Consider the following 57671-nt stretch of genomic DNA (forward strand, 5'->3'; position numbering starts at 1 on the left):
GTCCGCCTGATACGGCACGTTCGATTTTCTTCCCGATCGCCTCCCCGGATCGGGGCCTCTCCTCGGGTTCGCTCGACGGTGCTACCACGCCGAAAATGCGAGCCACCGAGGAGAGGCCACCGTGAAGTCTGCCAAGGAAGTCATGGAAATTCTTGCTGCCTACGACCTGACGAAGTCCTACCGTGCCGCCGCCGCACTGGCGGGGTGCTCCCATCACACCGTCGCCCGCCTCGTCGCCGAACGCGACACCGCCGATGCGCCGACCCCACCGCGGGAGAAGAGACCGATGCTGATCGACGAATATCTACCGAAAATCGAAGAATGGGTCGAACATTCGAAGGGCCGAGTCCGCGCCGACATCGCCCACGACAAGCTGCTGGCCCTCGGATTCACCGGCACCGAACGCACCACCCGCCGCGCCGTCGCCCGGATCAAACGCGCCTACCGGCTCGGCCACACCAGGGTGCACAGGCCGTGGGTCACCGAACCCGGCCTCTGGTTGCAGTACGACTTCGGTGACGGCCCGGTCGTCGACGGCACCAAGACGGTGCTGCTGTGCGCGTGGCTGGCCTGGTGCCGGCACCGGGTGGTGATCCCGTTGCGCGACCGCACCGCCCCGTCCGTCTACGCGGGCCTGGACCGGACCTTCCGGCGGATCGGTGGTGTCCCGACGTATCTGCTCACCGACAACGAGAAGATGGTCACCACCGAACACATCGCCTCGGTCGCCGTCCGCAACCCGGGTGTGGTCTCCTTCGCCCGGTTCTACGGCCTGGTCGTCAAGACCTGCCTGCCCGCGGACCCGGCCACCAAGGGCGGGGTGGAGAACACCGTCAAGCTGGCCAAGGCCGACCTGGTGCCCACCGACCACAACCTCGCCGCCGAGTACGACAGTTTCGAGGACCTCGAGGCCGCCTGCACGCAGTTCTGCGAGCAGGTCAACACCCGCACCCACCGCACCACCCGCCGCATCCCGGCCGAGATGCTCGCCGAAGAACGCCTCCACCTGCATCCGGTTCCCGCCGCCGCACACACCGTCACCTGGGGAGTGACCCGCATCGTCCCGGACAACACCCCGATGGTCGCGTTCGAGAACGGCCAGTACTCGGTGCCGCACACCCTGCGCGGGCAGACGGTGTTCGTCCGCGCACACGGCGCCGGTGCCGGTGAGCGGATCATCTTCGTCCACCACGGCGACACCGGCCCGGTCGAGGTCGCCCGGCACCGGCGGGCCCGCCCCGGCTCCCCGCAGATCTGCGACGAGCACTTCCCGCCGCCCCCGGCCGGGATCCTCGACCGTCAGCCGATCCCGCGAACCGACGCCGAACGCGCCTTCTGCGACATCGGTGCCGGTGCCCGGCTGTGGTTGTGTGAGGCCGCCGAGGCCGGCACCGGGAAGATCCGCGTAAAGATGGACCACGCGGTGTCGCTGGCGAAACTGCTCGGCGCCGGCCGGGTCGACTGGGCGCTCGGGCACGCCGCCGCCTACGGCCGCTTCGCCGAGGGCGACCTCATGGCGATCCTCGACGCCCACCCCGCCGGCGCCGCCTCGGATCGCACCCACCGGGCCGACGAATCCCGGTCCCTGGCCCAGGGCACCAGCGGCTGGGCCGCCCTCGGTGGCGAGGTTCCCGTCGACGGTGCCACCGAACTCTAGGAACACCGCCCACGCTGACGCGAAAAACTCTGCACCGCAGACTAATCGAGTTCACCGTCCGATTCAACCGGCACCCGAAGGAGACCCTCGTGACCACCGCACCACCGGCGGCGCCGCCGCTGCCGACCGACCTGGAAACCCTGCTGCACCGGCTGCGGCTGCCGCACATCCGCCGCGCCGCTCCCGACGTGCTGGCCACCGCCCGCGCCCAACGGTGGGAACCCGCCGAGGTCCTCAAGGCGCTGCTCACCGAGGAGGCCGCCGGCCGGGAACGCTCGGCACTGGCCACCCGCCGCGCCGCCGCCGCGTTTCCCACCGGCAAGACCTTCGACGCCTGGAAACCGGAACTGTCGTCCATCCCGGCCCCGACCCAGCAGGCGCTACGCACCCTGGAATGGATCGAGCGGCGCGAGAACCTCGTGGTCTGCGGACCCTCGGGAACCGGGAAGACATTCTTCCTCGAGGCCCTCGGCCAGCACGCCGTCGAACGAGGACGGAAGGTGTTGTGGTTCACCCTCGAAGACCTCGGCGCGCTGATCCGCCGGCACCGCGCCGACGACTCGGTCTCGGGTGCCCTGACCAAGCTGCTGCGCGCCGATCTCGTGGTCATTGATGACATCGGCCTGTTGCCGGTGGCCGCCGACGCCGCCGAGGGCCTCTACCGGCTGGTCGACGCCGCCTATGAGAAACGCGCCCTGGCGCTGTCGTCGAATCTTCATCCGGCCGGATTCGACGAGCTGATGCCCAAGACTCTGGCCACCGCCACCGTCGATCGGCTCATGCACCACGCCCACCTGTGTCAGACCAGCGGTAAATCGATCCGGATGAGCCAAGCCCTCGCCGGCACCGGCGTCGACCCACTCACCTGACCACAACACAACACCGTGGGCAGTTTCGTGTCCGCCAGTGGGCAGAAACGGATGTCCGCCAGTGGGCAGAAACGTGTCCGCCTATGGGCAGGTTTCGTGTCCGTCAGTGGGCGGGAACGAATGTCCGTTGACATGCGCCGTCCTCGGCGAAAAGACCTACTCCTTGAGCCACCTGTGATCGAGAGATATCGAATCGGTTGCCTCGGAGCCGGACGACCAGACGCAGCCGCCGTCAACAGGCCGACGCGGCGATAGCCCCGGCCCGGTTCGATGCCCAGACCGGGCCGGGCGCATCCGCACTTCTCACTCAGAACCTGGAGAGCTTCCGTGTTGCTTGCCCCGCTCCAGCCGAACGCCGCTCGAGCATGATCGCGATCGGAGCGCCCGGTAACGCATACACCCGGAAAACGCGAGCGTATAGACGGACCAGACAACCACGACCACATATCCCGCCCGACGAAGAACGAAACGTACGATCATCCGTCCCACACGTACACGAGCAAACCGGGAGCGGACACCGCCCCGTCAACGACTCGGCTATGCGTCTACAAATACTGAGCGAGGAGGATGCCCGAGGAACTAACCATTGCCGTCCGAGTCGCGTTAATATTGCAACTCATTCATCCGCGTGACGACCGCGACAGCGAGGTCCAACCTACCGAATTCGGCCCTAGCCACTGTGCCCGTGCGATACGTTGACGCCTTCGAATGAGATGAGGACTTTGCGAACCACGGCCGGATCCGTGCGCATGACGGACAGCGCCTGCTCAATCTCCTCGAAAGCGAACCGGTGGGTTACCAGAGCGGCGAAGTGCTCCGGGTTGCGTTCGATGAGGCGCAACCCTTCGTCGATCAGGTTCAAGCTGTTCCTACTACCGAGGATGTCGAGTTCTTTCAATGGGATGGCGCGCATCGGGATCGTCACTTCGCGGTCGGAAATTCCCACAGCGACGACGCGCGCGGTCGGAGCGGCGATCTCGACGGCGCCGATGAAGGCGGCTGGTGATCCAGTGGCTTCGATAATCAGTGTGACCGGACGCTCGCTGTCGCCTATTGCACTCGCGATCTCAGACCCAGTTGGGAAGGGGGCGCTCACGTCGATCACGACGGTGCTTGCCGCACCGAACTCCCGGGCGGTATCCGTGCGCGACAGGACTGTGTCGGCGGCGACCACGTCCACGCCGGCCTCGCGGAGCGCAAGCGTCGCGATCAGTCCGATGGGGCCGCAGCCGATGACTAGCGCGAGTTCACCTGCTTGGGGACGGCCCCGTTGCACAGCCTGTAGCGCGATGCTGGCTGGTTCACTGAGTGGAGCAAGTGTGCTGGGCACGGTGTCTGGGACCGAATGGAGAGCGGAGATTGGCACTGCGATGAACTCGGCAAAGGCGCCGTCTTCGTAGCACCCCAGTACTGACACGTCCCGGCAGACGTTGGATCTGCCGACCGAGCATGCGTGACACTTCCCGCAGGTGCGCACCGGCGATACGGCCACGCGTGAGCCGATCTGGAACGCTGGGTGGTCAGAATGGATGGAGGCTACGGTTCCGACAATTTCGTGACCTTGCACGATTGGAAACGGATTCAGGTACTCGCCTTCCCAGATGTGGAAGTCCGTTCCACACAACGTGACATGCTCGACGCGCACCAAGGCGGTACCTCGCTGGACGGCGGGCAGCGGGCGCTCGACGAACTCGATGGTGCGTGGTGCGGTCGTGTTGGCGACCCTCATTTGATGATCCCTTCCAGTCCGAATGCGACGTTCCATCTGCGAACGTCCCGTGTCTCGATTACGCCGGCGCTCCAGAACGGGTCTCCGTCGAGGAGCCGCGCGACTTCTTGTGGTGACCCCATAGAGATGACGAGAAGTGCTCCTGGACTGGCATCGTCTTCCAGCCGACCGCTTGCAGCCAACTGGCCGCGGCCGTGTAGGTCCTCCAGAAAGCGGATGTGGTCTGGGCGCAATGTATCGCGAGCGGTCGCAGTGCCGGGCGTGTACTCATACCGCACGGCGTAAAGCGCAGGAGAGTCCTGTGGGTCCATTAGTGCACCTCCAGTTCAACAGCGGCGGCTGAGAGGGTCAAAATCGCTCCGTCCTTCACGAGGTTCTTCTGAAGAGTGACCGGATCGAGTCGACTGGGCTCGATATCGAGCGCCACGCTCAGAGCAGCTGCCGTTCCTGCGGCTTGGCCAAGTGCCATCACTGTTCCCATATGCCGCATCCCACCCATACCCTCAGCAGTCGCTGAGACGCATCGACCTGTGACGATGACTCCAGGAGCACCGGGCACCAGCAGGGCGCGGTACGGGATTTGAAACGGCGAGTCGGGGATGGTCAGTGAGATACCCACACCATCTGAATGATGGATGTCGAGCGGCCCGCCGCCAAGCGCAATCGCGTCTGGGAATTGCCGACCTGTTCTTATATCTTCGCCCGTCACTACGTACTTCCCGACGACACGCCAGGTTTCGCGGACGCCGATCCAAGACGCGATCGTTCCGAGCTTCGCTCGCTCGAATCCGGGCACGGACTGTCGTAGGAACGGCACGAGGCCATCGATCATCCGGCGCCCGTCAACTTCGGCGAGCGCGAGTTGCGCCTCATCTGTCCCGTCTCTGCCGGACACTCGTGTCATCAGGATGATTGCATCGTCGCCATGAGGGGAGCTCACTACCGATAGCAACTTCTGGGAAAGAACGCCCAGACTGACGCCTTCGACAGCTAGCTGAGCTTTCGCTGCCCTTGTTAGCGACCGGAATCGTGGCATGTCGACATCCACAAGCCGAGCGATCTGGGTCATGGGTTGTCGGGTTCGAGGGTCGGCTCGCTCGTTTTCTCGTCGGCCTCCTGCGCCGACTGCTACCGTGCCGTTTGCGCTGGCATCAACGACAACGCGTGCGCGGAGCGCCTTCCGCGACTCGATACCCTGGTAGACGATTCCTGTGCATGTGCCGTTCTCGATTATCGGTGCGACGGCCTGCGAGTGAAGGTAGAGCTGGACGCCGCTCTGCACGAGCATCTCGTCGAGGACGATCTTCATCACCTCGGGGTCGAACGGAAAGGTGACTACGTCGATTGGGGCGTCACTCGCTTCGGCCAAAACATAGCGGCCGAAGCCCGGCGACGCTTCGCGGGCGAGAATACGTTCGACCAGCTCCATGGCGATGCCGCCAACGATCCGGCGGTTGCGCCAGAAGAAGCCCATGAAGCTCGCCACCATTGCGCCAGTTGCTGTGCCCCCAAGGAATGAGGACCGCTCGACGAGCGCGACTGAGGCGCCTGATCGGGCTGCGGCGATTGCGGCAGCAACACCGGAAGGGCCGCCGCCGACGACGACGACATCGAACTCACCAACTACGCGTACTGCCTCTGCTTCCTGTAGCACGAAGGATGCATTCGAGATGGATTCAAAAGGCGACATTGATCGACCATCCTCCGCCGATAGTGAGCGTTTGGTCTGTGGCGTGGGCGGGTCCTGGGTTACCGAGCGGGGGTGGGGATTCGGCGATCTCGCCAGGTTCCACAAAAAGATCTTGATGCGTGCGCTCCGGGATGCGGCGTTCGGCAACGCGCCGGCTCGTGATCGCATCGGCCACCGTGCGGAGGCGGGTGTTCCCGGGGCTGACAGCATTCATGCGGTTGCCGTACTCAGTCCACTCGAGAGCGAGTGGACAGGTAAGCGAGGTCGTATTTGCGGTGGCCGCCGGATCGACAGCGAGAAGGTCGAACACGGATCCTCCATGTCGGTATGTTGTTCCGGTAGTCATGATGAGGTGGTGGCGACGTAACCGAACCGGTGGGTCGGAGTGAGGGGACCGAAATCGGGCCACTCGAGATCGATGCCGAGGCGAGTGGTGAGCAGCGACTGCAGGTCGGCGATAAGCTCCGGTTTCGCGCGAAGCTCGGCAGGTTCGACGCCTGCACCGAGACAAAATGCGGCGACAGCGCCGGAAGCCTCACCCGCCGACCACTCGACAGGGTGAACACGGTAGGCGCCGTTGGTCAGATGCGTTGTGCCCATGGTTTTCCCGGCAGCGAGAACGTTGCGGACCCGGACCGGGATCAGGCTGCCAAGGGGAATCTGGAAGGGATACGTGTCCAGATCGAGGGTGTTGCGTCCCGACGTCGAGGGGTGCAGGTCCATCCGGTAGGCGCCGATGCCGACCGAATCATCGAAGTGCTCGGCGGAATCGAATCCGTTGCGGGCGGCGACACCGATGTGCTGCTCGGCAACGGTGAACAGTGCCGCGATGCGGCGGCCCTCCCGGATGTATGGCCTCTTCGCAAGGCCGTCTGCGGTTCCGGTGATTTCGGTGTGTGGACGCAACTCCGGATAGCCGACGCCTCCGTCGTGACGCGGCGCCTCCGTTTGCATCCAGTACAGGAAGGATCGGGTGAACTCCCGCGCCTCGTCCAGCGCGGCCTCCCTGTGCTCGGGATCGCCACCGACCAGCGGTAGGCGCATGTAGTCCATCATCGGCCACGCCGCGATCGTGTTGTCCGAGGTCCAGTCGCCGTCCATGTTTTCTGCGGCGAGAACGCGCCGGGCGTGCCACAGGTCGAAGCGGATCCCGGTGGGGCCGGGCGCAGTCACGAACAGCGGCCGGTGGCGGGGTTCGTGCGTGACGTAGTCCGACACCTCCCAGCCCAGCAGCGGGCCGGGCCAGAAGTTCGGCTGATAGCTGCGCCAGAAATCGTAGCTGGTGGGGCGTTCGATGATGTTGTCGGTGTCCGGTGACAGACGCAGGGCCAGCGCCCATGTGATGGCTTGCTGGTCGGTCGGGTCCGGATCTCCGGGCAGTGCGTGGGGCTCACTTGTCTGACTCTGCGACTCGGCGCCGACCACGTGCTCGATCCCGGCGGCGTCGATCAGGTCGCCCAGGTCGGTCGCGTCGATGTAGTAGCCGCCGCTGATCTCCCGCTGTGTTCCGTCGAGCAACTCGACGGTCACCGAATCGACGCGGTCGCCGGTGGTGTCGGCGCGTACCACGCGCGCGTCGCGGATGATTTCGATAAGTCCGCGGCTGCGCCACGGGGCGAGCATTTGCTCGATGACCATTTCCGCCACGAACGGTTCGTGCGAGAGCGGGCCGATGTTCCCGCCCCCGGGGTCGAGGAGGCGCGCGGACCTGGCGTCCGCGGTGAGCGGGTAGTGCTCCGTGTAGAAGGTGCGCACGTTGTTGCGGAAGGTGCGGTAGCTGTGGGTGCATCCCGCGAACTCGATCCACGGATGCTCGTCCGGCGGGATGGCCTGGCTCGACACCTGCCCGCCGAGCCAGTCGCACTCGGAGACGAGCACGCTGCGGATTCCCAGACGGGCGCAGGACAGTGCTGCGCCTATCCCTGCCAGTCCCCCGCCGACGATGACCACACTGTTGGCGCTCATCGGGTTTCGCCCTTGCTGACCAAGTGTTCTTGGAGTGGCGTGGGGGTGTCCGTGTCGTCGTGGTTGACGCCGAGGCGTTGGGTCTCCGGACCGATGAACACGCAGTAGAAGGCCAGTAGGACGAAGCCGAGGAAGAACAGGGCGACTGCCCAGTAGGAGCCGGCGGCGGCGAGCAGTGAGGTGGCAATCAGCGGCGTCAGGCCGGCGATCGGGTCGGAAGCGGTCCGTGCGGTGGTAACCGCACTGCTTCGAACGCGGGTGTCGAAGAGTTCGGCGAGGTAGGCGCCGGATACGGACAAGATCACCTTGACTCCGAAGCCGTAGGCGAGCACGAGGGCGACGACGACCAGCAGGTACGACTCGGTATTCACCATCCAGAAGAACGGGAACGTGAACAGCGCCAGGAAAGCGAGACCACCGAGGTAGACGGGACGGCGACCGTACTTGTCGGCGATCGAGCCGGTGAACGGGATCACGACGAGCCCGACCAGGTTGGCGGCCATGACGCCGGTGAGCCCTACGTGCTTGGGCAGGTCCAGATATGATGCGGTGTAGGCGATCGCGAAGACGTTGAACAACTGCCCACCTACGGCGTCGGCGGACCGTGCGCCGGCGGCGATGAGGAGATTGCGGCGTTGCTCCGACCACAGCCACCGCAACGGCGCCTTGACGATCCGGTTCTCTTCCTTGAGCTTCTCGAACTCGGGAGTTTCGTCGACCTGAGTGCGGATGTAGAGGCCGACGGCGACCAGCGAGAATCCGATGAGGAACGGGATCCGCCATCCCCAGGACTCGAATTTGTCGTCCGGCATCAGTGAGAGCAGAGCGAACATGCCGGTGCCCATCAGGATGCCGAGCGATACGCCCATCGCCGGGAGGCTGGCCATCAGGCCACGGCGCTTGTCGGTGGAGTACTCCGATACCAGCGTGATCGCGCCGCCGTATTCTGCTCCCGCTCCGATGCTCTGAATCAACCGCAGCAACACCAGCAGGACCGGCGCGGCGACGCCGATCGCCTCGTAGGTGGGCAGCAGCCCGACGGCGCCAGTGGCCAGGCCCATCGCCACGAGGCTGAGGATCATCACGCGTTTGCGGCCAAAGGTGTCGCCGAAGCGGCTGAGGATGATGCCGCCGACCGGTTTGAAGAAGAACCCGATGCCGTAGGTCGCGAAAGCGGCAAGCATTCCGGCCAGTGGACTCAGGTCTGGAAAGAAGAGTTTTCCCAACACCAACGTCGCGGCGGTGCCGTAGATGTAGAAGTCGTACCACTCGAGTACGGTGCCGACGACGCTAGATGCCACAGCTTTGCGCTGGCCAGAAGCAGATGCTGGCTCCGCGCCTGTGGGCGGGTTCGGAGTGTTCACGGGCAATGACTCCCTGGATGATCCTGATTGGGTGAGGCGACAGCGGAATCCGAAATCTTGTTTGCGATACGAACGGCTGTCCTCTTGGTGGAACTCAATCTAGAATTCGGGGACGTTGTGTGTCAACCAACAGATCCCCGGCGTGTGTGACGTGGCCCGCGCCGGGCCCTGTTTCACTCAGTTAGTGCGACGAAGACCTGCGGTAATCGCTGCGGCGGCTTCGGAGAGTGCAGGCGCGACGACGTACCGGATGTCGTCTACCGAATATCGACTCTTCTGCAGGGAAACGTTCAGTGCGGCAACGACCACGCCTTCGGGGTCGCGCACGGGAACGGCTGCGGATCGCATCCCCATCTCGAGCTCGTCAGTGACGGTGGACCACCCCTGCTCGACCACGTGGTTCACGTCCGACCGAAGGACTCTGCGATCGACGACGGTGCGGGGCGTGAGTTGCCGGAGAACCACCGTGGCAAAGTACTTGTCACGTTCCTCCGGAGAAAGATGGCCGATCAGGACCCTACCGGAGGCCGTGGCGTGCGCGGGGAAGCGGCTTCCCACCGCGATGGCAGCGGTCACGACCCGCTGGCTCGAAGCGCAGGCGACGCAAAGGATGTCCTCGCCGCTTAGCACTGTGACCGCTACGGTCTCGCCCAGGTCCGCGGCGAGACGGTCGACGCGCGGCTGTGCAACACGAGGGAGATCGTGGGTGGCGAGGTAGGAATGCCCGAACGTCAGCACTAGCGGGGTCAAGGTGAATAGGCGACCATCGAGTTGGAGATAGCCGAGCTCGACCAAGGTGAGCAAAAATCGGCGCGCGGTCCCGCGCGGAAGCCCGACCGAGGCGGCGACACTGGACAGGGTTCGAGCGGGGTGGTCCACGTCGAAACAGCGCAGAACCGCGAAGGCGCGTTCGACAGAGTTGACCGTCACGATGGCGCCGCCGTCGTCCATCCTGCGACTCCACCCCCCGTTCACCGTCTTGCGTCCCGTCCCGGCATGCAGGCGCGTTTGACCCCGTAACGGCGGAACAAGCACACTATACCGGTGCCATTGAATGAAATCTCTTCCGGTGACCGGAGCGCCGTGGTGTCGAAGGCCGCCGCTGTGCTGTTCGCGTTCACGTCAGACCATCCGGAACTACCCCTGCGAGACGTAGCTAAGCGGGCGGGCCTGGCGTCGAGCACGACGCGACGGCTCCTAGTTCAACTCGCAGAGGTCGGTCTGATCTCACAGCAGCCCGCAACCCAGCGCTACCGCCTTAGCCTTCAGCTGGCGCGGCTAGGAGCCGTTGCCCTCAGCGCTTTCGACATTGTCGAACTCGCTCGTCCTGCCATGGCCGACCTCAGGGACAAGGTCGGTGAGGCCTCGATCCTCGGCAGGTTGAGCGGCAGCGGCGTCGTCTACCTCGCCGTCTCCGATGCGGCGACCCCGATCCGCATCGCAATCCAGGCCGGCGACATCCGCCCGGCCCACGGATCGTCAATCGGCAAGGTCATGCTTGCAGCGATGACCAGCTCGGAACTCGACGCCTGGCTCGCCGCCCATGAGTTGACGCCGGTGACCCCGAACGCGCACACCACCGAGGACTCGCTGCAGCTCGATCTCGCCGATGTGCGACGGCGCGGCTACGCCCTCAACTACCGCGAGTCGAGCCTCGAGTTCGCCTCCGTCGCCGCCCCGATCTATGACCACACCGGCACCGTCGTCGCGGCACTGTCAATCGTTGGCCCGGCATACCGCATCCACCCCGAGCAGCTCACCGAGGTAGCGAGCGATGTGATCGCGGCAGCATCCAGGGTCACTGATGCCCTCGGAGGAGAACGCGTCGCCGCTCCGACACACCTACCCCAGCCACCGACAACTTAGATCGCCGGCCAACCCGTGGCCGGGCAGGCATGTGGGGCGAGCGGGTCCGGTTCGTCGACCGCGGCAGAAGGGCGTTCAGCGCCTCGGCCCTGGGTGTCGAGGATCTCCCGCGCCGCCTTCGGTGAGACCTGCACGGACAGGAACACCCGCCGCAACCAGATCGTCCGCGGTGAACCGGTCCGCCTCCCCGGCCCGATTACCGGTGCTGGGCCAGGAGTCGAAGTGCGCGCCGACGTAGGCGGCATCGCCCAAATACGGGCGGTCGTAATACTTGGTCAGTGCCTCGATCGCCGCAGCATCCGAGTCCGACGCGAGGGTGGTCGGCAGCCGGAATGTCATACCTCGCACCCTCTCACCCTCTCACCCCCACGCGCCGGCGACCGGGAACCGAGCCGAGGTGGTCGCTACGCGCCGGGCCCGGAATCAGGGGCGGTGTCGGCCGCGGCTGTCTCGGGCAGAAGCGTGCGCGCCTTCTCTGCCAGGTCCGGAAGGCCGAGCGCACCTCTGACGACGCTCGGCGAAAGTGCTCAGACTTGCTCGGTGAATGTGCCCACCTGTGAGCGGTGATTACTGTAGCGGTTGGCGGGGTGTGGTGGTGGCTTTGCGGAGGTTTTCGGAGCGGGCGTGATGATCCCGAAGGCGGTAGGAGTCCCCGTCCAGGTTGAGCACCACGGACCGGTGCAGGAGCCGGTCGAGCATGGCCGCGGCGACGGTGGTGTCACCGAGGACCTGACCCCACTCGCCGACACTGCGGTTTGTCGTCATGATGATCGAGGTCTTCAAATACCGTTGCGTGACAACCTGAAACAGCGCCGACGCCGCCTCGCCGGGCAACGGGAGATAGCCCAGTTCGTCGACCTATGCCGACGTCGGCATAGGTCGACCTATGCCGAGTCGGTAACTATGCCGAGGTGCGGGTGCGGTGATGTGAACTGCTCTGCCGTGGTGGGCTTCTGGCTGACATGGGAGGACTGTGGGTCGGCATTATTACAGGCCTTCCAGGAATGCCAGCAGGCGTCGTTGGGGCGGTAGCGCCCAGGGGGCGTGGCGGTTTGGGCGGTGAGTTCTAGGGCCCGCTGTTTGATGGTCATGTCGGCGTGGAGATAGACGTTCGTCGAGCGGATGTCGCTGTGGCCGAGCCAGAGCGCGATGACCGCGGTATCCACGCCTGCTCGGAGAAGCGACATGGCGCAGCTGTGGCGCAGAACGTGGGGGTGCAGCTTGTCTGCCCGGATCGAGGGGCATTGTTGGGCGGCGGTGACGGCATGTTCGTGGACGAGACGCTGAACGGCGTCAGTGCTCAGGCGTCGTCCCGTGCGGGTAGGGAATAGTGGCTCGTCGGGTCGACCGGCGCGTTCGGCCATCCAGACGCAAACAACGGATTGGGTGGCCGAGGTCAATGGAATGGCCCGGTGCTTGCGGCCTTTGCCGACGCATCGGACATTCGCGCCGGCACCGAGAGTGATATCGGCGCAGTCCAGGCCGGTCAGCTCGGAGACTCGAAGGCCGGTCTGGAGGGCCAGCAGCAGCAGCGCCCGATCGCGGCGACCTTCCCATCGGCCGCGATCGGGCGCGGCGATGACAGCGTCGATCTCTGCTGCGGTGAGGAACGATACGAGCTGCTTGTCGAACCGCTGGGAGGGGATGGCGAGGACCCGTTGGATCAGTGCGGCGTGCTCGGGGTGGCGCAGTGCCGCGTAGGTGAACAGCGACCGGATCGCGGTCAGTCGCAGGTTGCGGGTTCTCGGGCTGTTGTGACGCTCGGTTTCGAGGTGATCGAGGAACGCGACGATCGTCTCGGTGTCGAGGCCTTCCCAGCTCAAGGCGCTGGGCTTCTTGCCGGTTGTCTCCTGCACGAACACGAACAGCAGCTTGAGCGAATCTCGATAGGAGGCGATCGTGCGTGGGCTGACCCGGCGTTGTTTAACCAGGCGGTCGATGAAGAAGCTCTGCAGGGTGGGAGCGATCGGACTCATCGGCTCATCACCTCCCGCGACAGCTCGAGCCGACCGGCCGCCAGTACGAGCAGTTCGGGCTGCGCGGACATATACCAGTAGGTGGAGCGCGGATCTCGATGCCCCAAGTAGGTCGACAGGGTCTGCAGTCGGGCTTCGACGTCCTCGCCCGCTCTATACCACCCGAGAAGGGTGCGCACCGCGAATGTGTGGCGTAGGTCGTGGATTCGTGGTGGGCGTTCGGCTTCGCCGCCGATTCCGGCGTCGTCGCAGAGCCGCCGGAAGTTCTGCTGGACGAGCTGGTAGATCAGTCTGGTTCCGGCCATCGAGACGAAGAAGCTCGGGGCGGTTGTCGGCGGACAGATCCGATCGCGAGTCCGGGCGTAGTGGTCGAGCGCGGTGAGTGTGGACGCGTGCACGGGAACCAGTCTAGTTTTGCCGAACTTCGACTCTCGGATCGTCAATACCGCATCGGCCCAGTCGATATCGCCGCGATCGAGCCGGATCGCTTCCCCGACCCGCATGCCGGTTACCGCCAGCAGCCCGATCAGGGTTTCGTGGGTGGCCGCGGGTAGCGGCCGACGTAAACGCCGGGCCCCGGCCATCAGAGTGTCGATGTCTGTCGGGCTGTAGATGAACGGCGGACGCCACCGTCGCCGATTCGGGAGAAGCCCCGGTGGCGGCACCTCGGTGCCGGCATCGATTCCGGCCATGTAGCGGGCGAATCCGCGGGCGATGGTCATCCGCCGCGGCCCGATAGTGGTGTTCGGGTCGACGTCGGGGCCCTGCGCCCAGGCGAGGGCCGCCGCGATGGTGACCGTGGGGACGCCTGTGGCATCGAGGTAGTCGACGAACCGGGGCAGCTGGCGGTGGTATGCGGCCAGGTCGTGGCCCAGGCTGTTGCGCAGCCGCAGGTAGTCCCCGGCGGCGTCGGCGAGGGCGCTCATCGCGCTGCTCCGGGCCAGGGTGCGGCGATCGTCCGCAAGGTGTCGAAGTCGACCTTGGCGTAGATGGCCGTCGTGGCAAGATCGCGATGCCGCAACACCTGGCTCACGTCGACGAGTTTGGCTCCCCGCCGCAGCATCTCCGTTGCCAGCGAATGCCGTAGCCGGTGTGCGCCCACTCGGGGCAGGCCGGCACGATCACAGGCGCGGTGGGTGACGTCGCTGACCAGGCCCGGTGTGATGGCACGCGTCGGCGCCTTGCATGTCACGAAGATCTGCCGGAGCCTCGTCTCCGGACGTGCCTGTGACAAGTACGCGGCCAAGGCTTCGCCGACGTCGGTTGGCAAAGGCATTCCGTCTTCGCGAGACGCCTTGCCCCTCAGTACGACTTGCCCGGTCCGCCAGTCGATGTCGCTCAGTCCCAGCCGCGCCACTTCCACCGACCGCAAGCTCAGTCGGGCAACCAGCATGAGCATCGCGAAGTCTCGGATGCCCGTGGGGTCGGTCCGGTCGCAGCTGTCGAGTAGCCGCTGCACGTCCGCGGCAGCGATTCCTTTGGGGATACCCGTGTCGTGCCAGCCGGCTACCGGCGGCAAGGCCGTGGCAAGCGGTCGGGGCGTCAGGCCGGCCAGATACAGGAACTTCAGCAGCGACCGCAGCTCCGCCACACGCCCCGTGGTCGAGCCGACGCTGAGGCGACCGCTTTCCCGCAAGAGGAACGCGACAACGTCTGCCCCGGTGAGGCTTCCGACCCAGTCACTGTCTTCGGTTACCCGCTGCGACAAGAACGAAAGCGCCAGCTTCGAGTAACGCAAAACCGTGGCATCCGCCAACCCTCGATCGGCGACGAGCCAATTGCGGTAGCGCTCGACCAACTCATCGACCGGTGTCGTCGGCGCTGCGGCCCCGACCAGCACACCCACATGTTCCAGATAATCCAGCAGTGGATCCAACCCACGCGGCCCCGGCACGCAGCGCATTCCGGCGGCGCCGCACGCACTGCGGAACTCTGCGGCCACGACCCGGTCGAGGTCTCCGGGCGAGAGGTCTCGCACATCCATCCACCGGCCGAGATCGCCCGCGATGGCCAGCATGTTCACGACCGTGCCTCGCGTGTATCCCAGCCCCACCAGCCACGCTGTATAGCCCTCGATATAGGGCCCCATCCGGCCGGGCTTCCTTCTCGTAGCGGTCATGACCCGCCTCCATTCCCGGAGCACCGTGCTCCGACAAAAGAAGCGTCAACCCGCCGACGAGACTATGTCGACCCGTTCGAGCATTCACCACCAAAAACCGCCACCACGCCAAGGCAGTTCACATCACCGCTCCCGCACCTCGGCATAGTTACCGACTCGGCATAGATCGACGACCAGCAGGGTGGGGCCGGCGAAGAACCGCATCGTCGTCGCCCACCGGCCCTCGATCGCGGCCCGGTGGCAGCGGGCGGCGAGGTCCGCGGCGGTGGTGAAGTAGGTGCGGTAGCCGGCGTGCACCGCGGCCCGCGCCAGCCCGACCGCGAGGTGTGTCTTGCCGACCCCCGGCGGGCCGATGAGGAGGAGGTTCGTCGCGGTTTCGAGGTAGCGGCAGGTCCCGAGCTCGGCGATCAGCGTCCGGTCGAGGCCCGCGGCGGCGTCGAAGTCGAAGTCCTCGAGCGACGCTGGTGTCGGCAGGCACGCAAACCGCAATCGTCCGGCGAGTCGGCGGGCCGCGGTAGCGTCGACCTCGATCGAGAGCAACTCCTCCAGGGTGGCGGTCATCGACAGGTTGGTTTGTTGCGCGCGGTCGAGGACCGCGGGCAGGGCTTCGGCGGCGTCGTGGAGTTTGAGTACCGCCAGGTGTCCGCGCAGGCGTTGGTAGAGGCTGGCCGCCTCGGCGGTGTTCGGCGCCGGAACCGTATCGGGGATGGGTGTGGTGGTCATGCGAGGGTGTTCCTTCCGTGGGCGGCCCGCTCGTAGGTGGACAGGTCGATGACCGTCGATGTCGTTGTGGCCGAGGGTTCGACCGCACTCGATGTTGTGGTGGTGGTTCCGGTGGTGGTGCGGCGCAACATGTCCGCGGCCTCGATCGCGGCGGGTCCGGGTGGGATGCGTTCTTTCCGGCGGTGTGGGCGCCCGGCGGACCCGGCGGCGGCCATGGCCACTTGCTCGAGCGCGTAGACATGACCGTGGTCGCGGACGATCACCCCGGCGCCGTCCGGGGCGAGGCGGTGGCGGGCGATGGTGATCTGGGCGGTGGTGACGATGTCGATCACCTCCGATCCGAGGACTTGGGTGACGGTGACCTGCGCCGACGCCAGCTCCGGGGGCACCGAGTACCGGTTGCCGCGGTAGGACACCAGCGCCTGCCGGGATGTGGTCCGGGGTTCGGTGAGGATCGCCGGGTACGGCGTGGCCGGCAGCGCGGTCAACGGTTCGGCGGCCGCCACCGTAGCCACCGATGCCTTGCCGTTGGCGGTGGCCCGCATCCGGGTGTCGCCCCGCAGCCGGCAGAATTCGTCCACGCGTTGTTGGGCCTGTTCGACGGTGACGTCGTCCGGCAGGGTGCGCCACCATCGTTGGGCGGCAGTATGATTGGCCTTCTCGACCACCCCTTTGCGGTTCCCGGCTTTGGGTGGGCAGATCGCCACCGAGACGCCGTAGTGCTTCGCGACGCCGGCGAAGCTCGCGGTCACCCGGCCCGACTCGGGATGGCAGACGGTGGCCATCCGATCGAACCGCCACACCCTCGTCACGCCGTCGAGCTTGCGGCTGACCCGGTCGAGGCCGTCGACGAGGTGCGGTTGGGTCATCGCCGGTGCCAGGATCCCGCGCCAGCGCCCCGAATGCGCCAGGGAGCCGACCAGCAGGTGCGCCATCCCGCCCCAGCCCCAGGAGGCGGGTGGATTCGGCAGATCGACCCAGTCCCACTGAGTTTCCTCGCCGGGCGGATGGGCGATTATCGCGTTCGCCCGGTCGGTGGCGTTCGCGCAGGCCTCGCATACCGGGCGGAGTTTGCGGTCGCGGATCTGCCGGGTCAGCGTCGGATACGACAACCGGTAGCCGAGATCCTCGAGCTCGTCGCACAGGGTGCGGGCCCACAGGTGCGGGTCCTCCCGCAGCCGGCAGGTGACGTACTCGACGAACGGTTCGAACGGGTCCTCACGTGCGGGTTTGCGGATACCGGGGGTGGTGACGCCGTTGATGTAGTTGCGGATGGTGCGGCGGTTTCGTCCGGTGTGTCGGGCGATCGCCGAGATCGTCCAGCCCTGTTTGTGCAGTGCGTGTACTTCCACGTCTTCCTCCCATGTCAGCATGAGATGCGGGTCTCCCTCGAATCGCTGGTGTGTGGTCAGAGACCACCAGCATCGAGGGAGACCCGCCCTCATCGGCGGAGCCACACGGGTGAGCACTTTCGGTAAGCAGAACTGAGCATTTTCAGCGAGCGCCGTCACCTCGCCAATCACCGTAGGCCCCCGGGCGAGTTCCTCGTCCACCGGGCCACGAACCGGGCGATCTCGTCGGCGGTCAGGATCTTCCCGAGCGGCGGCGTGGTTGCTGCATTCCCGGTCATGGCGTCTCCCCCATTGTCTGAGCTGACTGGACGTCGTGCGGACAGTATCGCGTTGCGGGCGTGGCACTTCGGACGTCACAGGGACGTGTCCTCTGCCCAGTTCAGTGATAGGAATGCGCGGTGATCGATGCGCACAAAGGATGGCCTGACGGCGGGTGCACTACCACTCGCTTCTTCGACGGCATTGACCGCTGGAGGACTTCGAACCCGCCGCCCGGACCCCCAGTTCGTGCCGTGGCGCGTCTGCAGCTTGGCCACTTCAGGCGCCCGCACCAGGCTCAGTGACGGCACTGCATGCGCGCACGGCCACGGTCATCGCCCTTATGTCGCCGTCCTTTCTGGCGGTCATGTCTCAGAGGGAGACGAGGACGGCGTCGCTGCGCTTGGGCGCGCCTTTTTCGACTTACTCACCTGCTGGGCTCCATCGCCTCGTACCTGCCGCACCTCGTCGAGACCAGAACCGGACCAGACCTCGACCACACAAGAGACGCGCCGTTTCGCCACACTGCACAAGCAGGCCTCCAGGTTGGCCAAGACACTGATGGAATCCTGCATGCCAGCGTGGTTTGTGGATGAATGTCGCTGACTCCAGAGCGGTGCGACACCGACCTTGGCGGGGTGAGGAAGCTGACGGTTACGCCGCCACCGATGAGCGCTTCCTATGACGTGCTTGTGCGTGAACTACGATCGAGTGCCGCAATCGCGGACAGACCATAGATTCTCTCCGAAGAGGTGATACCGCGCTGAAGTCGGGCCACTTCGAGCCTCACAGCATCTCGGACCCGGTCCTTGAACTCCGTGACGTCTATCGAGATGACGTTTGTAATGTTCCTCGGGGTGGGACCACCAATCGGCGCCCAGAGTAGCGCAAAGTCGAGAATGCCATTGCCGCTGCGACTGTTCCACAGAGTCATGGGCGACTGCCGCTGCACGGTGTCGAGGATTCGAGTTTATTTGTGGTGCATGGGGTGTCCAGCTCGTGAAGGCGTAGCAGGGATCCGTCCGGGCAGGGTTTGCCGCCCAAGTTTCTTGCCGGGTCAGTTTCGGCTCCGCTGACGGCAGCCACACCGGGGCGGTTCGGAGCGACCCGCGAAGGGATTTACCTGCTCACGGTTTCTGGCTGTTCGGGAAGGATCTCTATCGTTCCAGGGCGTTTGTACGCTGATTCCCCAGTCGCGACGGCACCCACCTCAAGGGAGACGAGCGCCGTCACCGACTTGCCACGGTACGTGACTGAGCCGAAATCGGCGGGATCCCAATCGAGGCGGGCGCCCATGTGTCGCGCTGGTCCTTCTTCAGCGTTCCTATTGATCAAGACCACGGGGCAACCGAAAGGATCATGCGGGACATCCGAGGAGCCGAACAAGCGTCCTCTGCTGCCACGCGTACTCTACCGCGGCATCAAAGCCGCCCGACGCGTAATACCGAAGTCGCTGGACTTGTGTGTCATTGCCGACCTGAGTCAGACGCTGCAAAGCGTGTCGTCTCGTCGCCTACAGGCTTGGCATCAGTCGCGTCCATCTCCCGGCGCAACGTCTCCGGCCCCATCCACAATGCCACCAATGCAATCACCGCCAGAGCTGTCATGTATCCCACGATCGCCCACCATGACCCGGTCCATGCGAACAGGGCAGTAGCAACGAACGGAGCCAACCCGCCGGCCAGAACGGAGCCGACTTCCCGCGAGAACGCAAAGCCGGACAACCGGAATTCTGTATCGAACAGTTCGGCGTACCAGGCGGCTTGGGGGGCAAGCATGGCGGGGTAGGCGAATCCCAACCCGATGGCGAAGGCCAAGATCACTGCGCCCGTCGAGCCTGTCCCGGTCAGCATGAAGAAGGGTGCGAGCCACAGCATGGACCCGACCGCTCCTGCGATGTAGACGGGTTTCCGGCCGACTCGGTCGGACAGCGCACCATAGAACGGGACAGTAATCAGCTGTATTGCTGAAGCAATCATCACTGCCCACAACGCCACCGAGTCACCCAACTCGAGAGTCTTCGAAACGTAGGCGACACCGAAGACGGGCAGAAGGTAGGCGAAACCGTTCTCCCCCATCCGCGTACCCACGACGATGAGGAAGCTGCGCGGATGCTCTTTGAGCGCAGCGAACAGTGACCGCTTCTGTGGTGCGGTGCGGTGTAATTGCATCTTTTCGAAGGCTGGCGGCTCCTCCACTCGTCGCCGGATGATGTAGCCAACTACTACGCACACGGCACCGAGGAGGAACGGAACTCGCCACCCCCACGATTCGAACTGCTCCTCGGGCATGAGTAGGAAGAGATAGAATACGGCGTTCGCCAGCAACGTGGCGACTGAGAAGCCGAGTGGCGCCCATGCACCCGCAAGACCGCGCTTGCCGGGTACCGCGTGCTCGACCGAGAGTACGACTGCGCCTGCGTACTCCCCTCCCGCTCCGAATCCTTGAATCAGGCGCAGAAAAATGAGCAGGATGGGGGCAGCGATACCGATGGTTGCGTACGTCGGGAGGAGGCCGATCGCCGTTGTCGCACCGCCCATGAGCAATAGGGTCGAAACCAAGACCTTCTTGCGGCCAACACGGTCGCCCATTCGCCCAAGGATCAACCCTCCAATGGGTCGCGCCAGGAACCCGACCGCGTATGTGGCGAAGGCGGCCAAGGTCCCCACCAGCGGATTCTCGGACGGAAAAAATAGTCTGTTGAGAACTACCGCGGCGGCGGTGCCGTACACGATGAAGTCGTACCACTCGAGCACTGTTCCGACGAGGGCGGCGATGGCGGCTCTCCTCGGCTGAGTTGCTGTATTCGACAACGTCTCGATTCCTTTCTGAACGCCTACTGCGATATCGGGCGTCGCAGGACCGCACCCTGCTGTATGGGGCCCACAAGTTGGGCATACTGGCCGAGCCAACCGCGTTCTCGGCCCGGGGTACCGGAATGTACGGGCGCTCCCGGCCGAGTAGGGTCCGCATCAAGCGTGCGTGTGTCGAGGTCGATGGAAATGATGTCACCAGGTTCCACGCCGGCGAGTGGTCCCCCGTCCGCTGCTTCAGGCATGACCTGGCCGACGACTAGTCCATGGTTGAGTCCTGACAGTTCGCCGTCTGTCACCACCGCGACCTGGCCGCCGAGCCCTGCGCCGTTGAGGGCCGCCACGAAGCTTGCCGCGAACACCGTGCCCGGGCCACCGCGTGGCCCCATACCGCGAAGGACAATGACATCGCCTGGCGTAATTTCCCGGTTACCGAGAGCCGTGATTGCCTGGTCCTCGCCTAGGAATACCTTCGCTGAGCCCGAGAACTGACGACGTGCGTTTCCGACGCCCGCGACTTTGACGATGCACCCATCAGGAGCAAGCGAACCACGAAGAATCAGCAACCCACTCTCGTTGCGTATCGGGTCCGAGAGTTCATGCAACACTTCGCCGTCCGGTTGAGGGGCTGTCTCGGCTCGCTCCATCACGGTGTCACCTGTCACTGTCAACGCTGTGCCGTGTAGTCGTGGAAGCAAAGCCTTCATTGCGGCTTGAGTGCCCCCTACCCGCTCGAGATCCCATACCTGGTTGGTCCCGTTCGGTCGTATTGCCGCGAGTTGGACGCCGGATTTTGCTCGTTCCTCGAATGTGGCGACAACATCCATATCGAGGTCGGCTTCATTGGCAACTGCTGCGAGATGACGAATACAATTGACCGATCCCCCCAGTGCAAGGGCTACTTCGACAGCATTCTCAATGGCGTCTTTGGTCAGCACCTTTCGTGCGGTCAATCCTTCGGCGACCATTTCGACGATTCGAGTACCAGCAGCAGCAGCGCGTTCGCGCATCCTGTCTGAGTTCGCTCGAATGGGTGCCGAGCCAGGCATTGTCATTCCGAGGGCTTCAGATAGGACGTGCATGGTGTTCGCGGTAGCGAGTCCTGCGCAGACGCCCGGCCCTTGAATCGCGGCATCGGCTAGGTCACCGAGTTGATCGACGGTCATCTCGCCGGCATTGACGGCGCCGACAGACTCGTAGACGGTGTCGATATCCACCGAGCAGCCTGCGTATGTGCCTCCCCGTTGATACCCGCCGATGACCAGAATGGAGGGGATGTCTAGTCGTGCTGACGCCATGAGATGGGCGGGGGCCGTCTTGTCGCAGGAGGACAAGCAGACCATTCCGTCGAGTACGGCCCCTTCCACTGCGGCTTCCACATCGTTGACGATGAGGTCACGGGTGGGAAGGAGGTATCGCGCCTTTCGTCCGGCGCTGGTTACGAAATCGCTCGGTGCGACAGTTCGTATCTCGAGCGGCAAGCCGCCAGCTTCCCAGATCGCCTCAGCTACCACATCGACGATGTCGTCGAGATGGGCGAAACAGACAGAAAGCCGGGATGAGGTGTTTACGATGGCGATCTGTGGTCGTCCCTGGTCCTCAACCGATCGCCCGAGCGCGGTCCATTGGGCGCGACGGACAGCCCACCGGGTTGTGCCAGGGACGAAGCGACTTCTGAGTTGGCCGGGCTGACCGCGATCATTATCTGGCAACGCGTCAGCCGTCGTGGAGATGGGTCGGTTGATGGGCATGTTTACCTCCTGTACTGCAGTCGAAATGACCGCGTGAAGAACTTCAAGTAGGAAGGTCAGAGTGCACTGCCGGAACGTTGCAGGCCCCTTCGCGCCTCTGTGCCACCGATGTCTCGGTACGCGATGGAGTTCGGCGGCGATCGAATGGTCCGTGTGCTGCGGCGTGACCGTACTCGAAACACTGCGCGGTAAGAGGACAATATTTGGTGATCGGCGCTGAGAGATCGTCCGGCGACGATACTTCCTTCGCCGCATCTCGGAACGAGGCTGAGGTACGGGCTCTCGCAGTAGTCGCCGATGAGCCTACTCATGGCAACCTGCTGTCCTCCTGGACACATGAGAGATTGGGGGTACCGGTGAGCGCTGTTTTGTCAGCGCTGCTGGTTCGAACTCGGTGGAAATCTCGTCCGGTCCTGGGCGTCGACATCCTGCAAGGAGATCCCGCAGGTCTCGCGCGCGGCCGAGATTGCGATCAGTGAAACACTCGCCGCGACTACCAGGTAAATCGCAATCGGGATCCACGAATGATACTCACGCAGAAGGTAAGTCGCGATGAATGGGGCAACCGACCCGGCGAAGACTGAGGTCACTTGGTAGCCGAGCGATACCCCGGAATACCGAATACGTGTCGGGAACATCTCGGACATCATCGCAGCCTGCGGCGCGTAGACCAGCGCATGAACGGCCAATCCAAGCGTCAGCGCCACGATCACGAGCACGATGTTTCCCGTGTTCATCAAGGGATAGGAAGTGAACGCCCACAACACCATTAGCAGCGCGCCGGTCATGTAGATGGGTTTGCGCCCGATCCGATCGGTAAGGCCGCCAATCACCGGAATCAGGATGAAATGCAGCAGATGCGGAATTAGCATAACCAGCAAGACATTTTCGATCTTCATTCCGACCTTGAAGGCCAGGTACGTGATCGAGAAGGTAACGACAACCTGATAGAGGATGTTCTCGCCGACACGTAGTCCCATCGCGATCGCAATCTGCCGCGGATACTGTCGAATCGCCTGCGACACACTTGACCGGTTCTCGCTGCGCTGCTCCTCGGCCTTCAGCGACTCCAGGAAGATCGGCGCGTCGTCGACATGAGTGCGAATGTAGTAGCCGATGATGATGATGACCGCTGAGAGCCAGAACGCCAGTCGCCATCCCCAACCAAGGAATGCCGATTCCGGCATGACGAAGGCAAGCACGGACAAGACCATGGTCGCGACAAGGTTCCCCAAAGGAAGCCCCGCCTGTGGCCAGCTCGCCCAGAAGCCGCGGCGACGGTCGGAGCTGTGCTCGCTGACCAACAGAACTGCACCACCCCATTCGCCTCCGACTGCGAATCCCTGAACAAAGCGGAGAATCACGAGAAGCCCTGGCGCCCAATAGCCGATACTGCCGAAGCCGGGGAGGCAGCCCATTCCGAACGTGGAGATCCCGACCAGCAGAAGGCTGAACTGCAGCAGTTTCTTGCGGCCGAACTTGTCGCCGTAGAGACCGAAAACCACACCGCCGAGCGGACGGGCGAGAAAGCCGACCGCGTAGATGAGCAGTGCACTAAGTACGCCGTCGAGGGCGTTGTCGGTCTTCGGAAAGAACAGGGTGCCGAAGACTAACGCGGAAGCCGCGGAGTACAGAAGAAACTCGTACCACTCCGCGACAGTCCCGGCCATCGAGGCGGCGACTACCTTGCGCAGGCCGCTGTTTGACGGCTGGGACGATTCGGTCATTGGCGAAGCCATCGAGGTTCGCTCGGGAGGATTCATTGCATTCCTTGAGGAGGAGCGGGGTTGGACGCACGACTGTGGTCGCAGTCACAAGGCGGGTGAAGTAAGTAAAGCACCCACCGCCCCGGTGCGCAACCGGTTGTGCATGTTGTCCCAGAAACCTCGAACTGCGCGGCACACTCGTCGAGGTGTGCAATTGCTTCCAGAGCAGAACTCGAGATCCTCGAAACCTGACGGGACCGAATCCTGGCGAATTTACGGTCGCGCTGCCTGCTAGTCGAATGCCGCTGCGGTTCCTTTCGCCGGGGCGACATCATGGAGCTCGCTGATCGATCGCGGGGCGGCAAGTCGCCGCCGAGGTCGGACTACCCGAGCTGAAAACGGTGGTGCGTCCTTGACCTCCGCGGACGCTTCCGCGGTAAGGGCAGGTCGTTCTTCGTCCGCGATCGGGCCCGCTAGTCCCGAGTCACGCCTTCGTCGGGGCAATCGAGGTGCCCCGCACCAGTAGTTCGGGGGCGGGATCGTCGATCGTCACATTGGAGAGCGCCTCCCCGTCGAGGTGCCCGAGGAGCATTTCCGCCGCCGTGCTGCCGATCTTCGACAGCGGCATTCGCACGGTGGTGATGGCCGGGAATACCGTCTCCGATACCCAGGTGGTGTGGATCCCGACGATGGACATCTCCTCGGGAACCTTCACCTGCGCTCGCTGCAGTTGGGAGAGTGCACCTATTGCAGCGTTCACACTCGCCACCACTAGTGCAGTTGGCCGATCGGGCCGTACGAGGATGGCATCAACCGCGGCCGCTCCAGAGGGAGCCTCCCATCCGAGCTCATGTACCCATTCCGGCCGAGAGGCAAGGCCGTGTGAGGCGAGCGTTTCCTCGAAACCGATTCGGCGGCGGACTGCGGTGTCGTGTGTGGGCGATCCGCCAATGAATCCGAGGTCGCGGTGACCGAGGTCTATCAGATGCTCTGTCGCGATACGGACGCCTTCGGCATCCGGCAAGATGACCGATCCTGTCCGGTCATCGAGTCGGCAGTTGACAAAGACAGTGGGGATGCCCTCGGGGACAACTTCGCGAAGCTCGTTGTCATCGAAGTCTTCGCGGCGCTGGATCAAAATACCGTCAACTCGCCCTTGCTTGAGCAGGCGCTGCACGGCATCGCGGCCTTCCGGCGCGTGGTCGACGGTGCCGATGAGGACATCGATCCCCGCTGGGGTGGCAACCTGCTGGATTCCGGACAGCATCTCGGCGAAGACGTGGTTGTTCGGGTCGGGGACGATCAGTGCGATGGCGCCGGAGCGATTGAAGCGCAGTGCGATGGCGCGTCGGTTCGGGACATACCCGAGGTGCTCCGCGATCTCGAGGATTCGAGTGCGGGTGTCCTCGCGAATCCGTGCGTTGACGTCGCCGTTGAGCGCCCTGGACGCAACGGATTTCGACACGCCGGCGGCGCGTGCGACGTCATTGAGGCTCACCATCACGACTCAGTATAGAGAGCAGGATATCGATCAGCACCGGCACGGTCATGGCGGCTCTCAGATGCCGCAGCGATCTTGACCCATGTCCAGGCGAGGGCGGCGACGTTGTCGAGGACCTCCGGGATTCGACAGAAGGTCTCGCTTGTCTTCGAGTGCGTCCTTCGGGCGCGTTAGGACATGTCTCCTAATAGTTTGAGCCACTCGACGATGCCGGCGAGCAGGAATCCGGCGCGGTAGGTGAGGGCGAGTTTGTCGTAGCGGGTGGCCACCGCACGCCACTGTTTCGCCTTGTTGAAGGCCCGTTCGACCACGTTGCGCCCCTTGTAGGACTCCGGGTCGAAGTTCGGTGGCCGCCCACCCGAGCGGCCCTTGTTCACCCGGTTCGCTGCCTGATCGGTCTTCTCGGGGATTACCGCCTTGATGCCTCTGCTGCGCAGCAGTTCCCGGTTGGCCCGTGATGAGTACGCCTTGTCGGCCCGGACCTCGTCGGGGCGCGTGCGGTGCGCTCCGCCGGCGAGCCGCGGGACGCAGATTCCCTCCAGTACGTGGGCGAACATCGGACTGTCACCGGCTTGGCCGGGGCCGACCAGCACCGACAGTGGGCGCCCGTGACCGTCGCACGCCAGGTGCGCCTTGCTGGTCAACCCGCCCCTCGACCGGCCGATGCCGTGATCGGCAGGCTCGTCACCGAGGTTCGTGTAATTCGGTAGATCCCCCTGTGTGGCGGGCGGCGTTCGCACCGTGCTGATGGACACGGACCACTGTGGAATCGACCGATACCGCCCAGTCCAGGTTCCCGCCGGCGTCGGCCATCGCGACCAGAGCCGTCAGCACCCGATCCCAGGTTCCGTCTCCGGCGTAGCGGCGATGTCGCTTCCACACCGTCTTCCACGGCCCGAAATGCGACGGGAGATCTCGCCAGGGCAACCCGGTCCGCAGTCGATACAGCATCCCCTCGACCACCACACGATTGTTCCGGAACTTCCGCCCCCGGAGCCCGTCGGAACTGGGCAACAGCAGCTCGAGCAACTCCCACTGCTTGTCCGTCAACACCTCAAACCGATCAACAACGTCTGCCACACCGAAGAGTCTGCAGCACAACACCACAAATCATTGGGAGACACACCCTAGCAGCGCCTGATCGATCACGGGTCAACACCTTACGTTAATGGTCACGGCGGTCGCCGGGGAATTCGAGTTGTTCGCCGTGGATCACGCCGCTGACTCTTCGGCCAGCAGGCAAAGCCACACGACGACGTTGCTCCAGGTGGCACCCAGGCTTCTCAGCTCGCCGTCTGGCGATCGATTGCCCTGCGCTCCGACGTCGTAGGCACAGCGCAAAACCCAATGAACAACCGGTTGTGCAACCGGTGCTGCCGTGCTTTACTGCATTAAGTACCAACTGCCTCGCACCGAGACACCGGGCGGGGCCCACAAGCCAGCCCGTAGCTCGCAGCGCACAGGTCGATGCGACCGGGTCATTCGTACTCACGCCCGGGAGGGTCCATGCTGTCCGGAATACGCGTTGTCAGTTTCACCCATTTCCTGCAGGGGCCGTCGGCCACCCAGATGCTCGCGGACCTCGGTGCTGAGGTAGTCAAAATCGAATCTCCCGCAGGCGCTTTCGAGCGAAGCTGGTCCGGACCTGACGCCTATGTCGGCGATGCCAGCGTCTTCTTCCTGCTCGGCAACCGGAATGTCCAGAGCCTGTCGATCGATCTGAAATCCGAGAAGGCCAAGTCGATCTTGCTGAAACTGATCGACGACGCGGACGTGCTCATCGAGAGCTTCCGGCCAGGCGCCCTCGATCGGCTCGGATTCGGCTACGAGGAACTGTCCGCCCGCAATCCGCGGCTGGTGTACTGCTCGCTGTCCGGGTACGGCTCCGCCGGCCCGTACCGCGATCGGCCAGGCCAGGATCTACTGTTGCAGTCGCTGTCCGGGCTCGCGAACGCGACCGGCAGCGCCGACTCACCGCCCACGTCGGTGGGCGCCTCCGTCATCGATCAGCACGGTGCCGTCCTGGGCGCGTTCGGCATCCTCGGTGCCCTCCTCGGGCGCGAACGCACCGGCAAAGGATTCAAGGTCGAAAGTAATCTACTCAACGCCGCACTCGACCTGCAGATCGAACCGATCTCTTACTATCTCAACGGGTTCCGGGGCGAGCGGAGCCCGACCGGTATCGGGTCGCGCTACTACAAGGCGCCGTACGGGATCTACCGCACCGCGGACGGGCACATCACCGTTTCGATCACCGCCCTGTCGATCCTTTCCAAGGCGTTCGATGACGACTGGTTCACCACGATCGCCGCGGACGACGAATACGACCGCCGTGAGGAGATCAACGAGCGCATCTCCAAACACCTCGCCGAGCGGACAACCCAGGAGTGGGAGGCGCACTTCACCGAGCACAAGGTCTGGTTCGCCCCCGTCAACGACTACGAAGCCGTTGTCAACGATGCCCAGGTGCTGCACAACAACAGCTTCCTTGAGTTCGACTACCCCGGTAGCGGCCCGGTCAAGGTGCTCGCTCACCCGATCCGCTACGACGGCCAGACACCGGCCGCCCGCACGCTGCCTCCCGCCCTGGGAGAACACACCGCGTCCATCTTGAGCACACTCGGGCTCAACGACAGCGAGATCGACGCACTCGCACAGGAAGGAGTTGTCCGTGTCCACAACACTTGAGGAAATCCTCGTCGCACTGGAAACCGGTGAGGGCGTGGCAACCATCACCCTCGACCGGCCGCAAAAGTTTAACGCCCTCAATTCGGCGATGGTCCAGCAGTTCAACAAGGCCCTCGACACTGTCGCCGAGGATCCCGATGTCCGCGCCGTTGTGGTTACCGGCACCGGGAAGGCGTTCGCCGCCGGCGCCGACATCGCCCAGTACGAGAAGGCAGATGCCGCCCAGTTCGCCGCGTTCACGCGCGCCTGCAACGCCTTGTGCGACCGGATCGACACCTTCGAAAAGCCCGTCATCGCCGCGGTGAACGGACTCGCCCTCGGCGGCGGATTCGAGATCGTCCTCGCCTGCGACATCGTGATCGCAGCCGAATCGGCGGCCTTCGCCCTGCCGGAGGTCTCCCTCGGCCTGTTGCCGGGTTGGGGTGGCACCCAACGCCTTCCCCAGTTCGTCGGCCCGAACCGTGCACGACATCTGATCATGACCGCGGGCCGCCTCAGCGCCGCCGAGGCCAACCAGTCGGGCATCGTCGCGCAGATCTGCGCTCTCGACGACCTGACCGAGACCGCGCGTACACTGGCCACCGACATAGCCGGGCGGGCCCCGCTGGCGGTCGCCGCCATCAAAAAGGCCGTCGGCTACGCCACGGCAGCGGTGCCCGGCAACCGGGGGCCCGGTTACGCCCTGGAGCAGAGCCTGCTCTTCGACCTATTCGCCTCCGAGGACGGTCGGGAAGGCATCGCCTCGTTCGTCCAGAAGCGGCCGGCCCGGTTCACCGGGCGTTGACCCAGCACACACAACAAGGTCGGGGCGGTCTCCACGTGGAGGCTGCCCCGACCTGTTGCGTTGCACCATTCAGCGCTTACAGGTCGCTGCCGTTGGCGGCCATGCGCTCGCGGACAGCCTCGCCGCGGATCTCCCGGAGGGGCACATCGCGCTGAAGCGACTGGTGCACCGCGACGGCCGCCGCGTGCCCGTACTCGAAGCATTGGGCGGTCACCCGGGCAGAAGCCAGCGCTTCGTGCTCGGCTCCCAGGCACCGGCCGGCAACGATGATGTTATCCCCCACCTCGGGGATCAGCGCGTCAAACGGAACCTCGTAGAAGTCGTCGAGGATCCAGTGCAGTTTCGGTTTGTCACCGTCGTGCAGTTCGATCGGCCAGGGCACCCGCGCGATACCGTCGGGGCGCTTGCGGTGATCGAGCACATCGGTATTGGTGAGCCGTTCCGCGGCCGCGATGGTGCGGGTCTGCCGGATGCCGACCTCGGTGCCGGTATCGACGACATAGCTGTTCTCGCACCCGGGTATGCGCAGCTTCAGGTACTCGGCGTAGCTGCGGACCTGACGACGTCCCCCGATCTCGGCCTCGGTGAAATCGACCGGGTCGACGACGTTGAGCATGCGCCCGTCGAACCCGACCAAACGAGTGGCGTTGACCATCAACTCCCCCGGCCGCGGCGTCTGGAAGATCCAGATCTTCTGCCGAGGGAGGTCGAGCCCCTCCTCGCGCGCGGCGACGATGTCGGCGGACACCTCCGGCGGGCAGATCGTGTCGTGGCCGTAGAAGTCGAGAAACCGGTCGACGTCGACACCGGCGATCCGGAAGAACATCGTCGGATTCTGGATACGCCCGCTGTCCCCGTAGGTGTATCGGTGGCCCGCACGGGCGACGACCGCACCGTCACCGGAGGCGTCGATTGTGCGCCGCGCCCGAATCGATGAGCGACCCGCGGTGGACTCCACCACCACACCCTCGTGTGATGCCCCATCCATGATCACACCGACCACGTTGGTGTGGAACAGAATTCGCACGCCGGCGTCGAGCAGCATCGATTCCGCCGCCTCGCGCCAGACCAGCGGATCGTGCGCAGCGGTCCAGGTCTTGCCGTACATCTGCGGCGCTGTCAGACCACCTCGTTTGGACAACTCGACGGAGAATCGCTCGGAAAAGCCCTGCACGACCTGCAGGGGCGAACCGGGTGTCTCTGACGCTGCGTACATTCCGCAGATGGTGCCGGACATCCCAGCGACGGCAGCGCCACCACAGAATCCGTACTTCTCGACCAGGACCACGCTCGCGCCGGCCTCGGCCGCCACCGTCGCGGCCGCAACACCAGCGGCGCCGCCGCCCACGACGAGAACGTCGACGGTGTCGAGAACCGGCAGGTCACAGTTAGTGCCGACAATTGATGTTTCTTTCCAGTTCGTGATCATCTCTGATGCTGCCCTCGAATGTGCGATGTGTGTGATCCGAGAAGGATCGGCGGTGGAATGGGTGAGCCGACGATCGGTTCCCCACGCGAGTCAAGCACAGATACTTCCGATGAACAACCGGTTGCGCTCCTTTGGTTGTTCGGAAATGCGGCCACTGCGGACATCTGGATGCACCACACCGGGGACATCCTGCTGCAGAGCGGCCGGCGGCGGATCGGCACCGTCGCCGGAGTGCCGTTCGGATTCGGCCTCGCCGGTCGGTCTGTCAGGTCCGCCGTCGCCGAAATCTGACGATTCGTCCAGAACCAGCACGGCTTTCAGGACCGGGGCGGCACACGACGCGGCAGGCATTCCAAGTGACCACCGCGGCTGCGCTCGCGGTACTCGGCGTCCATCTCCGACGGGCACACCACCGTGGTGACCTTCTTCATCACCGGCTCGCTCAGCATGGTGCTCTCACTCCTGCACACGCTTTCCCCGGAGCTGCTCGCCCTGCGCGTCCAGGAGACCGTTTGGTCCGGCGCGATGGCGCACGGTATGCCTCAGGTGACTGCTTCCCGGGCCGGAGGTTGCCCTCATTCCTGCTGGCGGGCCGTGGCGAGGGTGCCCTCGATGAGGTCGCGCAGCTGGGAGCGGGCGGTGATGCCCAGTTTCGGGAAGCTGCGGTAGAGGTGCGAGCTGACCGTGCGCGGGGAGAGGAAGAGCTTCTCGCCGATCTCGCGGTTGGTCAGCCCGCGGGCGGCGAGCCTGATGATCTGCTGCTGTTGCGGGGAGAGTTCGGCAAGCGCGTCGGGGGCGGTGTCCGTGACGTCGAGGCCGGCCGCGCGCGATTCGGCCCGAGCGCGCTCGATCCACGGGCGTGCGCCCAGGCGCCGGAACGTCTCCAGGGCCTCGGTGAGTGGTCCGCGCGCCTCGGCGATGCGGCGACGGCGCCGCAGCCATTCGGCGAGGTCGAGCAGGGTTTGCGCGCGTTCGAAGGGCCAGTATTCGAGCACCGGATCGGCCAGGGCCGCCCGGAAGTGCGGCTCGGCGACCTCGGGCTTCGCCAGCAGACCCCGGGCTCGGCTGATCAGCGCACGCAGACGAGGGGAAGCGTTGTCCGCCAGTGCGTTTGCCGAACGCTCGACGATCCGGGCGGCCTCGTCGCTGCGCCCGCAGCGCACTGCGGCGGCGGCCAGATCCGCCAGGGCCGGGTAGCAGGCGTGGTAGTGCACGGGGGTGCCGTCTGCCGTGAAGATCATGCGGAGTTGGTCATACGCGGTCTCGTACGCGCCTTCCGCGGCGGCCGCGGCACCGAGCGCACGACGGGCATACACGGCGACCGAGCGGCTTTCCAGCGGATCGATCAGGGCGAGTGCCTCCTCGGCTCTGGTACGGGCTGAGGGCGCATCGCCCTGGAAGGCCAGCACGGCGGCGTCCACGGTGGCCGCGCAGGCCACGGCGTGGTCGAGGCCGGCCGCTCGGCCGACCGCGGTGGTGCGGGTGCACGCCTCGCGGGCTTGTTCCCACCTGCCGCGCTCGACATAGGCCCAGGCGACCGCTCCGCCGAGACCCTCTGGCAGAGCTCCCTGCAACTCCCAGCGGTGGAAGGCTTCGTCGAAGGCGCGGACGGCCTGTGGGGTCTCGTCCAAGAGCCAGGCCATGATCCCGACGGTGATGAGCTGCTCCGGCCGTGTTTCCGCCTCGGCGGCCAGCTGGGGCAGCAGGGCGACGAGTCCCGCCCGCTCGTCGAAGGGGTCCGAGACAGCCCTCACCCAGGTGCGCACACCGGTGTTTGAGGCATCGTCGGGCAGGCCCCGCAGGAGGTCCTCGATGCGGTGGCGCTGGGTGTCCTCTCCGGCGTAGAAGCGGACCACGGCCGCGCCGGCCAGGAGGTCCAGCGCTGCGGCGGGCTGGGAGTGCGCCAACTGCTCGGCGGCCTCGGTCAGGCGGGAGAACACCGTGGCGTGGCGCACCGTCAGGACCGCCAGCCGTCCGGCGTGCACGGCGGCGGAGGCGAGCAGCGACGGGTCATCGGTGCGCGCGCGTGCCGCGGCGGCCAGTTCCTCGACCCAAGCGATGTCTCCGGTGAACACGGCCGCTGAAGCGGCTTCGACCAGCAGCCGGGCGCTGTCCTCGCGCCGTGGTGCGAGTTCGGCGGCGCGCTGCAGGGCCTTGCCCGCCGCCGCGTGCCCGCCGCGCCGACGGGCCCGGGCGGCGGTCCGCTCCAGCTCCGCCGACACGTCCGCGTCTGGCCCCGGGCAGGCGGCGGCCAGATGCCAGGCACGCCGATCCGGTTCGCCCCGCAGCATCTCGGCGAGCGCGAGATGCGCCTGTCGCTGGGCACCCGAGGATGCGGCGTGATAGACGGCGGAACGGACCAGTGGGTGGCGGAACCGGACGTCCCTGCCGGTGCGGCGGACCAACCCGGCCTGATCAGAGGGCAGCCAGGCCGCGTCCTGGGCGGCCGGCAGTCCCACCGCGGCGGCGATCGTGGAGTCGGCGCTGTCCATGGCGGCCAGAAGCAGCAGCGCCTCGGCCGTGGAAGTGGGGAGCCCGCTCAGGCGGGCGGTGAAGATTCGCTCCAGGTGATCGGTGAGCGGGAGCGGACCTGCGGACGGCGGCGGCGCAGCCGTGACGTGTGCCGATGCTGCCCTCGTCAGTTCCACCAGCGCCAGCGGGTTACCGCCGGCCTGCTCGAGGATCCGTGTCCTGGTGTGGCTGGTGGGGCTCGTCGGCTGCAGGTCGAGCAGCCGACCCGCCGCGGCGTTGTCGAGCGGCTCCAGGGTGAGCGTCGGCACATGACGGTCGAATCCCGGGACATGATCGCCGCTACGGGCTCCGATCAGTATCGTGACCGGTTCACCTGCCAGCCGTCGGGCGGCGAAGGACAGCACGTCCAGGGAAGCGCGGTCACACCACTGCGCGTCGTCGAGGACCACGAGCACAGGTCCCCGGTCGCCCAGATCTGACAACAGATTCAGGACGGCGACCCCGACCAGCATGAGATCGGGTCCCGACGGGGCCGGGCCCGCGCCGAAGGCGTGCACCAGCGCAGCGCGCTGCCTTTCCGGTAGTCCGTCCATCTCGGCCCGCAGCGACCGCAGCAACTGATGCAGGGCGGAGAACGCCAGGCTCGACTCCGACTCGCTGCCCTCCGCGCGCAGTACCCGAGCACCGCTCGCTTCGGCCCGGCGGACCGCACGGTCGAGCAGTGCACTCTTGCCCGTGCCCATCTCACCGGCCAGTATCAGCACGGGATCGGCCGACGCCGAGTCCACCGCACGAAACAGGCGTGCCAGTTCCGCGTCCCGGCCGAGGATCAACTCCTCCGGATCCGGATCCGGATCCGGTCTCGTCACCGCACCGAGGTCGCCTGTGTGCTCGTCCACCGAGTCTCCCGGAAATTGAATTGTGGTTTTGGATCGAAGTCGCCTCGCGCTGGCCCGTCCAGGCTACAAGCGCCCCGCGCCCAGGCTCTGCGCGCAGATGCAGTCACGTTACCGATACCGCGCGCGCCGGGGCCGCTCGTACTGTTTCTAGGGAATCCTCCGCATTCTCCAAGGACACTTCATGGACCAGATCACGCTCGGCAATGTCACCATCACCCGGGTATGGGAGTACTTCGGCTCCGTCGACATGACGCCCGACACCTTCTTCCCGGATAGTCCGAAAGAGGTGTGGGGCGACAACGCCTCCTGGCTGACGCCGAACTTCCTCGATTCCGAGACCAACATCGTCAATTCCGCGATCCAGACCTGGCTGCTGCGCAGCGGGGGCAAGACCATCCTGGTCGACACCGGCGTGGGCAATCACAAGGACCGCCCCTACGCACCGGTGTGGAACCGCCTCGAAACAGGCTTCCTCGCCAATCTCGCCCGGGCCGGCGTCGAGCCCGAGGACGTAGACATCGTGATCAACACCCATCTCCACATCGATCACGTCGGCTGGAACACGTACCTGCACGACCAGCAGTGGGTGCCCACGTTCCCCAACGCCACCTATCTGATGCCGAAGGACGACTTCGACTTCTGGAATCCCGCAAACGACCACAAGCCACTGCTCGGTCGCGGCAACCAGAACGTCTTCGAGGACAGCGTGGCCCCGGTGCACCAGGCCGGCCAGACGCTACTGTGGGAGAACAGCCACCAGATCGACGCCGACCTGCGCCTCGACCCGGCCCCCGGACACACCCCGGGCTCCTGCGTGCTGACCCTCATCTCCGGGACAGACCGCGCGGTGTTCGTCGGTGACATGCTCCACAGCCCCGTGCAGATCGTCGAGCCCCACGCCAACAGCTGCTTCTGCGAGGACCCCGCGGGCTCGCGCGCCACCCGCCGCAAGGTGCTGGGCTGGGCGGCCGACAACAACGCACTCGTGATCCCCGCGCACTTCGGCGGCCACGGCGCCGCCGAAGTGGTCCGCGAAGCAGACAAATTCGCCATCAAAGGCTGGGCCCCCTTCGCCCCGTACACCGAGCAGGCCTGAGACCCTGAGGAAAGTCACCACCGTGAACCTCCACCACCCCGACCCCATCGTGACCACGGCGCACGGAACCGTTCGCGGCCTGCGCCAGGGCGACACCGCCGCTTTCCTCAACATCCCCTACGCCGCCCCGCCACGCGGCGCCGGCCGATTCGCGCCGCCCGAGCCGCACGAGCCGTGGGACGGCATACGGGACGCCACCGCGCCCGGACCCAACGCGCCGCAGTCCGAACGCAAGCTCGGCAGCGTGAACATGACCCCCTACTTCGGCACCGGCTGGAGCCGCGGCGACGACTACCTCACCGTCAACGTCTTCACACCCGCCCACGGCGGCGGTAGCGGTGGTGACGACCTGCCCGTCATGGTGTTCGTCCACGGCGGCGGATTCGTCGCCGGATCGACGCGGTCCGCGATGTACGACGGCTCCGCCTTCGCCCGCGACGGCGTCGTCCTCGTCACCCTCAACTACCGACTCGGCATCGCCGGGTTCCTCGACATCCCCGGGGCGCCCGCCAACCGCGGCCTGCTCGACGTCGTCGCCGCACTGCGCTGGGTGCGGGAGAACATCGCCGCCTTCGACGGTGACCCGCACAACGTCACCCTCTTCGGCCAGTCGGCCGGGGCGACCATCGTCAGCGGCGTCCTCGCCACCCCCGACGCCACGAGCCTCTTCCGTCGGGCCATCGTCCAAAGCGGCAGCGGCCTAGGGGCATTCACCACCGATCAGGCCGCCTGCGTCACCCAGGCAGCAGCCGAGGCCCTGGACATCGAGCCCCACCTCGACGCCTTCGCGGACATCTCCGACGCCCGCCTGGTCGAGGCCGCCTCCCGGCTCGCGGGCATCGACCTGCACACCGAGACCCACCACGACCCACTGATCGGACTCAGCCCCTTCAGCCTCGTCCTCGACACGCAGCCCGCCGAATCCGTCACCGCCGGGCACAGCAGCGACATCGACCTGCTCATCGGGACCAACACCGAAGAGGGAAACCTCTACCTGGTCCCCGTAGGCAAGTACTCCACCTCGACCGCCGGGGACGTCGACGACACGGCGGTGCGCTCGCACCCAAAACCGACGCAACTCGTCGAGACCTACCGCACGACACGCCCCGAGGCGTCCCTCGGCGAGCTGCGCTCCGCCATCATGGGCGACGCGCTGTTCGGCGCGGGCAGCTGGGCCCTGGCCGGCGCACACGCCGCCCACCCCGAGTCCGCCACCTACGCCTACGAGTTCGCCTGGCGCTCCCACGCCCTGGACGGACAGCTCGGCGCCACCCACGCAGTCGAGCTGCCCTTCGTCTTCGACCGCACGGATCGGCCCGAGCTGAAAGGCCCCGACGCCCTACTCGGCCCCGACAAGCCCCCCACCGATCTCGCCACCCGCATGCACGCCGCCTGGGTCCGGTTCGCCCAGACCGGCAACCCCGGCTGGGACCCGTACGACACCGAGCGCCGGGCCACCATGCGCATCAACGCCCACTGGACCCAGGTCGACGACCCCAGAAGCCGCGAGCGCCAAGCCTGGAGCTGACCCGCATGTGGATCCGTCCGCAACCTCACAAGCAACACCGTGACCAGAACCGTCATCACCACCGAGAACGCACCCACCCTGCCGGCCCCGCTGTCCCAAGGCATCCGTAAGGGCCCCTCCTGCAAGTCTCCGGGCAGCTCCCCTTCGACCCGGACACCGGTGAGGTCGCCGGCACCACGGTCGCCGAACAGACCACACAGGCCCTGCGCAACGTCACCGCCGTCCTAGAGGCGGGCGGCGCGGGCCTCGAGGACGTCGTGATGCTGCGCGTATACCTCACCGACCCCGCCCATCTGGCCGAGATGAACGAGGCATACACCGCCGCCGTCGGCGAGCCCTTCCCCACCCGCACCACCGTCTACATGCAGCTTCCGCCAGGCCTGCTCGTCGAGGTCGACGCCCTGGCAGTGCTCGACGACTGATCGCGATGGCCGGTCGTCTGACGAGGACGCTCACCAACCCGAGGGTTCCACTGCCGCAACTGCCGGACCCCTGTGCGCACTCGCCGGACGACCGGCACCACCCTCTGTGCCTCAGCCCGAACGCCTCATCCACGGATTGTTCAAATAATAGGGGCGTTGCCGCTGGGCGCGCGTCGACATCAACGGTGCCACCGCAGTCCGGTCTGAGCACGCCTACTACCAAGGCCAGCGACGGCAACCCGGTCCCGGACCGGCGAGAAGGCCCAGCCTGGATCAAACCACCCCTCCCCTGTCGCTCTCGCCACACTCGTGGTCCCGACAACCATCTACTCCGAGCGCATCGACACCCTGCCAACCGAACTCAGTGACCTGGTCCGCGCAAAGATCGGCGCCATCGCCTCGCTCTCCGGAGTCGACATCGTTCCCAGGCTGCCGAAAACCCGATCCCGCAAAATCCTGCGCCGCACCCTTCGGCAGATCGTGGACGGGCAAACATCCGATACCCCCTCGACGATCGAGAACCCCACAGTCGCGGGGGATCGTCAAAGTCCTCCGCCCCAACACCGATCCCGGGGAGCCGACGCAACCACACCATCGGCTCCCCGATCCCGTACCGGTGGCGACCAAGACGACATCAGCGCCAGGCAATCGCTTCGCAGCCGCCGAGCTCGCCCCACCCTCCGCCGGTTCGCTGCATCCAGTGGTAGGTCGATACCCCCAACCACCCAACAGAATCGACAATGATGCCGCTACATTTGGCGTGCACCGCCCGGAAACACCCCGCACCGCCGTGTTCCGGATCATCGCCGGCACTTATTCCCCACTTCGAAGCTTCGAGCACTGGCCCGCGATGAACAGTTCGGAAGCTGCCGACCACTGACAATGGGCTGGTGACATCGCACAAGTTACCATCAGTGAATCTGTAACCTACCGCGCTGAATGAACCATCCCGAGTCTGATGCACACAGTGTCATTTGTGTGCGACCGGTCGGTCGGCACGGTATTCAGCGTAGTTTCGTGGCCTCGTACTCGGTTGGAGGGATTCGCGCGAGGCGGTGCATAAGCCTGGCGGGTGTTGAACCAATACACCCACGCAGAGGTGGGCGGATTCAACCGGTCGTCGCAACAATGTGCCGCGAGGACGAGTGTACCTGTTCGGCAAACACTTCCGCTGGAGTTCTCCAACCGTGGATCTTCGAGGGCGGTTGTTGAGCGCATCAGCGATCGCCTGAAGTTCACGGAACTTGTATCGCGACAGATCAGTACCCTTCGGGAAATACTGCCGCAGGAGCCCATTCATGTTCTCGCTCGTCCCGCGCTGCCATGGACTTTACGGATCGCAGAAGTAGACACGGATACCCGTTGGTGCCGTCAACTCAGCATGACGCGCCAGTTCCCTTCCCCGATCCCATGTCACGGATCTGCGTAGATGCTCGGGCAATGGTGTCAGCGTCGCGGCCAGAGCATCACGAACGGACACCGAACCATATCCGGACAGCGCCTGGCCCGTGCTTCATCATCGCCGCTATCCCATAACCTTTCAGGCGCGGCAGATGTAGCAGTGTCGTGAATCTGCTGGTGCGCGCGACCGGCGTGCCGATCGCGGACCGGTTCAGACCTGATAGCGAGGTCGCCCCCCCAATGCCCCAGCGTCTTCCGACTCTCGACCTCCCCCGGCCGAGCTCCGATGGTCACCTCATTGGTGATGAAACCGATGCGCTGCTTCCGTGCTCGCGCACGAGGCTTACGTACCGCCCGACCGGTGCGCAGGCACGCGGCGAGCTCCCGCTCCAAGCCGCCACGCCCCTCGATGAAGAGCGATTGGTAGATCGCCTCATCTGAAATGCGCATCGACGGATCCTCCGGATAGTCGATCAGTAGGCGACTCGAGATCTGCTCCGGACTCCACGCCGTCGCCCACCAACGGTCACCGCGCCGAGGCTTGTTGCGGCCAATCAATCGATCGTGTTCGGCGACCTTCGCCGGCTTCGGGCGCCTGGCGGCGAGGTCGGCCTTCCACTGTGCGGTCGACGCCCGGTATGAGAGCTTCCCATTACCGGTGGCGGCGTTCCGCCGCAACTCTCGCGAGATCGTCGACGGGGATCGTCCGAGTCGGCCAGCGATGCCGCGCATACTCATACCCTTGGCTCGCCGCAGCGCGATATCCTCGCGTTCGGTGAACGACAGGTACCTTCCCGAGACCGGGATCGACTCGATCGGTGGCATCCCGACAGCCTGGCGGAACCAACATGTCCCTACCGGCCCCGACACGCCGCACGCTGTCGCTGATTCGTCCTTGTGAGACCTTCGGCGATCCGCGCCCAGAATGCCCGCTCGAGGTCTCGGCGCACCGGAGGACGTCCCGGTGACCGCATCACCGCACGCCCCGTAAACGCTGCCGCCCACCCGGGTGGCGTCCCATTCCCACACCTCCATGATCGAGGTGTTGCTTCCACCAGTTGAAGCTGGTTTGCGACCCACGTCCGAATGGTGCGCAGCGCGTTCATCTGCTGCATCGACCGCAGCGTGCAGGCCTGGTTCACCGCCCGCTGCACGAAGGCGGTCTCCTTGGACGCCGACACCTCCCAACCGACAATCGTGCCGGCGAACGCATCGATCACGATCGTCGTGTAGCGAAGCCGGGCACCATCCGCACGTACGTGAAGTCTGCGACATAGAGGGCGTCGGGCCGGTCGACCCGAAAGTTCCGGTCGACCAGATCCGGCGGCCGCCGGCACCGATAGCTCCGGCACGGTGGTGCGAACCCTCTTCGCCCGGGTGGCACCACCCCACCCGTTGACACGCATGAGCCGCTCCACGTGCAGCGGGCCACCTCGATACCCTGGCGGCGCAGGTGGGCCCACATCTTCAACGAGCCGTACAGCGACTCCGGTCTGCGCCCACCGTGCTCGTCACGCTCGACGCAGTACGAGGCCAGCACCGCGGTGATGGTGGCGTCCCACAACGCCCGCCTCGACAACGGCCGCGTCAGCCAGGCGTAGATGGTTCTCGGGGCGATCGTGCACTGAGCGCACGGCAGATCCGTACGACCCCGAACTGATCGCGGTGTTAGGTGTGCATCAAACTCGGGACGATTCAGAACGCGACAGGGTGCGGGTGTGGGTGCCGCCCGCAGCTGCCTATATCAGGTGGTCTTCAGTACGGAACCACGGATCCACCGGAATGACTCGGACGCACCGACCTTGCTCGTCGACTATCCGCCCGTAGACCTTCACCTGGCGCAGAACCAACCGACGGTCGACCACTTCCACAGAAGGGTGATCCCGAGCCAGCCGAAGCAGCAGCTCGTCGAGATGTTCCAGAGAACGCAGATTCACGATGACGCAAAGGTTTGCAGGGCTGGCGACAGCTGCACAATGGCGTGTTTCGGACCAGGTTCCGATGGAACGGCCGACCACCTGCATGTCTGCGTCGGGCACCCGAATCCAGAACAGAGCCATGGAATGCCAACCTACGAGCGAACGTGCCACGTCGCATCGAAAGACGATATCGCCATGGCGACGCAGGCGGTCCAGCCTTCGTTTCACTGCTTGGGGTGTGCTGCCGAGATCATCGGCGAGATCGGTGTAGGCACGCCTGCCGTCATGTCCCAACGCCAGGAACAAGGCGTGATCCCCGCTGTCCAATGATCTGCTCTGCGGAGTGGTTTCCGCACGAGCTATCGGCGATGGGGGTTTTCCCAGTTCATTGCGGACCTGGTCCATCTGCATGCGATTCAAGACACCCAGACGCCAGAAAATTCCTCCGAACGTGCTTCCGTAAACGTGAGTGCGTAGACGAACAACTGCATCAGGAACCGGCAGCGCTTCCAACAAGGCAACAGAGATCCCAGCAAGAGTGGGGGCGAGCATCAGCGCCAGCACCTGATACTCACCGGTTGTGACGCAAACCGTGCTGATGTTTGGGACCTCGGACAGCTCCCGCGCAACGGACAACTCGGACCCCGGCCGACACAAGAATTCTACTACCGCACCGCGGGACCCCCAGTTACTTAACGACACCGAGATCCACGCCGCCCCCGATTCAGCGAGCCGCTGCCATCGACGTGCCAGAGTGACCGGCGCCAGTTCGAGGACATCACCCAGCGCCGCCCAACTGGCGCGTGGGTTGACCTGCAGAGCATCTACCAACGCAAGGTCGAGTTCGTCTAGCATGTGGCCCCTTCCCTTCGGCGGGATCCGACAATGTCGTTTTCAATCAAAATATGCCGAGAATTAGCATCTTTCCATCATTCTGTAGGTGGGATGCCGGTGCTCACGCACTCTTGTCAACATTCCATGGCAACGGCCGCCGTGCAGAACATCTGGCAAGAGTTGGAGAACACCACTATGGTCGACATTGGCGCCACTATCGATCGCGACAAGCTTTATCGGAAAATCGGCCTGCGGATTCTGCCGCTGCTTGTGCTCTGTTACACCTTCGCCTACCTAGACCGGGTAAACATCGGGTACGCAAAGCTTCAGATGACCGAAGATGTAGGGATCAGCGAGTCAGCGTACGGTCTGGCAGCCGGGATCTTCTTCCTCGCGTACGCTCTCTTCGAAGTCCCCAGCAACTTGCTTCTGGAGAAAATCGGCACTCGCAAGACCCTCTTCCGGATCATGGTTCTATGGGGAATCACCTCTGCGACAATGATGTTTGTTACCAACGCGATGACGTTCTATGTACTGCGATTTCTTCTCGGGGTCTTTGAGGCCGGTTTCGCGCCTGGCATCATCTTCTACCTGACCTTATGGTTTCCGCGGGCGCGGATGGCTGGGGCGATGGCTCTGCTAATGATCCCTGGACCGCTGGGATCAATGATCGGCGGGCCGATCTCGTCCTGGACAATCACCAGGTTCGACGGAACGCTCGGTCTCGCAGGGTGGCAATGGATGTTTCTCGCCGAGGGTCTGCCATGTGTCCTGCTCGGGTTCGTCGTGTGGAAAACGTTGGTAGACCGGCCGAACCTGGCGAGTTGGCTCACCGACGCCGAGAAGGCAGTAATCCAGCAGGAGGTGTCGGATACGGAGGACGCTGCGTCCACCCATAACTTTCTACAAGTCTTGCGGGATCCCCGCATTTACGCGCTGGCCATCGGGTACTTTTGCCTGATCGGCGGCCTGTACACCGTCGCATTCTGGTTGCCGACGATTCTCAAAGAAAACGGAGTCGCAAGCACGACGCAAATCGGGCAATTGTCCGCAGCCCCCTATCTCGTCGCGCTGCTCGTCATGTTTCCACTCGCCCGCCACTCGGACAAGCGGGGCGAACGACGCCTGCACAGCTCCGTGCCAGCCCTTGCCGCTGCGGCCGCGCTTCTTATCTCAGCGCTGACGGCGAACAATTTCCTCGTCTCGTTCGTTGCGATCATCGTGGCCACAGCGTGCCTACAGGGTGCCTATATCGTATTCTGGGCCATCCCAGCCGGCTACCTCAGCGGAACAGCCGCCGCGGGCGGTATTGCCTTCATCAACAGCATCGGCTTACTCGGCGGATTCTTCAGCCCGACACTGATCGGCTACATCAAGGATTCGACTGGAAGCGCGTCCCCCGGGTTAGTGGTCATGGCAGGGGTGGTGCTCGTCGGCGGGTTGCTGATCTTCGCGAACCGCCTTCCCCGCAAATCGCCGTTCGCGGCAGATGACCCGAGCCCCCGACCCTTGGCCCGCGACTCTGCGCCCCTTGCCAACAGAAACCCTTAGAACCGAACCATGAGGAGGAATTTGCTGTGCGCATACTAGTGGCAGGCTTCCAACACGAAACGAACACATTCGCAGTGGGACCGCCCGCGAGTTACGACAGCTTCGTCAACGGCGAGGGATTTCCCGCTCTGCGACGGGGAGGCTCTGTGCACGAACTCGAGGAGGTCAACATCCCGATGGGAGGGTTCCTCAAGGAGGTCAAGAGCAAAGGTATTACGATCGTGCCGGTCATCTGGGCAGGAGCGAGCCCGTCTGCTCCAGTGACACGCGATACATATGAAAGGATCTGCGGTGAGATAACATCCGCGGCTGCCGTCGCCGCCCCCGACGCCATCTACCTCGACCTCCACGGAGCGATGGTCGCGGAGCACCATGACGATGGTGAAGGCGAACTTCTAACTCGATTGCGGGCGATCGTCGGGGATAGAGTGCCCATCGTCGCAAGCCTGGACCTGCACGCCAATGTCACGGCTCGAATGGTCGAGAACGCCGACGCTCTCGTTGCCTACCGCACGTATCCCCACACCGACATGGCCGAAACGGGGGCGCGAGCCGCGGGTTTGCTGCTCAGGCTCACTGCTGGGGAAACCCTCCATTGCGTGATTCGACGCATCCCATTTCTGATCCCGATCAACGCGGGATGCACATTCACAGACCCGGCAGGACTCGTCTACGAAAAACTCGGAGCCCTTGGGGGCGATACCTCGTGCATGTCCTTTGCCGCCGGATTCCCGAGCAGCGACTTTCCTGAGTGCGGGCCCACAGTGTGGGGATATGGAAGTGACCGGGCGGACCTTGAGCGCGCCGTCGAGGTCCTCTACAACGAAGTTGTCGGACGCGAGTCCGAATGGATGGTATCGCTACAGGGTCCGTCGGCCGCCGTGGGCGACGCCATCAGGATTGCGGGCGCATCCACCCGCCCCGTAATCATTGCGGACACCCAGGATAATCCGGGAGCTGGTGGTAACGCCAATACGATGGGCATTATCCGGGCTCTTCTCGACGCCGATGCGGAGCGCGCAATAGTCGGTGCGATTTGTGACCCCGACGTCGCTTCAGCCGCGCACGCAGCGGGACCGGGGCAACCGATCACGGTCGCTCTCGGCGGCCAATCGAGTATCCCTGGCGATGAACCCCTCAAAGAGACGTTCGTAGTGGAGCGAGTCTCAGATGGTCGGTGCCGCTTCGGCGGCCCGATGATGCGTGGCAATGAGATCGACCAGGGCCCATCCGCCTGCCTTCGAATTGGCGGCGTCAGAATCGTCGTCACAACCTGGAAGTCACAGTTATTCGACCGCAACCAATTCCGGATGGTCGGCTTAGAACCCGAAGATAGCGAAATCGTGGTCGTCAAGAGTTCGGTGCATTTCCGAGCGGACTTCCAACCGATCGCTCATTCCATTCTCGTTGCGAAGGCCCCCGGCCCTGTCGCTGCCGATCCATCGGACCTTCCATGGCAGAGGTTGGCGTCCGGGATCAGAATCGGACCACTCGGCGTGCCTTTTGGTGGGCAGAATCACAACAGTCGGGCTTGTCGTGGGATGAGGGTATTTCAGTAAGGGGCGAAACCGGAGTTGCCCACTCCAGGGTCTTGCGGGGTCGAGTATTCAACTGGGAGGCAACCTCGACCAGACGCTCTGAACTATGGATGCTGAGGTCGCTGGCTTTGGGAAAGTACTGACGCAGAGGCCCGTTGAGGTTCTCATTGCTGCCGCGCTGCCACGGCGAGTGGACGTCATCGTGCGACCGAACCGCCATCGTGTCCCGGTCCGGCGGTTGATTCCGACACGGCGGCACGCCTCAGAGTTACTCACCCCTAGCCGGATCAGCCGAGCGAAGTGATAGGCGTCCCGGTGGAGTAGTGGGGTTTGGGCTGAGCGGCGCGGCTCCGACGTAGAGAGGGCCATCGGCGGGATCTTCGGTGTGTACGGCCAAGCACGCATCGAAGAAAGAGGTGCACCGATGGCCCTGTCCCAGTCTGCCCTGTCCGAGCTACTCGACGCATTCCGTGCCGGAGAAGGCGTGGATCTGATCCGTGAATCGGTCCGGATGGTCATGCAAGAACTGATCGAAACCGAAGCCACCGAACAGATCGGCGCGGGCCGCTATGAACGCACCGAGGCCCGCACCACCGAACGCAACGGGGCCAGGCCCCGGCTGGTGGCCACCCAAGCCGGCGACGTCCAATTGCGGATCCCGAAACTGCGCAAGGGCTCGTTCTACCCCTCGATCCTCGAACCCCGCCGACGGATCGACCAAGCGCTGTACGCGGTGGTGATGGAGGCCTACGTGCACGGAGTTTCCACCCGCAGCGTGGACGACCTCGTGGCGGCTCTGGGAATCGATTCGGGTACTTCCAAGTCCGAGGTGTCGCGGATCTGCGCGGGCCTCGACGAAGTTGTTGGCGCGTTCCGGACCCGCCCGCTCGACCACACCGCGTTTCCTTACGTCTACCTCGATGCGACCTACCTGCACGTACGCAACAGCTCCTCGCAGGTGACATCGGTGGCGGTCGTGGTCGCCACGGGGATCACCGCCGAGGGTGCGCGTGAGGTCCGCCCCCGCAAGCGGGTGGTACCCCCAGGCCTCGATGTCGGGGACAGTGAGGACGAGGTGTTCTGGCGCGGCTTCCTCGCTTCGCTGAAGAAACGCGGCCTGTCCGGTGTCCGACTGGTCATCAGTGACCAGCATGCCGGCCTGGTCGCGGCACTGCGGCGCTCGTTCCAGGGGTCGGGGCATCAGCGGTGTCGGGTGCATTTCGCGCGAAACCTGTTGGCGCATGTCCCCAAGTCGCACTCCGACATGGTCGCCGCGGTGTTTCGCACGATCTTCGCCCAGCCCGATCCCGCGACCGCCGCCTCGACGTGGGACGAGGTCCGCGATCAGTTGGCTGGCCGGTTCCCCAAGATCGGTCCGTTGATGGATCAGGCGAAGTCAGAGGTCGTGGCGTTCAGTACATTTCCGCGGGCGCATTGGTCGAAGATCTGGTCGACGAATCCGTTGGAGCGGGTGAACAAAGAGATCAAGCGCAGAGCCCGCGTCGTGGGCATCTTCCCGAACGAGGCGGCCGTGATCCGACTCATCTGTGCGGTCCTGGCCGACATGCACGACGAGTGGCAGTCCGGCGAGCGCCGCTACCTCTCCGAGGGGTCGATGGCGTTGCTGGGCCCCAGCGGCGATACTGAGGCCATCGCCGCGATCAACCGTGGCGAGTAGGCACCGAGGATTCGACCTCAAAGCCCACCACCCCACGGGGCGCTATCGCGAACTGTTCCCGCTTCTCCGTCAGAGCAATGCCGGGGTGTCCTCCGTCGCGCTGTGTCGAGTCCTGCATCGCAACCTCCGAGTAGTGTCGGTGTTGCTTCTGGAACGCTAATCGACCAACGTCAACGAATTTCCGGGCGCCTGTAGAGACTGAGCGTCCGTACCGCATCGTGTCAGGGCGTGATTCGCCGTGATTCCACCACCCATGCAGCGATCTGGGCACGCGAGGTGAAGCCCAACTTGGCAAGAAGGTGTTCGATGTGCCCCTGCGCGGTACGCACAGATATCGTCAAGCGGGACGCTATCTCTCTATTGGTCAACCCCTCGGCGACCAACTCGGCGACCTCACGCTCGCGCTTGGTCGGACCGGCCTGTCCAGTGGTCGGTGTGTTTGACGCCGGACTTTGCTCACCGAGTGCGTAGGCGACCGCGGACTCCACTCCCAGCTTGTTCCCTTTTCTCTGAGCTGCGGCAAATGTCTTTTCGCTCAGCGCTCTCCGTGTATCCCGTTCGCTTCTCTCGCGGTACTGGACCAACCCAGATACGAATATCGGGGAACTCCCTATGGCATTGCTGAGGTTTTCTGCAGCTGAGCTCAACACCACGGCTCGTTCGAAAGCACCTTCCTCGGCAGCGATCCACGCGAGTGCTTGTAGGCACATGCTGATGACGAGCCGCTCATTGACTTTCCGCGCAGCGCGGAGCGCCTGTTGGAGTAGCTCGTTCGCCCGTTCGGTATTGGCGTGTCGCCACACCACCACGGCCAGGGCCCACAGCAAATACGACCGATGCACTGCTTCACCGTGCTCTTCGGTGACCGCGAGTGCACTCTCGTAACATTCGATGGCGCGCTCAGTGTGATTGAGCAACTCGTACGCGAACCCGAGACCCTGCAACAAGAGGATGTGGAGAGCAAGCGCGCTCGGCACGGCGGCGTAGGTTGGTCGTGCGGCCTCGAAATGGATTTGTGCATACTCGACGTCGCCGCCGTAAAAGGCCCGGTAACCTTCCGCAAGGTCGATGTGCGCCTGCAGCAGAGGATCGGCCGATCGATCGGTAAGTGTCCGTCCTTCTTGGATCAGGGTGATCGATGCCTGCGAGTCGCCCTGCACTCCGGCCATCACGCTGGCCCAGAGTATTGCCTTGGCGCGGTCAACGCCTACGGTGCGGGGCGACTGCGCCAGGAGCCGATCGATCCAGCGCCGTCCTTCGGTCAATAGACCGCGCGATAACCAGAGAGGGAACAGCGCTGCGGCCATGCCAAGCCCGGACTCGGGATCTTCGGAGAGGCAAAACTCTTGTGCCTGTCGGAAGTTCGGCAGTTCGGCGACCAATCGGGTCAGCCACTCGAGTTGCCGCGGACCGACCCAGTCAGCCTCGGCGTCCGAGGACAGCTGTACGTACCAGTTTCTGTATCGGGTGCGCAGCTCGGAGTAATCGGTGTCGGCACGGATCTTCTCCCGGCCGTAGTCGCGCACGGTCTCGAGCATCCGAAACCGAGCGACCGGAGCCGACTGTTCTCGAATGAGAATCGACTTGTCGACGAGAGAGGTGACGGTGTCCAGGAAATCGTCAACGGTCGGGTCCTGCCCGAAGATCTGCTCGGCCGCATTGAGCTCGAAGCTACCTGCGAACATGGACAGGCGAGCCCACATCAGTTGTTCCAGGGGTGTGCACAGGTCATAGCTCCAGTCGATGCACATCCGCAGGGTCTGTTGCCGTGACGGGGCGTCTCTGTGTCCGCGAGTCAGGAACCGGTAGCGGTCGGTGAGTCGCTGCAGAATCTCATCTGGGGAGATCGCCCGAAGTCGCGCGGCGGCCAGCTCGATCGCCAACGGCAGGCCGTCGAGGCGCTGGCATATCCGGGCGATGGTCACCTTGTTGTCGTCGGTGACCTCGAAGCCGGGCAGGACCGCGGCGCCCCGCTCGGCGAACAGTGCCACCGCGTCGTTTCCGGGCAGCCGTCTCGGCAGATGGTCGGCGTCGGGTACCGTAAGCGGGGCGATCGGTATCGCCACCTCGCCGCTGATACCGATCGGCTCCCGGCTGGTCAGGAGCATCCGCAGGCCCGGGATGGTGCGGAGCAGCGCTTCGGAGAGTTTCGCGACCGCGTCGAGCACCTGCTCGCAGTTGTCCAGAACGAGCAGTACTTCGCGCGGGGCGAGGAATTCCGTGAGGACCTCGAGAAGTGGCCTCGCGGATCGGTCGCGTAAACCCAGCGCATCCGCCACCATGGCTACGAGAAGTGAGTCGTCGCGCAGCTCGCCCAGCTCGATCAGGAACACACCATCAGCGAAACGCGATTGCGTTCGGCCGGCGACTCGTAGCCCCAGACGGGTTTTGCCCACCCCTCCCATCCCGGTCAAGGTCACCATGCGGGCCGTCGACAGCAAGCTAGTGACCTTCGCCGTCTCTTCACGACGGTCGATGAAGCTGGTCAACTGCAGCGGCAGCGCCCCGGTGCGGACTGAATGAGCAGCTGGTGACTCATCATCGTGCGGTGGGTGCGCCGGTGGCGTGTGACTGGAGGCGCTGTTGTCGGTTTCGTCGTGAAAGGTGCGGCCGGCCATGTCGTCGATCGGAAAGCCGTGCTCGTATTGCAGGTGCCGCAGCTGCTGACCCAGTTCCTCAACGGATGGGCGACCGGCAGGATCATTTGCCATCGTCGCCTCGATCACAGTGCTGACATCGTTCGCGATGCCGTGCTCTCGCGGGTTCGGCGTCGGCTCGGTCGTGATCCGAACGAACTGGGCGACCAGTTGCTCACCACTCCGGCGTTCGAAGGCAGCGTGGCCGGTGGCGGCGGCGAACACGGTCGCGCCCAGACCGTACACATCGGCGGCCGGACTCGGTGCGCCACCGGCAATGACCTCGGGTGCCGTGAAGGCCGGCGATCCGGTCACAACTCCGGCGGTGGTTTCGAATCCGCCCGAGATGTGCGCGATACCGAAGTCCGTCAACGCGGGCTCCCCGTAATCGGTGAGCAAAATGTTAGCCGGCTTGACGTCACGATGGAGGATACCGAGGTCGTGCGCGGCTTGGAGGGCACCAGCGATCTTGACGCCGACGCGCAGCGCATCCTCCAGTCTCAACGGACCCCGCCTGCGGATGTGTGCATCGAGAGAGTCATGGGCATAGAAGGGCATGACAATGTACGGCCGGTCGTTCTCAGTTACTCCGACCTGCAGGACGTTGACGACATTGGGATGGCCGGTCAGCCGACCCGCGGCACGCTGCTCACGCAGAAATCGCGCACGGCTGTCCTCGTCGAGGCCCCCGGTCACCACCTTCACCGCCACAGTGCGATCGAGCGCAGTCTGCCGACAGCGGTAGACGACCCCGAAACCCCCGCGCCCGATCTCCGCGGCGTCGGCGAACCCGGCCGCCGCCAAGTCTGCGACGACCGACCCGGCCACATCCGGACGGGTAGCGAAGGGATCAAACTCAATCATGAAGGCCCTCGGATTACCGATTGTTTGCCCACTCGAAGTTACTCGTCCCAACTTCGACCCGCGCAGGGTTAGCGCTCTGTTCTTCTCGCAGAGGAAGATCTCGCGATTGCCAGCCTGCTCCATCGTGGGTGCCTCGAGCACACGCTGAGCGCCTGACGCATCAACTCGGCGCGATCGGACCCCACCCGTGCGGCCGAGGCCTCGAGCTTGTTCCGCAGGCGGAATAGATTTCGGGCTGAAGATCGCGCAGCGGGTGCGATGGTCTCCAGGTCCCCCAAGGTCACCGGGCTTATCGAGCAGGCGACGAAGAGCAACCCGAAGAAGCGCTGTGTTGAGCGCCAGAGAACCTTCCAAAGTGAAGGCGAGCGTCCTTACGGACAAACTCACCGCCGGTTCGGATCTGTGAAGAGTCAGCCCGCGGCGGGCGGCTCAACCTGCCTGCGAAGAATTTTGCCGGTCGGTCCTTTTGGGAGGCTGGGGACAAACCAAATCTGCCGGGGGTACTTGTACCCTGCGAGCCTGGCGCGAACAAACTCGATTATCTCAAGCGGCTCGACGTGCGCTCCGCGTTTGAGTGATACGGCAGCTCCGATTTCCTCCCCGAGATGCGCGTGTTTGATACCTACAACAGCTGCCTCGGCAACGGCTGGATGCTCGTAGAGAACCTCTTCCACTTCGCGTGGGTACACGTTGTAGCCACCCCGAATAATGATGTCCTTTTTTCGATCGATGATGCTGTAGTAGCCATCGCTATCTCGTGTGGCGATGTCTCCTGTGCGGAACCAGCCGTCGCTCATGGCCTTCGCGGTGGCAGCCGGACGAGCCCAGTATCCCTTCATCACGTTCTCACCGCGGATTTGGATTTCTCCGGCCTCATCACATTCGACAATTTCGTTGTCGTCGTCGTCGACTAGCCGCAGCGTGCATCCGCGCACGGGGATCCCGATCGTGCCAGCTTTGCGTGGGTGTCCGGGCTGGTTGAAACACGCAATGGGTGCGGTTTCAGATAGTCCGTACCCCTCGTATATCTCGCATTCGAATCTTCGTTCGAACGCCTTGAGGACCTCGACGGGCATCGGCGCTCCCCCCACGATGCAGCAGCGAAGATGGGATAGCTTGACGGAGTCGGCCTCGGGAGAGTTGAGCATCGCGGAGTACATGGTGGGGACCCCTTCGAGGACTGTAACCTCATCTCGAACCAGAACACGCAGGGCTGATTCCGCATCAAACTTGGGGATCAGAGTCAGGAGAGCTCCTGACTTCACCGCGGCATTCAGTCCACAGGTCAGGCCGAACACGTGGAACAGTGGCAGGCACCCCAAGATGACGTCATTGGACCCGGTTTGAATCAGAGTCTCGGCAGTCGTCGAAGCATTGGTCGACATATTTTCATGGGTGAGTTCCGCTCCCTTAGGACTGCCCGTCGTCCCAGAGGTGTAGAGAAGAACTGCGGTGTCGTCACGGCTACGCTCCACAGGTTCATCGATCGGGTTTCCTGCCAGATCAGCGTCACTCGGACCACGGTCATCGACCATGAGCGCGGGAATCTTCTTCGCTAGTGCGGCTTTCACAACCAGATCCCCGCGAGATCGCGAGCCATAGATGAGAGCCATCCCAGAGTCGTCCAAGTAATATGTGATCTCACGCTCCTTGAGCATGGGGTTGATCGGAACTGCGACGGCGCCCACCATCAGAATCCCGTAGAAGATGATTGGAAACGCAGGGACGTTCGGCAGTACGACGCCGACCCGATCACCGGATCGAATACCTCGCGAACGCAGGTCCCCCGCCACTGCCGCAGCGGTACGAGAGAACTCAGAATAATTTAAGGTGGTTTCATCAAGCCGGAGCGCGGGTCGATCGCCCAGTTGCCGAGCAGTCTCGACAAGATTTTTCGCGAGATTTGATGACATCGAAACGACTTCTCCTGGATTGGCGTGGCGTCAGAAGGGCTACGGATGCGCCGGCGCTTCGGGACGCGACCTTCGCGCAAGTGAGCGAACCGACCTGAATTACGAGTTACGAGCTACCCCGCGAGGGGGTTTCGCCGGCGTGCCGATGAACGTTGCCCCTCGGGGTTCACGTACGTACAATATAAACGATGTGTCGAGTATGATCAACGTGCAGTCGAGATACTTAGCAAGATGTTTGCCTACGCAATGGAAGGAGGGTCGACTTAGTGCGGTGCCTCGATGGGTGACGCTCGCGCGAGCCGAGAACTCTGCAACGCAAGGCGCATGGATTGTCGAGCCGAGGAATGGGTGCCGCGTCACCAATTCCGCACCAGTCGTTGACTTGCTACATGAACATTAAATCGGATCTGTATTCCAACTTGGCCAAGACTGGCCCTGGGAATTCGTCCCCGATTGTTTTACCGAACTCCCGTGCAATCCGAGAGGCCGTCTCGGACGACGTTGCGGTGCATATCGTGTACTGACGTCGCGGCCCCCCGGCTACGTTCGCAGGTTGAAATGGCCTACTCTGTAGGCATGGCGACTTCGTTCTCAAACGGTCTCAACGGATCCGAACCTCGGACTGGCAGGCGCAATCTCAAGGGCGACATGCGCGAGCAAGCAATCCTTGAGGGTGCTTATGAGATTCTGCGCACCGAGCCGTTACGAAACGTTTCGATTGATGACCTTGCCAAGAGGGCAGGATTGTCGCGTTCATCCTTCTATTTTTATTTCGAATCTAAATGGCAGGTTCTTTCGGCGCTTCTATCGAGTGTGACTGCCGATGTGTTCACTGCATCATCAATGATCTTCGAGCGACCTCCTGGAATTTCTCCGGAGGCTGCCATCGAGCATGCAGTGTCGGAGGTCATGGTCGTATGGGAGCGACATGGACACGTACTCCGCGAGGTCGGTGATGCAGCGGCGGCCGAACCCACTTTGCAGGCCCAGTGGGACAAAATACTGGGTCGTTTTATCGATGCCGCGGCCGCTGCAATCGAGCGCGACAGAGCTACGGGTGTAGCTATTGATGGACCACCGGCTCGTTCACTGGCGGCAGCGCTAATGTGGATGGGCGAACGAAACCTGGGACTTATGAGCATGCGAAGCGAGAATGCAATTCGCACCGAAGACATGGTGGAGACGGTCACCACCGTATGGCTGAGAACGGTATTTGGTTTGGAATGGAGAGGCCGTTCGAAGAGCGATTAGTTCGGGTCGTTCAATGCAATCGCAGCGAACTGGTTAAAAACCGGTTCGCTGCGATCGATTTTATGCGATTCAAATTTGTCTCATGGAAATGCGGACCTTCAGGAAGTGCGTTCTCTTCCAGTCGAAGATACGTCGTAGTTGTTACTGTGGTTGATCGGCGGCCATCTTTGCCATATTCAGACCTGGCATCAGCATATGGCCACCGTCAACGTGCATCTCGAGTCCGGTTGTCCAACGAGACTCGTCGGACGCAAGCCAAAGCACCGCTTCGCTCATGGCGCGTGGTGGCAGCAACCCGACATCGCGAAGGGCAGACCAGTACTTCGCGCCTTCGAGGTCTTCTTTCACACCCTGCCCGGGGCCTTTACCTGCACAGAGATCATATCCGCCCTGCCAATCGAGGGCTGGAGTATCAGTCGGCCCTGGGAGCAGGATATTGACTCGAATTCCGTACTGACCAAACTCGAGCGCAGCGCTTCTCGCCAGCCCGATAACACCGTGCTTCGACGCGACATAGTGGGCGTAATGGGGTGATCCCTCCACGCCGTTGCCGGAAGAGGTAACGATGATGGAACCGCCGCCCCGTTCCTTGATCGCCGGCGACACTGCCTTGAAGGTGCGCCACACTCCGGTGATATTGACGTCCAGAACAGCCGTGAACTCGTCTTCAGGGATATCGTGGAACGGGTGTACGGTCCAGATCCCGGCGTTGGCGACCGCGACGTCCAGACCACCGAATGCCTTTACGCCATCAGCAACCAGTTTGTCGAGCGACGACTGCTTCCGGACATCTCCCTCGTGTGCAACGATTCGTCGTCCCAGTGCTTCGACCTCTTTGACTGTGATCTGGAGGTCATCAGCTGATCCGGTCGGATACGGGAGCCCGGTGTCCGGCGGACAGTCGATGGCGAGGATATTGGCGCCCTCCTCAGCGAGCCGGATCGCGTGCGCCCGTCCCATTCCACGTGCCGCACCTGTTACCAGGGCGACCTTCCCGTCCATGCGTCCCATTGGTCTCTCCTCTTGTGAGTGTGAATCGGATTGGTTGTGCTTCCCGGTCAATCGGCGTACCGGGTGGCCACTTGTGTATGAATTGCCTAGTCGCGGTGCAGTTCTGGCCCCGGTTTCTCACCCCACATTCACACATGGTGGAAGGCCTCCGGGAGGCAACGTTCGCAGCGCTATGGTGTGCTGTCGGTCGAGGTTATGAGCTGTAGCAGTACGTCGATTCCAGGTGGCTCGGTCCATACATGCTCGGAGTCGGCGATGAGGAAAGGAGCTCCGATCGGGTCCGGCCGTCCGGGCCCGCGGATCGTGCATCCAGCGAGATCGAGCTCTCTCGCGTTTCCGTCGAACCGCAACGCAATGTGGTCGAGCTTTGCCGAGGCTCGGCCCAGCGCGAGATCGAGAACGTGTGGATCGTCGATGGTGTATAGCTCGATATTGGCCGACGCTATGGCCAGAAACGTCGCGCGGATGGCGTGAGAGGGCGCCTCGAAAGTGTGCGCGATGCTGACGTTGAATCTGCTCTGCCAGCGTGTGGTGGCCAACTCGAGGTCGCGGACAAGTATCCCCACATGATCCAGCCGCGGAGTGCTTCCTTCCCGAGCATCTTCGGAAGGCGAGGACGGGGAGCGATTGACCATCGTCATTGATGCCTCGCGGCAACGAAATGAGGGGACACGCCCATTCGGGGTTCAGTCCAACGTTGGGTGACCACCTTGGACTTGGTGTAGAAGCGATATGCATCGTAGTTGAGTCCGTCATCGCCAAATCGCGAGTCGCCCCAACCTCCGAATCCGAACCAAGAGATCGGAACTGGAATGGGAACGTTGATCCCGACGCTTCCGGCCTGGACGCTGTGAGCGAATCGGCGACCGGCCACTCCACTTGCGGTGAAGATGGTCGCACCATTGCCATATGGGCTGGCGTTCACAATGCGAAGTGCTTCGTCGAGATCATCGACGCGGACCACACTCAGAATCGGTCCGAACACCTCCTTCTGATAGAGGTCACTGTCGACGCTTACGTTGTCGACTAAGCTCGGGCCGATAAAATAGCCGGCTTCGGACGTTATGTTGGCACGGCCGTCTACAACGACGTTTGCCCCTTGGCTAGGTGCCGCCTCCAACGCACCTCTGATTCGTTCGATGGCGACCTCTGAGATGAGCGGCCCCATGTCGGTGCCTTCGTCATTCCCCGGTCCGGTACGGAAGGCTGTGGCCCGCTCAGCGGTCTTGGCAACTAGCTCGTCCGCGACTTCCCCGACCGCTACCGCGATGGGCACGGCCATGCATCGCTGGCCGGCGGCGCCGTATGCAGCGGACGCCAGTGCGTCTGCCGCTGCGTCCAGGTCAGCGTCAGGCATGACGACCATATGGTTGTTCGCTCCACCCAGTGCCTGAACCTTCTTGCCGGCAGCGGCGGATTGGCGGTAGATCTCACGCGCAACGGGGGTGGAGCCCACAAAGGAAATGGCAGTGACGTCCGGGTGTTCGATCAACGCGTTCACCGCGTCAACGCCACCGTGCACGACGTTGAAGACGCCGTCGGGGAGCTCGGCTTCGGCGAGCAGTTGCGCCAGCCGCACCGAGGCGGACGGCACCCTCTCGCTTGGTTTGAGCACGAACGAGTTACCGCAGGCGATCGCGGCCGCGAACATTGACACCGGCACCATGATGGGGAAGTTGAATGGGGTGATACCAGCGCACACTCCGAGCGGTTGGCGGAACGAGTATGTGTCGACTCCTCTGGAGACCTGTTCTGCGTACTCACCTTTGAGGTGCTGTACTACAGATATCGCAACTTCGACAGCTTCGACAGAACGGGCGACCTCCCCTCTCGCGTCCGCGAGGGTTTTCCCCTGCTCCGAGGTGATGATCGATGCAAGCTCCTCACTGTGTTCAAGCATCAGGGCGCGGAAGCGGTGCAGAGTCGTCGCGCGCACGGGGGCCGGGGTCGAAGCCCAGGCCCCCGCAGCGCTTCGGGCGCTGGTCACAGCCGCGTGGACGACAGCAGCGCCTCCCAGCTCAACAAGCCTCAGTACGTGACCCGTGGCTGGATCGACAATCTCCGACCTCCGCCCGTTCGTCGAGCTGGAGGGGGCACCAGCGATCCAGTGCGGCACCGTTGCAAGATGGACATCGTTTGTAGTCACAGAAACTCCATAGTCACGAAGAGGCGAGTTGATTGTTCTTTGGCCGCTTAAGCTTTGGCGTCCCGGGGGTGCGGCAACTCTGGGAACATCTCCAAGCCATAGTTCGTCTTGAGATTCTCAACCTCTGCGGCTAGCTGCTCCGGAGTGCGCAATTCGCGATCGCGCGCTTCGTAGAAGTACTTGTCGATGCCGCCGCCGGGTTCGAATCCGCGGCTCTCGGGGCCCGGAACGAAGATCACGAGGATCCTCGCCTCTTCTCCGACTACCTCGTAGGTGTGCCGCTGATCCTTGCGCCCCCAGACGAATTGACCCGCGCCGGCATTGTAGGACCCGTCTTCGGTGTGGATCTTGATTTCACCGTCCATCACGAAGAAGCCTTCCTCTTCGCGGTGATGGATGTGCCAGACCGGCTCGGTTCCGCGAACCCAGTTGGTCTCAATGATGATGAGCTGGCCATTGGTGGTTTCACCGGTCGCATGAATCCAGAAATCTACACCGGTCATGAAGTCGCCGGTCATGTTGAAATGCACATCGCTGCGGTGGGAGACGTAGCTCTCTCCGTCTCGGTTTGTCGTCGGCTGAATCTGGTCGACATCGGACTTCGTGACCATGAGGGTCCCTTTCGTTGCTTGCCGTGGTGATGAGTGACGTCACGGTTTGGACATTTTTGAGATTAGACTCACAGTCGAGAAGAGTCAACACTCTGTCGGTTAATGACGTACCTGCAGGTCACACGGTGATAGCGGTGCGGGCTGACGCAGAGCAAACCACTGCTGCCCACATAATCGACACTATGTTGACTAACGCCGACGCTCGGTGCAGAGTTGAGACACCGGCGTGTGACCCGACGAGGGTCGTACGCCTCTGACAGCAGCTGTGGAGGAGACGACTGGTGAGTCCGCTACGGGAACACGTAGGTGCCGCGAGAACATCTATGAAGGACATTCATGAGTAATCTGCACCCTCAGGTACTTGAGTTGCTGGCGTCCCTATCAACGAATCCGCCGGTGCAGCCGTGGGACGTATCCATCGCCGCGTACAGGGCGGGCGGCGAAAAGTTGATCGGCTTGGCGGGTGATCGCAATCCACATTGCGATGTGAGGGACTTGAAGATTCCCCTCCGCGGGAGGGTAGTCAAGGCCCGGAGTTACTCCCCTAAAGGCGCAACCGCAGCAGTGCCGGGTGTCGTGTACTTCCACGGTGGCGGTTTCGTCAGGGGCGGCCTGGAGTCTCATGACCGACTGTGTCGCGAGTTGAGCGTCCAGGGAGCTCTCCGCGTGATCTCGGTGGCGTATCGCCTTGCGCCCGAAAACACCTATCCGTGCGCTCACGTAGATGCGATCGAGTCGTTCTGCTGGGTGGCCGATCGTTCTGATGAACTGAGAATTGACGGTGAAGCGCTGGCGGTTGCTGGAGACTCCTCGGGGGGAATGCTCGCAGCGGCGACCGCAGCGACTCTCAGCGCACGTACAGACGGTGCGTCGGTCAAGGCGCAGGGACTTCTGTGCCCGGTGCTAGATCTGACCTTGAGTAGTGACTCGGTGAACCGATACGGGTCGGCGCCTCTTCTTTCGCGTGCCGCACTCGAATGGTGTATCGATCAGTACGTGCCCGACGTGTGGCTTCGGGAGTCGTCGGAACTCTCGCCATTGTTCAGTATGAATCTGACCAGCGCCCCGCCGGCGTTTATCGTCAACGCAGAGATTGATCCAGTGTCAGATGATGCCAGTCGATATACGTCCAAGTTGCATGCTTCGGGCGTTGCAGTCGTCCATCACCAGTATGCGGGCATGCCTCATAGCTTCTTTCTACTAGCCGGCGTGGTGGATGAGGGCGAGCGTGCTATTACTGGCTTCGCGGAAGGATTGTCTAGGTTGCTGCGCTAGGTGATGGGTCGAGCAGCCATGCGCGCAGATAGGGTTTGGATTCGTCGAGCAGGCTTGTCCGGAAGCCCGCGTGGCCAGCAACTCCTCGACGTCCGTGGCGCGGACGAACCTCCGTACCGTTCTCCGGTTCAGGGAGAGTTTCCGCCCGATCACCGAGATCGACATACCAGCAGAGGCCAGTTCCTTTATCGCGGAGTGTCGTTCGCGGGTTCGGAACACCACTCGGCGGGCCTCTGCCCACGTAAACTCGCCTGAGCCGATCGTCTCTTGATCCGGGCCCTTGTCTACTTCATCCGCCTCGGTCTCGTCGAGGACGGGCGGAGATCGGCGCGGTGTCGGGTTACCGTCTTTTCCACAGCTTCGGCGAGGTTGTGCCACAGGTGCCA

The 57671-nt window shown here is 63.9% G+C and carries 42 protein-coding genes and 7 pseudogenes (1 of these 49 cut by a window edge); 16 read left to right on the plus strand and 33 right to left on the minus strand.

Features of this window, described 5'->3' with window-relative positions:
* Positions 1-121 precede the first annotated feature (121 nt).
* Both istA and istB read left to right on the plus strand, forming a co-directional pair.
* Positions 122-1657, plus strand: coding sequence for an IS21 family transposase (gene istA / locus ACLIVD_RS37835; protein ID WP_491930691.1), 1536 nt, complete (start codon positions 122-124; stop codon positions 1655-1657).
* An 89-nt stretch (positions 1658-1746) separates the two neighbouring features.
* The gene (istB, locus tag ACLIVD_RS37840; protein WP_005241291.1) at positions 1747-2526 is read left to right on the plus strand and encodes an IS21-like element helper ATPase IstB; all 780 of its coding nucleotides are present in this window, start codon (positions 1747-1749) and stop codon (positions 2524-2526) included.
* Between the two features lie 670 nt (positions 2527-3196).
* Here the strand turns inward: istB and ACLIVD_RS37845 are convergent.
* The 7 genes from ACLIVD_RS37845 to ACLIVD_RS37875 all read right to left on the minus strand — a co-directional run bounded on the left by ACLIVD_RS37845 (position 3197) and on the right by ACLIVD_RS37875 (position 10225).
* A complete protein-coding gene (locus tag ACLIVD_RS37845; RefSeq protein ID WP_491933126.1) occupies positions 3197-4255 on the minus strand; it encodes an alcohol dehydrogenase catalytic domain-containing protein in 1059 nt (352 codons plus the stop codon).
* Entirely contained in the window at positions 4252-4566 is a 315-nt protein-coding gene (locus ACLIVD_RS37850) for a YciI family protein (protein WP_491933127.1), read from the minus strand. The genes ACLIVD_RS37845 and ACLIVD_RS37850 overlap by 4 nt, the downstream gene beginning before the upstream one ends.
* A complete protein-coding gene (locus ACLIVD_RS37855; protein ID WP_491933128.1) occupies positions 4566-5945 on the minus strand; it encodes an FAD-dependent oxidoreductase in 1380 nt (459 codons plus the stop codon). The genes ACLIVD_RS37850 and ACLIVD_RS37855 overlap by 1 nt, the downstream gene beginning before the upstream one ends.
* Positions 5932-6255, minus strand: a complete 324-nt coding sequence (locus tag ACLIVD_RS37860; RefSeq protein WP_491933129.1) for a hypothetical protein — start codon at positions 6253-6255, stop codon at positions 5932-5934. Before ACLIVD_RS37860 ends, ACLIVD_RS37855 begins: the two co-directional genes overlap by 14 nt.
* 32 nt (positions 6256-6287) lie before the next feature.
* Positions 6288-7910, minus strand: coding sequence for an FAD-dependent oxidoreductase (locus ACLIVD_RS37865; protein WP_491933130.1), 1623 nt, complete (start codon positions 7908-7910; stop codon positions 6288-6290).
* Complete coding sequence (locus ACLIVD_RS37870; protein ID WP_491933131.1) at positions 7907-9274, minus strand: MFS transporter; 1368 nt, start codon at positions 9272-9274, stop codon at positions 7907-7909. The genes ACLIVD_RS37865 and ACLIVD_RS37870 overlap by 4 nt, the downstream gene beginning before the upstream one ends.
* Positions 9275-9451: 177 nt before the next feature.
* Positions 9452-10225, minus strand: a complete 774-nt coding sequence (locus tag ACLIVD_RS37875; protein WP_491933132.1) for an IclR family transcriptional regulator domain-containing protein — start codon at positions 10223-10225, stop codon at positions 9452-9454.
* A 93-nt stretch (positions 10226-10318) separates the two neighbouring features.
* Between ACLIVD_RS37875 and ACLIVD_RS37880 the strand changes: the two genes are divergently transcribed.
* The gene (locus ACLIVD_RS37880) at positions 10319-11140 is read left to right on the plus strand and encodes an IclR family transcriptional regulator (RefSeq protein WP_491933133.1); all 822 of its coding nucleotides are present in this window, start codon (positions 10319-10321) and stop codon (positions 11138-11140) included.
* A 75-nt stretch (positions 11141-11215) separates the two neighbouring features.
* Here ACLIVD_RS37880 and ACLIVD_RS37885 read toward each other — a convergent pair whose 3' ends face one another.
* The 12 genes and pseudogenes from ACLIVD_RS37885 to ACLIVD_RS37940 all read right to left on the minus strand — a co-directional run bounded on the left by ACLIVD_RS37885 (position 11216) and on the right by ACLIVD_RS37940 (position 26419).
* A complete protein-coding gene (locus ACLIVD_RS37885; RefSeq protein WP_491933134.1) occupies positions 11216-11479 on the minus strand; it encodes a DUF6308 family protein in 264 nt (87 codons plus the stop codon).
* A 228-nt stretch (positions 11480-11707) separates the two neighbouring features.
* Positions 11708-11998: pseudogene (locus ACLIVD_RS37890) on the minus strand (ATP-binding protein); the annotation flags it as partial.
* Positions 11999-12127: 129 nt separating this feature from the next.
* Positions 12128-13116: pseudogene (locus tag ACLIVD_RS37895) on the minus strand (tyrosine-type recombinase/integrase).
* Complete coding sequence (locus ACLIVD_RS37900) at positions 13113-14042, minus strand: tyrosine-type recombinase/integrase (RefSeq protein ID WP_491933135.1); 930 nt, start codon at positions 14040-14042, stop codon at positions 13113-13115. The pseudogene ACLIVD_RS37895 and the gene ACLIVD_RS37900 overlap by 4 nt, the downstream one beginning before the upstream one ends.
* Entirely contained in the window at positions 14039-15235 is a 1197-nt protein-coding gene (locus ACLIVD_RS37905; RefSeq protein WP_491933136.1) for a site-specific integrase, read from the minus strand. The genes ACLIVD_RS37900 and ACLIVD_RS37905 overlap by 4 nt, the downstream gene beginning before the upstream one ends.
* A gap of 165 nt (positions 15236-15400) precedes the next feature.
* Positions 15401-15958 (minus strand): annotated as a pseudogene (locus ACLIVD_RS37910) (ATP-binding protein); the annotation flags it as partial.
* Complete coding sequence (locus ACLIVD_RS37915; protein ID WP_491933137.1) at positions 15955-17331, minus strand: IS21/IS408/IS1162 family transposase; 1377 nt, start codon at positions 17329-17331, stop codon at positions 15955-15957. The pseudogene ACLIVD_RS37910 and the gene ACLIVD_RS37915, both read right to left, overlap by 4 nt.
* 1703 nt (positions 17332-19034) lie before the next feature.
* Positions 19035-20381 carry an MFS transporter gene (locus ACLIVD_RS37920; RefSeq protein WP_491933138.1) on the minus strand — a complete coding sequence of 449 codons (1347 nt, stop codon included), beginning with the start codon at positions 20379-20381 and terminating at the stop codon, positions 19035-19037.
* A gap of 23 nt (positions 20382-20404) precedes the next feature.
* Positions 20405-22132: a dihydroxy-acid dehydratase domain-containing protein gene (locus tag ACLIVD_RS37925; RefSeq protein ID WP_491933139.1), complete on the minus strand. Its 1728-nt coding sequence runs from the start codon at positions 22130-22132 to the stop codon at positions 20405-20407.
* Between the two features lie 371 nt (positions 22133-22503).
* Positions 22504-23895, minus strand: coding sequence for an MFS transporter (locus ACLIVD_RS37930; protein WP_491933140.1), 1392 nt, complete (start codon positions 23893-23895; stop codon positions 22504-22506).
* A 427-nt stretch (positions 23896-24322) separates the two neighbouring features.
* Positions 24323-25339 carry a LacI family DNA-binding transcriptional regulator gene (locus ACLIVD_RS37935; RefSeq protein ID WP_491933141.1) on the minus strand — a complete coding sequence of 339 codons (1017 nt, stop codon included), beginning with the start codon at positions 25337-25339 and terminating at the stop codon, positions 24323-24325.
* A gap of 170 nt (positions 25340-25509) precedes the next feature.
* Positions 25510-26419, minus strand: a protein-coding gene (locus ACLIVD_RS37940; RefSeq protein WP_491933075.1) for an IS5 family transposase whose coding sequence is annotated in 2 segments (ribosomal slippage) — positions 25510-26043 and positions 26045-26419 — 909 coding nt in all. Because the reading frame shifts where the segments join, the coding sequence is not laid out codon by codon here.
* A gap of 426 nt (positions 26420-26845) precedes the next feature.
* Between ACLIVD_RS37940 and ACLIVD_RS37945 the strand changes: the two genes are divergently transcribed.
* Together ACLIVD_RS37945 and ACLIVD_RS37950 are read left to right on the plus strand one after the other, a co-directional pair.
* The gene (locus ACLIVD_RS37945; protein ID WP_491933142.1) at positions 26846-28027 is read left to right on the plus strand and encodes a CaiB/BaiF CoA transferase family protein; all 1182 of its coding nucleotides are present in this window, start codon (positions 26846-26848) and stop codon (positions 28025-28027) included.
* The gene (locus ACLIVD_RS37950) at positions 28011-28811 is read left to right on the plus strand and encodes an enoyl-CoA hydratase/isomerase family protein (RefSeq protein WP_491933143.1); all 801 of its coding nucleotides are present in this window, start codon (positions 28011-28013) and stop codon (positions 28809-28811) included. Before ACLIVD_RS37945 ends, ACLIVD_RS37950 begins: the two co-directional genes overlap by 17 nt.
* A 76-nt stretch (positions 28812-28887) precedes the next feature.
* Here the strand turns inward: ACLIVD_RS37950 and ACLIVD_RS37955 are convergent, their stop codons facing one another.
* Complete coding sequence (locus ACLIVD_RS37955; protein WP_491933144.1) at positions 28888-30240, minus strand: FAD-dependent oxidoreductase; 1353 nt, start codon at positions 30238-30240, stop codon at positions 28888-28890.
* Positions 30241-30297: 57 nt separating this feature from the next.
* On the opposite strand from ACLIVD_RS37955, the gene ACLIVD_RS37960 reads away from it, so the two are divergent.
* On the plus strand, positions 30298-30531 hold the full coding sequence (locus tag ACLIVD_RS37960) for a hypothetical protein (RefSeq protein WP_202715254.1): 234 nt from the start codon (positions 30298-30300) through the stop codon (positions 30529-30531).
* A gap of 26 nt (positions 30532-30557) precedes the next feature.
* On the opposite strand, the gene ACLIVD_RS37965 is transcribed toward ACLIVD_RS37960, so the two are convergent.
* Positions 30558-30689 carry a hypothetical protein gene (locus ACLIVD_RS37965; RefSeq protein WP_491933145.1) on the minus strand — a complete coding sequence of 44 codons (132 nt, stop codon included), beginning with the start codon at positions 30687-30689 and terminating at the stop codon, positions 30558-30560.
* Positions 30690-30815: 126 nt separating this feature from the next.
* Complete coding sequence (locus tag ACLIVD_RS37970) at positions 30816-33611, minus strand: helix-turn-helix transcriptional regulator (protein WP_491933146.1); 2796 nt, start codon at positions 33609-33611, stop codon at positions 30816-30818.
* 181 nt (positions 33612-33792) lie between these two features.
* On the opposite strand from ACLIVD_RS37970, the gene ACLIVD_RS37975 reads away from it, so the two are divergent.
* From ACLIVD_RS37975 to ACLIVD_RS37990, 4 genes and pseudogenes are all read left to right on the plus strand, one after another.
* The gene (locus ACLIVD_RS37975; RefSeq protein ID WP_491933147.1) at positions 33793-34707 is read left to right on the plus strand and encodes an MBL fold metallo-hydrolase; all 915 of its coding nucleotides are present in this window, start codon (positions 33793-33795) and stop codon (positions 34705-34707) included.
* 22 nt (positions 34708-34729) lie between these two features.
* Positions 34730-36235: a carboxylesterase/lipase family protein gene (locus ACLIVD_RS37980; protein WP_491933148.1), complete on the plus strand. Its 1506-nt coding sequence runs from the start codon at positions 34730-34732 to the stop codon at positions 36233-36235.
* Between the two features lie 39 nt (positions 36236-36274).
* Positions 36275-36657 (plus strand): annotated as a pseudogene (locus ACLIVD_RS37985) (RidA family protein).
* Between the two features lie 309 nt (positions 36658-36966).
* On the plus strand, positions 36967-37401 hold the full coding sequence (locus tag ACLIVD_RS37990; protein ID WP_241962226.1) for an AMP-binding enzyme: 435 nt from the start codon (positions 36967-36969) through the stop codon (positions 37399-37401).
* Positions 37402-37766: 365 nt separating this feature from the next.
* Here the strand turns inward: ACLIVD_RS37990 and ACLIVD_RS37995 are convergent.
* A pseudogene (locus tag ACLIVD_RS37995) lies at positions 37767-39032 on the minus strand (IS30 family transposase).
* A 444-nt stretch (positions 39033-39476) separates the two neighbouring features.
* Here ACLIVD_RS37995 and ACLIVD_RS38000 point away from each other — a divergent pair.
* A complete protein-coding gene (locus tag ACLIVD_RS38000; RefSeq protein ID WP_491933149.1) occupies positions 39477-39659 on the plus strand; it encodes a hypothetical protein in 183 nt (60 codons plus the stop codon).
* Positions 39660-39797: 138 nt separating this feature from the next.
* Here ACLIVD_RS38000 and ACLIVD_RS38005 read toward each other — a convergent pair whose 3' ends face one another.
* Entirely contained in the window at positions 39798-40832 is a 1035-nt protein-coding gene (locus tag ACLIVD_RS38005) for an Lrp/AsnC family transcriptional regulator (RefSeq protein WP_491933150.1), read from the minus strand.
* 174 nt (positions 40833-41006) lie between these two features.
* Here ACLIVD_RS38005 and ACLIVD_RS38010 point away from each other — a divergent pair, with 174 nt between their 5' ends.
* Positions 41007-42362, plus strand: coding sequence for an MFS transporter (locus ACLIVD_RS38010; protein WP_491933514.1), 1356 nt, complete (start codon positions 41007-41009; stop codon positions 42360-42362).
* 26 nt (positions 42363-42388) lie between these two features.
* Positions 42389-43921 (plus strand): M81 family metallopeptidase, encoded by a 1533-nt coding sequence (locus ACLIVD_RS38015; protein WP_491933151.1) that lies wholly within the window; start codon positions 42389-42391, stop codon positions 43919-43921.
* Here ACLIVD_RS38015 and ACLIVD_RS38020 read toward each other — a convergent pair.
* A pseudogene (locus ACLIVD_RS38020) lies at positions 43839-44099 on the minus strand (transposase); the annotation flags it as partial. The gene ACLIVD_RS38015 and the pseudogene ACLIVD_RS38020 sit on opposite strands and share 83 nt — an antisense overlap.
* A pseudogene (locus tag ACLIVD_RS38025) lies at positions 44090-44269 on the minus strand (helix-turn-helix domain-containing protein); the annotation flags it as partial. The pseudogenes ACLIVD_RS38020 and ACLIVD_RS38025, both read right to left, overlap by 10 nt.
* Before the next feature lie 55 nt (positions 44270-44324).
* On the opposite strand from ACLIVD_RS38025, the gene ACLIVD_RS38030 reads away from it, so the two are divergent.
* Positions 44325-45578 (plus strand): IS256 family transposase, encoded by a 1254-nt coding sequence (locus ACLIVD_RS38030; RefSeq protein ID WP_491933152.1) that lies wholly within the window; start codon positions 44325-44327, stop codon positions 45576-45578.
* A gap of 221 nt (positions 45579-45799) precedes the next feature.
* Here ACLIVD_RS38030 and ACLIVD_RS38035 read toward each other — a convergent pair whose 3' ends face one another.
* Together ACLIVD_RS38035 and ACLIVD_RS38040 are read right to left on the minus strand one after the other, a co-directional pair.
* Entirely contained in the window at positions 45800-49078 is a 3279-nt protein-coding gene (locus ACLIVD_RS38035; protein WP_491933153.1) for a protein kinase domain-containing protein, read from the minus strand.
* A gap of 410 nt (positions 49079-49488) precedes the next feature.
* Complete coding sequence (locus ACLIVD_RS38040; protein WP_491933154.1) at positions 49489-50991, minus strand: long-chain-fatty-acid--CoA ligase; 1503 nt, start codon at positions 50989-50991, stop codon at positions 49489-49491.
* Between the two features lie 576 nt (positions 50992-51567).
* Between ACLIVD_RS38040 and ACLIVD_RS38045 the strand changes: the two genes are divergently transcribed.
* Positions 51568-52242: a TetR/AcrR family transcriptional regulator gene (locus tag ACLIVD_RS38045; RefSeq protein ID WP_491933515.1), complete on the plus strand. Its 675-nt coding sequence runs from the start codon at positions 51568-51570 to the stop codon at positions 52240-52242.
* Between the two features lie 141 nt (positions 52243-52383).
* On the opposite strand, the gene ACLIVD_RS38050 is transcribed toward ACLIVD_RS38045, so the two are convergent.
* The 4 genes from ACLIVD_RS38050 to ACLIVD_RS38065 form a co-directional block, all read right to left on the minus strand.
* A complete protein-coding gene (locus ACLIVD_RS38050; protein WP_491933155.1) occupies positions 52384-53253 on the minus strand; it encodes a mycofactocin-coupled SDR family oxidoreductase in 870 nt (289 codons plus the stop codon).
* Positions 53254-53423: 170 nt separating this feature from the next.
* On the minus strand, positions 53424-53894 hold the full coding sequence (locus ACLIVD_RS38055; protein WP_491933156.1) for a VOC family protein: 471 nt from the start codon (positions 53892-53894) through the stop codon (positions 53424-53426).
* Positions 53891-55399 carry a CoA-acylating methylmalonate-semialdehyde dehydrogenase gene (locus tag ACLIVD_RS38060; RefSeq protein WP_491933157.1) on the minus strand — a complete coding sequence of 503 codons (1509 nt, stop codon included), beginning with the start codon at positions 55397-55399 and terminating at the stop codon, positions 53891-53893. The genes ACLIVD_RS38055 and ACLIVD_RS38060 overlap by 4 nt, the downstream gene beginning before the upstream one ends.
* A gap of 47 nt (positions 55400-55446) precedes the next feature.
* Positions 55447-56010: a cupin domain-containing protein gene (locus tag ACLIVD_RS38065; RefSeq protein ID WP_491933158.1), complete on the minus strand. Its 564-nt coding sequence runs from the start codon at positions 56008-56010 to the stop codon at positions 55447-55449.
* Between the two features lie 336 nt (positions 56011-56346).
* On the opposite strand from ACLIVD_RS38065, the gene ACLIVD_RS38070 reads away from it, so the two are divergent.
* Complete coding sequence (locus tag ACLIVD_RS38070) at positions 56347-57285, plus strand: alpha/beta hydrolase (protein WP_491933159.1); 939 nt, start codon at positions 56347-56349, stop codon at positions 57283-57285.
* A 284-nt stretch (positions 57286-57569) separates the two neighbouring features.
* Here the strand turns inward: ACLIVD_RS38070 and ACLIVD_RS38075 are convergent, their stop codons facing one another.
* Positions 57570-57671, minus strand: the 3' end of a protein-coding gene (locus ACLIVD_RS38075) for a transposase (RefSeq protein WP_491933516.1). Its footprint extends 168 nt past the window's final position; the window shows 102 of its 270 coding nt (coding positions 169-270); its start codon lies off the right edge, out of view; its stop codon occupies positions 57570-57572.

The sequence above is a fragment of the Rhodococcus sp. G6(2025) genome, from assembly GCF_058628105.1.

Bases quoted from the DNA above. Each gene is read 5' to 3' on its own strand.
- ACLIVD_RS38010 (WP_491933514.1), top strand. From the start codon at position 41,007: ATGGTCGACATTGGCGCCACTATCGATCGCGACAAGCTTTATCGGAAA.
- ACLIVD_RS37850 (WP_491933127.1), bottom strand. From the start codon at position 4,566: ATGGACCCACAGGACTCTCCTGCGCTTTACGCCGTGCGGTATGAGTAC.
- ACLIVD_RS37935 (WP_491933141.1), bottom strand. From the start codon at position 25,339: ATGGTGAGCCTCAATGACGTCGCACGCGCCGCCGGCGTGTCGAAATCC.
- ACLIVD_RS38050 (WP_491933155.1), bottom strand. From the start codon at position 53,253: ATGGGACGCATGGACGGGAAGGTCGCCCTGGTAACAGGTGCGGCACGT.
- ACLIVD_RS38035 (WP_491933153.1), bottom strand. From the start codon at position 49,078: ATGATTGAGTTTGATCCCTTCGCTACCCGTCCGGATGTGGCCGGGTCG.
- ACLIVD_RS37900 (WP_491933135.1), bottom strand. From the start codon at position 14,042: ATGAGCGCCCTCGCCGACGCCGCCGGGGACTACCTGCGGCTGCGCAAC.
- ACLIVD_RS37925 (WP_491933139.1), bottom strand. From the start codon at position 22,132: ATGCCCATCAACCGACCCATCTCCACGACGGCTGACGCGTTGCCAGAT.
- ACLIVD_RS37885 (WP_491933134.1), bottom strand. From the start codon at position 11,479: ATGACATTCCGGCTGCCGACCACCCTCGCGTCGGACTCGGATGCTGCG.
- ACLIVD_RS37955 (WP_491933144.1), bottom strand. From the start codon at position 30,240: ATGATCACGAACTGGAAAGAAACATCAATTGTCGGCACTAACTGTGAC.
- ACLIVD_RS37875 (WP_491933132.1), bottom strand. From the start codon at position 10,225: ATGGACGACGGCGGCGCCATCGTGACGGTCAACTCTGTCGAACGCGCC.
- ACLIVD_RS38040 (WP_491933154.1), bottom strand. From the start codon at position 50,991: ATGTCATCAAATCTCGCGAAAAATCTTGTCGAGACTGCTCGGCAACTG.
- ACLIVD_RS38005 (WP_491933150.1), bottom strand. From the start codon at position 40,832: ATGCTAGACGAACTCGACCTTGCGTTGGTAGATGCTCTGCAGGTCAAC.
- ACLIVD_RS37845 (WP_491933126.1), bottom strand. From the start codon at position 4,255: ATGAGGGTCGCCAACACGACCGCACCACGCACCATCGAGTTCGTCGAG.
- ACLIVD_RS38065 (WP_491933158.1), bottom strand. From the start codon at position 56,010: ATGGTCACGAAGTCCGATGTCGACCAGATTCAGCCGACGACAAACCGA.
- ACLIVD_RS38070 (WP_491933159.1), top strand. From the start codon at position 56,347: ATGAGTAATCTGCACCCTCAGGTACTTGAGTTGCTGGCGTCCCTATCA.
- ACLIVD_RS37975 (WP_491933147.1), top strand. From the start codon at position 33,793: ATGGACCAGATCACGCTCGGCAATGTCACCATCACCCGGGTATGGGAG.
- ACLIVD_RS37915 (WP_491933137.1), bottom strand. From the start codon at position 17,331: ATGCTGACATGGGAGGAAGACGTGGAAGTACACGCACTGCACAAACAG.
- ACLIVD_RS37960 (WP_202715254.1), top strand. From the start codon at position 30,298: ATGGGTGAGCCGACGATCGGTTCCCCACGCGAGTCAAGCACAGATACT.
- ACLIVD_RS37855 (WP_491933128.1), bottom strand. From the start codon at position 5,945: ATGTCGCCTTTTGAATCCATCTCGAATGCATCCTTCGTGCTACAGGAA.
- ACLIVD_RS38045 (WP_491933515.1), top strand. From the start codon at position 51,568: ATGGCGACTTCGTTCTCAAACGGTCTCAACGGATCCGAACCTCGGACT.
- ACLIVD_RS38030 (WP_491933152.1), top strand. From the start codon at position 44,325: ATGGCCCTGTCCCAGTCTGCCCTGTCCGAGCTACTCGACGCATTCCGT.
- ACLIVD_RS37905 (WP_491933136.1), bottom strand. From the start codon at position 15,235: ATGACCGCTACGAGAAGGAAGCCCGGCCGGATGGGGCCCTATATCGAG.
- ACLIVD_RS38055 (WP_491933156.1), bottom strand. From the start codon at position 53,894: ATGACGATGGTCAATCGCTCCCCGTCCTCGCCTTCCGAAGATGCTCGG.
- ACLIVD_RS37945 (WP_491933142.1), top strand. From the start codon at position 26,846: ATGCTGTCCGGAATACGCGTTGTCAGTTTCACCCATTTCCTGCAGGGG.
- ACLIVD_RS37965 (WP_491933145.1), bottom strand. From the start codon at position 30,689: ATGCTGAGCGAGCCGGTGATGAAGAAGGTCACCACGGTGGTGTGCCCG.
- ACLIVD_RS37865 (WP_491933130.1), bottom strand. From the start codon at position 7,910: ATGAGCGCCAACAGTGTGGTCATCGTCGGCGGGGGACTGGCAGGGATA.
- ACLIVD_RS37930 (WP_491933140.1), bottom strand. From the start codon at position 23,895: ATGAATCCTCCCGAGCGAACCTCGATGGCTTCGCCAATGACCGAATCG.